This window comes from Simkaniaceae bacterium (assembly GCA_021734805.1).
Lineage (GTDB): Bacteria > Chlamydiota > Chlamydiia > Chlamydiales > JACRBE01 > Amphritriteisimkania.
Genome location: JAIPIG010000005.1, coordinates 1 through 57,671, shown reverse-complemented (window position 1 = coordinate 57,671; position 57,671 = coordinate 1). Strand labels below are relative to the sequence as shown.

Genomic DNA, 57,671 nt, shown 5'->3' with positions numbered 1-57,671 from the left:
TTTAGCGCTTGACACTTAGCCCACCTTTCATAGCGTGGGCTATTTCACTTCTAGACAATTCTATCAGAAACGTTGCAGGACCATCATTAATCAGAGCCACATCCATATAGGCCCCAAAAACCCCCTCTTGGGTTTTAATCCCTTTAAAGCGCAGCTCCTTAATAAAAAAATCATAGAGGATTTTTGCCCTTTTGGGCTCAGCCGCCTCGGCAAAAGAAGGGCGTCGCCCCTTTGCACAATCTCCATATAATGTGAATTGCGAGACGACAAGAATTTCTCCCCGGATATCTTCGATCGAGAGATTCATTTTTTGATTCTGATCTTCAAAAATACGCAAGCCGATAATTTTATCGGCCATTTTATGCATCAATTCCATAGTGTCGTCGTGTGTCACGCCAAGAAAAATTAAAAGGCCTTTTTTAATTTCGCCCACAACCTTTCCATTAACAGTCACACCGGCTTGTTTCACCCGTTGGATCAGTGCTCTCATAGACTATCCTCAATTTTTTGAAGCAGTTTGACTAAATACTGTGAAAGTTGCTTAGGGAATTTCGGATCAAATATTTTAAAATAATCTTGGAGCTCTTGAATTTCTTTTTTCCATAAATGGGGATCCAAATAAAGCAGCTCCTCAAGCGTATCGCAAGACATATTCAACCCTTCAATATCGATATCTTTAAGATGGGGGAGATAGCCTATCGCCGTCTCTTGGGCACCACACTTTTGATCACAACGCTCAAAAATCCATTTAATCATCCGAGAATTCTCACCAAATCCGGGCCATAAATATTCGCCTTTTTCATTTTGCCTAAACCAATTGACATTAAAAATTCTCGGAAGGGCCTCTCTTTGAGTGAATGTGGTAAAATTGAGCCAGTGTTGAAAATAGTCCCCCATATGATAGCCACAAAAAGCGAGCATCGAAAAGGGATCATGGCGCAAACGGCCCATTTCCCCTTTAACGGCCGCCGTCATTTCCGAAGAGAGCGAAGCCGCAGCAAACACCCCTCCTTCCCAGGATGGCGCCTCATAAATGAGTGGGATGACGCTTTTACGACGTCCGCCAAAGATAATGGCATCAATCGGAACCCCTTTAGGAGAATCAAACTCTTTAGCTAAAATCGGACATTGAGAAATGGGGGCTGTGAAGCGTGAATTCGGATGCGCTGCTTTTTCTTCATCCCCGGGTTTCCAAGCGTGCCGCAGCCAGTTCATCTTCATTTTGGGTGGCAAAGAGCTCTTACCTTCCCACCACACATCGCCATCTTCCGTTAAAGCGACATTTGTGAAAATGGTGTTTTTACGGATCGTCGTCATACAATGGGGATTCGATTGATCTGATGTGCCGGGAGCCACCCCAAAAATCCCCGCTTCGGGATTGATAGCGTGAAGACGCCCATCTTCTCCAATATTCATCCAGGCAATATCATCTCCGACACACTCAACTTTCCAGCCGGGAATGGTTGGTTTGAGCATCGCCAGATTGGTCTTCCCACACGCACTGGGAAAAGACCCACTCATATACTTAACTTTGCCTTCGGGATTGGTCACTTTAATGACAAGCATATGCTCTGCAAGCCATTTTTCCTCTTTTGCTTTCACAGAAGCAATGCGAAGCGCCACACATTTTTTCCCTAAAAGGGCATTTCCACCATAACCACTCCCAAATGAAACAATCAGTTTTTCCTCGGGGAAGTGGGCGATTACGGTCTCATCGGGCCGACAAGGCCACGGGCTATCTTTATCCCCTTCTTTAAGGGGAACACCGACAGAGTGGATACAGGGAATAAACGGATGAGACGCCTTTAAGCGATCGAGCACAGGTTTGCCCATTCTAGTCATAATGCGCATATTGCAAACGACATACGCCGAATCTGTCAATTGCACACCAATCATTGCAAGATCAGCGTCTAACGGGCCCATACAAAAGGGGATCACATACATTGTGCGGCCTTGCATGCACCCTTTCATGAGGCGATCAAGGCTCTTTTTCATCGTCTCGGGATCGACATGATGATTAGTGGGGCCTGCATCATCGGGTGAGTGAGAACAGATGAATGTCCGCTCTTCTACACGCGCAACATCACGCGGATCAGAAGCAGACCAAAAACTATGAGGCCGTTTTTTTTCATCGAGCGCGATAAAAACGCCTTGATCAACTAACTCTTGACTGAGGCGTTGATTTTCTTCATCACTGCCATCACAAATATAAACGGACTTTGGATTAAACCGCTCTACAGCCTGATTAATCCATTCACGTAAATGCGGGTGCGATAATTCATCAAGCTGCATATAAAACACGCCTCCTGAACATAGCGAAATCTATCCAACAGAATTAGCTAGATAGCGAAAGGGTATTAAGACAATACTTTTTTCTTTTTAAATTGGTCTAAGTATTCAAGCGCTTTTCCGGTACCAAGGCAAACTGCAAGAAGAGGAGATGGGGCAATAATTACCGGCAGACCACATTCTTTAATGAGCAATTTGTCAAGTCCCTTAATTAAGGCGCCACCACCTGCAAGAACGAGCCCTCGTTCAACGAGATCTGCTGCAAGTTCGGGTGGACATTTTTCAAGGGTGAGCTTCACATTTTCAATAATTTGTTGGATAGGTTCGGCTAAGCATTCGCGAATTTCAACTGAATTAATCCGCTTTGTAACGGGAAGACCGGCCACCTGATCGCGTCCACGCACTTCCATTTCGAGTTCATACTCTCCTAATGGATAAGCAGAACCAATCGTCACTTTGATCTCTTCCGCCGTTCTCGGACCAATCATCAGATTGTAGGTGCGGCGCATGTAATTCATCACACAGTCATCAAACTCATCACCACCAATACGCAGTGAGCGCGATTCAACAATACCACCGAGCGAAATAATGGCGATTTCAGTGGTACCGCCTCCAATATCAACAATCATACTTGCTGCAGGCTCATGCACAGGTAAATCGACTCCAATCGCTGCAGCCATCGGCTCTTCAATCAAATAAACTTCTTGAGCACCGGCTCTTAATGCAGAATCTTCAACAGCTCTTTTTTCCACACCGGTGATACCCGACGGAACGGCAATTAGAATTTTTGGACGAAAAAGAGAGCGCGTTGGAGTCACGCGTTTAATCAAGGCTTTTAACATGCCTTCGGCAATTTCAAAATCGGCAATAACACCATCTTTCATCGGACGAACGGCATGGATTTTGCGCGGAGTCTTTCCGAGCATTTCTTTCGCCTTTTGTCCAACGGCAATGACTTCATTCGTCATTGAATCGACAGCTACAACAGAAGGCTCGGCAAGTGTAATGCCCTTTCCCTTCACATAAACAAGTGTATTTGCAGTCCCAAGGTCAATGCCAATATCATTAGTGAGAAACCCTGTTGCCTTTCTCATTTTTCTCGTTAAGGCGTCAGCGAGCTGCGTAAACGTATTTTCCTTCATGATCAACCTGTCACATATTGTTTAAGAATCCAGCAATAATTTGTGATTGTATCGATAAGGCGGCATTAATTCAAACTCAAAGTTACAAAATCGAATTTACCCTTGCAAGAGTTCAAGAACATCTTCCCAAGTGAGTTTAGAGATCGCCTCTTCATCGCAACTAACCACTTTTTTAACAAGACCTTGCTTGCGTTTTTGCATTTCAACAATTTTTTCCTCGATGGTGCTCATCGTCACAAGTTTGTAGACGGAAACCGATCTGTGTTGCCCAATGCGATGGACGCGGTCCGTCGCCTGATTTTCAACCGCAGGGTTCCACCACATGTCATAGTGAATCACAGTATCTGCACCGACGAGATTTAAACCCGTACCGCCTGCTTTCAGCGAGATGAGGAAAATTGAAATCGTTTGATCTTCATTAAACTGTTTCACAACATCGAGGCGATTTTTTGTCGAACCGTCGAGATAACTAAAACGGATTCCCATTTTGATCAAGTCGTTTTTCATAATCTGCAGCATTTTGGTGTACTGTGAGAAAATCACCGTTTTATGACCACCCTCAATGAGGTTTTGCACGAGCTCGAGAAGCATTTCGTATTTTGCCGAGTCACCTTCTTCTACAGACTCTTTAGCAAAAATGGCCGGGTGGCAGCAAATCTGCTTCAGACGTGTGAGCGTGGCAAGAACGTGGATTTGAACCTTATCAAACCCATCGCGCTCAACGAGCTTTGTGAGTTCATCGCGAGCTGAAGCCGCATACGATTTATAAAGCTCATTTTGGCACTCAGTGAGGTGGCAACGGTAAGTGATTTCAGAAACGGGCGGTAGATCATCGAGGACATCTTCTTTCATACGGCGCATAATAAACGGCGCTACCTTCTTACGCAAATACTCGAGATTGGCAAACTGCTCATCTTTAGGAACGCGGATGTATTTCTCAACAAAGCGATCGTAACTGCTCAAAAAGCCCGGCATGAGGAAGTCAAAGAGCGACCAGAGCTCATCCAGTGAGTTCTCAATCGGCGTCCCCGATAAAATTAACCGATGCTGCGCTTTGATCATCTTCACAGATTTTGCATTGCGCGTACCGCGGTTTTTAATGTGCTGAGCCTCATCGAGAATCGCATACTTAAATCCCGTTGGCTCATAGAGCTCAATGTCTTTTTGCAACAAACTATAAGAAGTGATGATTACATCATATTTTTTAAGGCTGCCAATCATTTTCTTACGTTGGTTGGGCACGCCGTCAACAACGAGGACCTTGAGCTTCTCATTGAAGCGATTGATCTCTTCATACCAATTATAGAGAAGAGAAGTGGGACAAACAACGAGAGTCACATCTCCTTTTTTATGGGTTTGAGAAATCGCTACAATCGCCTGGAGGGTTTTACCAAGCCCCATATCGTCGGCGAGAACCCCCGATAGATACATAATGCGGAGGCGCTCGAGCCAATTAACCCCTTCAACCTGATAATTCCTAAGTGTTGCATTGATTGTTTTGGGGATTGCAGCAAAATTAAATGCTTTTTCACCCAGCATTTGCTTGCGAATCTCTCTTAATTGATCTGTCATTTTAAATTCGACAGGCAATTCTTTGAAATTGTTCTCATCTATATTGGCAAGCGTCCAAAGAGGACATTGTATCTTGTGATTGGAGAGGCGCTCGATCCTGAGCTCATCAAAAAGTTGTACGATTTTGCTAATCTTATCTAGATCAAGAACTAAAATCTTTGGAAGCCGCGCCTTTTCTACTTTTGTTTTCTTGCGAGACGCCGTTGTCTCAAGCTCTAAAAAGGCCCTCTTGGATAAAACACACTCCCAAATGCGATCCATCTTGATCCCCGTGAGCATCCCATTCACACTTAATACAAGCTCATAAACATCCATTCGATCCGTATGTGAAAGCGAAATATGAAATGTCGACGTATCATAGATAAACTGGTCGAGAAGATTTTGAGGACAGTTAAAAGTGACTTTTTCTTTGAAGCGAGGAATAATATCAGTCATAAACTCAATAATTTTCTTTTCGCTTTTGGCAATAAAAATCCCTTGAGCCTCATCGAAGACAAAGTCTTGAAAGACTTCATCAATCAGCGTTTGCTCCTCTACAAGATTGCGCGCAACAATTCCCTCAGGGGTAATAAAAGAAGTGAGATTTTCTTGTGTCATCTTTTGAACACAAGCGGGGACTAAACTTTCACCGTATTTGAATTTTAAGTCCGCTTCCAGCTCGCTATCTAAGAATGAGAGCTCGCAAATCGCCGAGATTTTATCCACAAATGGCAGCGTAACAAATTTTTCCGTGATATGTTGATTTTCAATTTCGCAATACTGTCCTAGGACGGGAAGGGAATTTTCAATAAAAGTTCCAAATAAAGGCTCGGGGATTGTCACCTCACGCATTTGTCGAATAGAAAGGAGATGAAGGCGGGTGATGTTAGACTCAAAGCGATAAAAGACATGATCGAGGAGCATTCCCGGCGTCGCCGATTCAAAGAAATCAATCTCTTCAAGCGTCACCGTGCGATCTTCGACAAACAATGAAGGGTTAAGTAAAATTTTAGAGGCGGGCGGATCGATATATTCAATCCCGATTTTAAATCGAGCCGGCTTATGGCAAAACATGAGGGGACGCTCTAAAGTTTCATCATAAATGCAAGGAAGGACAAACTGGCTTTGATCTTGAAATGATCCTAATTGATGCTGCAGCTTCTTATATTCAATATCGAATGCGCGCGATAAAATCAGCCCAAAAGATTTAAGCTCAATGAATGCCGTTCTCTGGCTTTTCTCCGTTGTCCCCTTATCAGTAGCCCTTGCATAATCAATGAGCATCCGAGAGAGCTCCGCATAATGAGAGTCAAATGAATTAAGCGTAAATAAATAACGCTTGCCCCCAATCACAATAGGCTCTTCATGCCGAAGGCTATCTAAAAATTCTTTTGCATTGGGAATGTGAAGCGGCTTAGAGCGGAAAGGGAGGCGTAGAGCGAGCTGTAGTTCAAGGATTTGCCTTTGTTCTTCTTTTTTGGGTAAAAAGAAAATCATTGCAAGCTCCGCTCGATCAATCTGTCTCTCTAAAGTTGGAAGAAAGAAAGGTGACTTTGATAATACCTTAGACGAGAACACATACTCATGTAAAAGCTCTTTTTGATACTGCTCATCGCGCCTGAGATCCTCTTTAGCTTCCGCCTCCTTAACCACTTCTAAAATGGCCTCTTTGGCCTTATCATCAATTGCCCCCCGTTCCGTTAGGGTTAGAAGATCCCCCTCCTTAGAATACTCAACGAGAATGGCATCAATATGTGCATCGAGATAGTAGAGAAGCGCTGCTAAATGTTGACAATCGTAATGGTAAGGGCAATCGCAATCCGAATCGATGGTTTCGCATTCATGGCGATCAATTTCAATAACACTCTCATACGTGTTATTATATTGGCCTAAAATTTTAGCATTAATTCTGAGCACATTGGCATCGAGATGTAAAATCTTAGCTGAAACAACTTTTTTCTCATCAAAAATTTGTTTCCCTTGCTTCAGTATATTTGAAGAAAAATCTTGTTTGAGCTTACGCAAATTTAACATAATCCCAATCCCGGCTCCGGTATAATTGTTAAAACTTTCTCGTATAGCAAGCAAATGCTACAATCACTCATTTCATAACTACTGGATTAGCTTTTACCTTTTTTTGAAGTAGGTCGCAAGTAAAAACATGTCGCTCGTGATTCAAGAGTTGGAATTTTTACTTATACCGGGAGTGATTCAAGAGTTGGAATTTTTAGAAGCCGGCTATAGCGATGGTCGATCGGGCCGAAGGCCCTTTACCGAAAGGGCGCGCTATTGACAATAGGCAGAGGTGAGGTAAAAGGGCCAAGCGGGGATGCCGGCGACAAAAAAAACAACTCTTGAATGACGAGCGGTATACCTCGCCTATAAAAAGTATCCATTGACATCGAAATGGGTTTAAAATATAATTCCGCTCACAATTTGCAAAAATCTCAATGCGGGTGTAGCTCAGTGGTAGAGCATCACGTTGCCAACGTGAGGGTCGTGAGTTCGAATCTCATCACCCGCTATTATTATAAGACCCCCCTCCATTCAAATATTCCCTTTCGTTATTTTCAGTCTTGTCTAGAACAAACCAAGTCATTATAATCACTAGAGCTAAAATGCAATGCTATTTTTGATAAATAGTATAACACAACACATTAGAAGGAATGCTATGGGAAAGACGAGCAAAGCCAAAACAGAACAAGAGACTGAAGAAAAGAAAAAGAAAGCACCGGCCAAAAAAGCTGCTGCAAAAAAAACGACGGCCCCTAAGAAAGCCGCTGCAGAAAAAAAAGCGACTCCAATAGATGAGCCGGCTAAAGCAGTGCAAGACATCGAAACACCAAAAACAGCCGCTCCTACAGAATCTGAAGTCAGACAAGAGACTTACTCTTCTGATTTAATTTCTCTTTCCGTCTCTAAAATGCCTCATTGCAATATTGAATTTCTCGTCCATGCAAAAGCGCCCTTGATCGAAGCCGCAAAACAACTTGGCATTAAAGATCTCGCCAAGGACGTGTCAATCCCGGGCTTTAGAAAAGGAAAAGCGCCCCTTCATTTACTGCATAAGCGCTTCCCAATGGCTATTGAAGAAAAAACATTTAAGCACCTTGCCGATCTTTCTTACCGCGAAGCTCAGAGACTAGCCCATTGCCCTCTTCTCAACGGCAACTCACAGATCAGTTATGATTTGAAAAACCATGATCTCTCTAAAGGGGTCGACATGGTCTATCATTTTGAAACGGAACCCGTCATCCCTGAAATCGAATATGAGAAAATCGATCTTAGCGGTATTGAAAAAGAAGTTGTGGATGAGAAGAAAATTGAGGAGACCCTCGAGCACATTCGCTCATTCTACGCCACACATGACGTTGTCAAAGATCGCGGTGTACAAAAAGGCGACTTCATTCTCGTCAATATTGATGATCTCGATTTTGATCCTCCTTCTACGGTATTTAAAGGATCCCGCTTTGAAGTGTCTGAAAATGGGATGTCCGAATGGATGCTCGATCTCGTATTGGGCATGAACAGCGATGAATCCAAGGAAGGCATTTCCAGAGCGAATCAAGACGATTCCGAAAAAATCAAAGCTGAATTTAAGCCGAAGAAAGTCAGAGTCACCGTCACTGAGATTCAAGAAGCTAAACTCCCCCCTATCGATGATAAACTAGCTCAAAAACTAGGCGTTCAATCGACGGAAGAGCTCCACTCTCAACTTAAAAAATCGCTTGAAAAAAGAGCTGAAAATGACTTCCAAGAGCAATTAAGAGAAAAGGCTTCTCAAACGCTTCTCGAGCAGGTGACCTTTGACATCCCTAAATCCGTATTGGAAAGGGAGTTCACCCACCGCTTCAATCACAGCCTGAAAGACGCTCAATTCAAAAAAGAGTGGGATCAAATGGACCGTCAGGCCCAAGAAAAATTCCAACGCGATCTAATGGAAGAGTCTGAAAGAGCGATTAGAGCTTTTTACATCTCAAGGGCTATTGCTCAACGCAATAATATCCGCATTGACCGCCCTGAAGAGACGCCCCGTCCAACCTCAGTTTTAGAAGCGATGTTTACTAACCGCGAAATGATGCATTTCGACACAAAATCAGAAGAAGAGCAATCTTATCTACTCTCTAAACTTCTCCTGCGTAAAGCGCAAGATTTTGTCGTAGAAAAAGCCAAGATAGTCGCAGCAAAGTAAAATAGAAAATCGAGATAAAGGGAGGCCTCCTCCCTTTATCAAATCTATTGTGAAATAAACCTGTCTCAAGCATACTCGCAAAACAATTACCCATATTATAATAAACGAGGATGAGCATGCACTACACTCCATATGTAACAGAGGATACCGGAAGAGGCGAAAGAACAACTGACATCTATTCACGCCTACTCAAAGATCGTATTATTTTTATCGGTTCGGAGATCAATGACGCCGTGGCTAATTCCGTAGTCGCCCAATTGATCTTCTTAAAAGCAGATGATCCAAAAAAAGACATCAATATCTACATTAACTCCCCCGGGGGCATTATTTCAGCAGGCCTTGCTATTTATGATACCATGTGCTTTTTAGGCTGTGATATTAACACCTACTGTATCGGCCTTGCCGCTTCCATGGGATCCCTTCTTCTCTCTGCCGGAACAAAGGGAAAGCGCTTTGCTCTTCCCCACTCGCGCATTATGATGCACCAGCCAAGTGGCGGTATTGGCGGAACCTCTGCAGATATCCACCTTCAAGCTCAGGAAATTTTAAAGCTCAAACGCATGACAGCCGAAATTCTTGCAAACCATACGGGCAATCCATTAGAAAAAATCCAAAAAGATTCTGAGCGCGATTTTTATATGGACCCTCATGAAGCCGTTAAATATGGCTTAATCGATAAAGTGATGGAACCTAAGGAAAAAAAATAAATTATGAGTAGAACGACATCCCCCTCTAAAGAGCTTGCTTCCTGTTCCTTTTGTGGCCGTAGTGAAGACGCCGTTGATAAACTGATCTCAGGGCCAAATGCTTATATTTGCAATAAATGCGTGCACCTTTGCATGGATATTATTGATAAAAAAACGGTTCATCACGAACTCAAAATGTTAAAACCGGTGGAGATCAAGGAACGCCTTGGCGAATACATTATCGGGCAAGAACGAGCTAAAAAGACCATTTCCGTAGCTGTTTATAACCACTATAAGCGCATCCGTGGCAAGCGGGTAGATGAGGAAACGGAATATAGCAAGTCTAATGTCCTTTTACTTGGGCCAACCGGATCGGGGAAAACCCTTATCGCACGCACCTTAGCAAGCATTCTCGATGTCCCCTTTGCGATTGTCGATGCGACAACGCTCACGGAAGCGGGCTATGTAGGTGAGGATGTCGAAAATATTATTTTGAGACTCGTTCAAAATGCCGACTATGATATCGCTCGAGCGGAACAAGGGATCATCTACGTCGATGAAATCGACAAAATCCGTAAAACAACGGCCAACGTCTCTATCACTCGCGATGTTTCCGGAGAAGGGGTTCAGCAAGCACTGCTCAAAATCGTCGAAGGAACCGTTGCAAATGTCCCGCCTAAAGGGGGGCGTAAACACCCGAACCAAGAATACCTCAAGGTCAATACGGAAAATATCCTCTTTATTGTCGGTGGGGCCTTTGTTCATCTCGACAAGATCGTTGCAAAACGCCTCGGCAAAGGATCCATTGGATTTGATGCCGAAAATAAACGCACCTTTGATCATACCGAACAAAGCTATTTGCTCTCTAAAGTACAGACGGAAGATCTCATTGAATTCGGCCTCATTCCCGAATTTGTCGGTCGTTTCAACTCGATTGCCAACTGCGATGAGCTTTCAGAAGAAGATCTCATTGAAATCTTGGTCAAACCCAAAAATGCCATCATCAAGCAATATCAAAACCTCTTCATGGAAGATAACGTAAAGCTTTCATTCAAAGATGAAGCTTACCACGCCATTGCTAAAAAGGCGAAAGAAGCCGGAACCGGCGCGCGCGCTCTTCGAATGATTGTAGAAAATCTTCTTTTAGAATTGATGTATGAAGTCCCCTCAGATGCAACGATCAAGGAAGTGGTGATCTCAGCAGCTTGTATTGAGGAAAATAAACAGCCCGAAATCATCCGCTAAATTATGCCGATCGTGATTACCCCCCCCCTCTATAAATAGATTAATTTTTTTTAATCACGAGCGGTATCAATGCGAAAGGCATACCGTTGAAAAAAACCGGCTTCCGATCTGATTTGTTGCATCATTCGATAAACTATCAGGTTGTTGACCATAAGGATTTTAACAACCACAGAGAGCACAGAGAAAAATCAAGAAAATGCGCATTCCGGTGTCTCTGTGAACTCTGTGGTAAAAACTAATAATGAGCATGTTAGATAAAAATGAATTATGCAATAACGCCGGCGCAGACTGATAATATTTTAATGAAACGCTATACTAGGATCTTAAATATTGATCTAAATCAATACGTCGATCCCCTTCGGCTCTTGCTCTTTCTGCAGCATTTAAAGGCCTTTCCCCGGTACTGCTATTTTCTAGAGCCCGATCATCAAAAGAGATGCCTTCATGATCACTAGCACTTAAACTTTCCGCACGCTCACGAGTCGCCTCTAAATTCATATCAACACTCTCAGCCCCGGCGCCGCTATGTGCCGGTAAAGCCTCTCTAAATCTTGGAGCGCCGCTCTCACGGTCAATCCCCATTCGCGCTTCAAAGTTAGTTCCGGATGCAACGATCTCATCGTCTACCGAAGTCTCATCTGCTTTAAAGTCGGCTATGAAAGGTAATTCCTCGCCTTCATCTGACACTGTGCCATCAACATCTGCCGGCACTTGATCTCGGTGACTTGAAGCGGCTATAGACATTGCATCATCACCCCTATCAGAAGCCTCTTCAGAAAGTGGGGCAGGAGGTATTCCTGTGGCTCGGCTGCGTCTTGATAGAAGAGAGCCGTCACTATTTGGTAGAGAAACCGCGCGCGATCTTACTTCTTCTCGTGAACCGGCCCTTGAGTCTGTGTCATCGCCGAGCTCTGACGCCTCTTCCCTCATCGCGGGCAAAAGAAGCGGAGGAAGTCTAAAGGCGTTATCCGGCCTACTTGGATCCCTAACCTCAATCAAGCGCTCACGCTCATCGGTTAACTCAGCGAGGTGCTCGAGCTCTTCCGTATGATCGGCAACGAGGCGAGCGTCAAATGTTTCTCCTATGCGGCTTTCAAACTGTTCACGATACCATTTTTGTGTCGCAAAGGAACTATGCCAATCCGTAAATCGTTGGTTGAGCAGCGCTTTCCCCGAAGTCAGGTCTTTGAGTCCCCATTTTGAAGATTGTACAATGCGAGCAAATCCGTTATCCATGCTCGTTCCGCTTGACGTAACAACCTGAAGCGAGCCGCCTTTCATTGCAAAAGAGACCGCTTCTTCTCCATCTTCAAGCTCTGTGCTCTCAGTCAGGGCCTCTTTAGCATGCTCGAATGCATAGGCTGTCGCCTTTTCATGCGCTTCTTTCAAATAATGCTCAACTTCAGGACCAAGCTCTGAGAATAGCCCTTGAGGTAACCCTAAAAACCCTGCATCGCGCCGACCAAGACTTGTCATCAACTTAGAAGCGCTGAGAACAATCGCCTCCTCAAATGTCTGCTGCTCATTTCTTCCTACGTGGGGGTATTTGTCATGTAGCGTCGTAAAGAGCATGTGGCTCACTTTCTTCGCATACTGCTCTCTCTTTTCACTATTATTATCAATAGTCGTCTTCCAAAACCAACCGCTTACATTCGTTGCTTTATGATCTTCAAGTGTCGTTTGATATAATTGATGGACCGCTTCAACGCGCTTAGAATCCGAAGGTCCTAAAATAAATCCCTCTCGGGAAGCCGACTCATGTAAGTGGGCATTTGCTTTTAAAACGTTGTAGATCGCATAGCAATCGAGATGATCGATATGCGTTTTCATATTCTTAACTCGATCGAGCTTCTCTTGCATGGGTTTACGGCTGACTTGCAACATTCTTAGCTTGGCAGGATCGCTCTCTTTTTCAATCTGATGATCGATACGCGCTAAAGCAATTGAATAGCGGTCTTGTAAAGAGCTAAAGATCGCCTGATATTCATGCATCATTACAGTCGCATAGCGCGTCTGTGAGAGTAGCATTTTAGCCTCTTTCGGTGAGCGGCATTGGGCTAAATCACGAGCAAGATTTTCTGAGATTTGATTGATATTAGTGAGGGGTAATTCACTCCGATCAAATGATTCGGGGTGTCTTGGTGCTGTGATCAAGGGAGAAAGAGCCCCCCCTATATGCCGATCGGGTAAGATCCTTCCTTGAGTATAGCTATTTAAACTGCGTCCCGTAGCCCCATTAAAGGCCTCAATGGCCACCTTGCTAAGAGAGGCGAACTTTTCAATGCTCTCCTCGGGAAGATCAAATTCATGGATCTGTCGCGTTGTTATTTCTTCACCCCTTCTAATGGTGATAAGACCGTTAGAGAAGTTGACATTGACATTGGTCTTAGGCCGAAGAAGACTTGTCGGAACATCGTCTCCATCAAAATACGCTTTAAATGCAGGATCTGAAAAGAGAACTTCGACAATGGCTTGTCGATAGCATTGATTCACCTTAGCCTCAGCTTCTTCCGTCACATTGCGGTCACAAGAATACCCCCTTGAATAGCCGGAGCGGACCATAATCTTGATCTCGGGAAGATCAATAGAGCCTACTCTCGTCAGATCTAAAGTACCTGTTAAAGCACGACTAGCCATAAATTATAATTACCCTTATTATCCCTTATATCTATTATAACAAAAATCTTTTTAAATAGTAAGCAAATAAGCCGGTCACACCAAAGCGTAACCGGCTTATTATCAATGGGTTAAAATGTTTATTATCCTCGACTCTGGTTGTACGACTGAATCTGCCTTAAGAGGTTATTAATCTCATCAGCGCTCTGAGCCGCTTTCTGAGCTACCCCTTCCGTTGTACTCAATACCTGCTGGTTCATCTGCGCTGTCGCTGCCGCATATGTATTAGTTTCCTTCTCTATCGATTGAGCCATCTGCGAACTACTTTGAGCTATCGAACTACCGGCATCTGCAAATGATTTCATCATGCTGAGATGCGATTGCCTATGAGTGCTTTTAGTTGACGCTGCGGTGTGAAGAGCCTCTCTCTCCGCCTTTCTTTCACTAATATGTGTTTTCATTGAAGTATGGAGTTTATTGAGCTTTTCTTCGATTGCCTCACGTCTTGCCGGATCACGGATTGATTCCTTCTTCAGAACCTTGACCGCTTCAACGAGGCCTTGCGACTCTGCACTTGTCTTATCCATATACTTCTTGATTGTAGCTTCGTCTGCATTATGGAAATTTTCAAGAGTTTGCTCGTGTTCCGTAAGATCAGGTCCGGCTACCCCTACCTCCATCAATTCTACTCCCTCTGAGTCAAGCGTCGTCCCCTTTCTGGCATTGACCACTTCTGACTGAAGATCGGACATATTATTCACATCCGTATCTAAAGCATCAATTTTACCATTGATCGGAGCATCTTCAGCATATCCCCTCGAAATAGTGAATTGGCTATATGCTCCCGAAGCGATGTTTGTAAGACCACTTGTGAATTGCCCCAAAGCGCCATCTAAAATCTCATTTTTAGCTGAATTGGCCTGGGACTCAGTCACTTTTGAAAAAACTTCACAATCTTCAGAAAACAGGCTAAGCATCGCTGACATAAAGCCCATATAGTTATCTTGGACTTCTAAGAGATATTGTTTTGCTAAGGCAAGACCCGAAAGTTGAATCGGTCCCGAAAAGCTCATCCCATTATTATATGGGTTATGATATGAACCATTATCTACATCACCAACCACGCTACTGTTTACGTCGTTATAAATGTGACTAGTTGTGTTATCATCTTTTTTAGCAACTAAGTTGTTAATCATATTATTACCTTTTTTATTATTACCCTTTTATTTCCCTCTATCCTAATCTTAACCGTGAGCTAACGCATTGGCTTCAGCCGACATGGTCTGAGCAATGGAAATGGCGTTTTGTAAGATCAGAGGAATCACTTCATACATCTGTGCAAAGAACTTTTGGTCCGCTTGCATCCGCTGCTGCGCAAACTTAGCAATGGCGTCACCGACTTGCATTTCGGGTTGGCTCTCAGCAATCTGTTGATTTCTTGTAGATAAATCGATAGATACCCCCCCTTGAGATATCGATGTGGCACTTTGCGCCGTTCCAAGCAAGAATTCAGCTTTAGATGCCAATTGCGCCGGATTATCGAGCATCTTTGAAAACATGCCTCGAAGCATTTGCACTACTCGATTTGATCCGCTTGAAACTTCCTCTGCACCCCCCGTTACACCACTAATATTTGATTCACCGGCAGCTCCGGAACCTGCAACGGCTGCTCCAATCATCGCCATGAGAGAGAAAAGAACCGTTAAAATGCTCTGTAGCGTTTTGTCCTCTTTCTTCTCATCACAACCGGCAGCTAACCATGAGCAAAGAGAAGCCATTTGAGTGACAAACCCTGTTGAAACCAGCGCCGTACACCCCGCTTGACCTGCAGCGGCAAATGAACGTCTGATTCCAATATTCTTCATTCTCTGAGATAAGTCATTTTTAAGTGCTTGAGAAAACTCCGTATAGGCTTTTCCTTCAACCTGAGTCATCTCTTTCGTCACCGTTGATGAGATGTCATTGATCACTGTCATGCCGCCCATGAGCGTTTTCGCCAAAACTTTTTTTGCAGCCTGTTTAACCGCATTCTTTGCAACAACCTCTCCTTCTTTCTCTAAAGACATCATCGCATCTTTAATTCCGGCTTGAAGTCCCTCTTTAATTCCATCTTTCATACACTCTTTTACAAGCGTTGAACCATATGTTTGACTTAAAGATTCTCCAACCTCTTTGGCCGCTGCCTGCGCAGTGTCTTTCATCACCGTTTCAAGAACTTCAGGACTTGCACCGTCTTTAGCAGCCGTTTCAACCGCCTCTTTAACCGCCTGTTGAACCGCATTCTTAATTTCAGTTGTAATCGCTTCTTTCATTGCCGCCGTTGACGCTGTTTTACCGGCTTGCATTGCAGCTGTTGTCATAGACGTTCCAAGACAGATTCCAAGTGTGACCGCCACCTCGATAATACATGTAATCCCCTCAGATAGCCCTTGAGCGAGTTCTTTTGAACAACCACACGACTCAAGACCTTTAGCAATCGCCGATGTCATATCTTGTGTAGCACCCGTCTTATCAAGTGTAAATAACACAACCATCGCCACAAACATCTCAACCTGACCTGTCGCAAGAGCGACAACAGCCATAATCCCTTGGAAAATATCGGCAAAGATTCCCAATATCCCCATAGCTTGCTGATCTTGAGCGGCTTTTTGAAGCGCTTCGTTTAACTTGTTAGCTGCAGCATTTGCAGAATCAATGGCCGCTTTACCAATCCCATTTTCCATCGTACTTTTTTCGCTCTGGAATTTAGCTTCCCACTGCTGAATCTCATATGTCAAGGCAGCAACGGCACCTAAAATATCCGCTAACGTTTCAGGATTGATTTCCTGATTTGGCGCGCCGCCTTCTTCATCACTATGACGAGAAGAGGCTTCCTTAATCTGATCATGGAGCTGATCTAAGCCTTCCGTGACCATTCCCATCAAAGCAATGCCTTGATTAGGATTCGATGTCGTCTTTTTATTCTTAGACTCAATCTTTGCCGAAACACTCATCGCAACCGAATCAGAATCTAATTCTTGAATTTTATAAGCCATAAATCTACCTACTTATGATTAATCTACTATTTATTATTATAGAAATTATGCGCTATCTTAAGCAGCGAATGATTGCGATAACAAGTTGTTAAAGAAAGCCACACCATTAATGATGGTCGAGGCCATATTCAATGCCTCTTGGCTCTGAGAAGAGTCGTTGTTAACGTCGTTTGTTGCCTTAGAAACAAGGTTACCCGCCTGCTGCGTCACGTTTTGAATAGTGGAGTTAGCTTGGTTATACTTCACCTGACCGGCACTCAGTTTGTTTTGATTATCTGCACCGCCTCCCGTATACGGAGCGATGTCCTTTGAATAAATATCTTCAAGAATCTTTTGCCCTTTAGTCATCGCCGTATTTTGAAGCTGAGCTAAAGGAGACGAAGCCTCCCCATCAACGAGAGTCGCATTGTTGAGCGCCCCTAGAAATCCGTCTAGAGCCTCCATCATATGCTGCTCGAAATTAACTTCACCTGAAGCCATGATTATTACCCTTTTTTATTAAATACTATCTACCCTTAATACAATTATAACTAATTATAATTAAAATTTCAATTAATTTAATTAGTTTCTAGCGCCTTTCATTGATGTATCAAACCTTTTTCGTTGCACAAGCCATTGATTCATAAGATCATGCACACAAGCCTCAAGTTTATTATACACTCCCACAGCATACTGAAGCTTAGAGGATTCCGCTGAGGCTATTCCACCCACCGTTGTTGATTCCTCAGAAAGACAGTCGATGTAAGGCTGTAATATATAAGCATTTGGAAGGCCATATCCCCCTGAGGATTGGGCTTTTTGCCAAAGCGAATGAATATTTTCAGGCTGATTTCCCTCTAAGACAAAGACACAACTCCCGAGCGATTGTAAGTTAGTCATTAAATTGATGACATTCTGCCCTAAAGTGGGAAAATTCTTTTCAAAAAATTGAGTGTTTCCATCCGTTTGCTGCTTCTGGATATACTGGAGCACGATTGAAAAATAAGTATTGTCCATCTGCCCTTCTTTTCCGCCCTTAAATGGGGGAAAGGCCTTGACATTTTCAAAAAATGTCCCCAACATCGTATTCAGAAATGTTTTTACGGCATTTCGGACATCGACGGAATGATCTGCATCGGCGCATCCATAGAATTCACTTTTAATGGCATTTGCTAAATTGAGATAGCTGGACATCTCTTTTAATTGTGCAGAAAACTTATCGATATTTGCAGCTCCCTCTTTCATTCGATCGCCACCTAACACCATGGTCAAGTAGAAATAAAACAACATAAAGGGGTTGCTCTTCTCACTCATCCCATTCTCTGAAAGTAGCTGAGCGATTTCCGACTTGGTGATCGAAGCGATTTGAGCGCTTGGATCTCCCGACATACTCACATCCGCAACAAATGGACTTGATGGAGCTACATTAACCATTGTATACCTCTATTACCCTTTTATTATGACTCTAAAGCTTAAGGTCTTATTCAAACTTAAGCTTTAGCTACCTTTTTATTATTTTCGGTTATGATTATGAGTTGGCTTGACCCATCGCACTGTTAAAATTATGTCTCTGAGTGACCCAATCGTTGAGCATATCTTTGATAAACGACTGTAGTCGGTTGAATTGGTTTTGCGAATACTGCAATTTTGATGATTCGGTTGATGAAATCCCACCCAGTGTTCCCGCTCCTTCTGAAAGGGCATTAACAAAGGGCTGAAGGAGGATAGGATTCGGTAAATTCAAATTATCCGCATTTCCCGACATACACGATTGCCAAAACAGATTAAGCGATAAAGGCGTCTTACTTGGATTTAAAAACACCGCCAACTGATCGGTATTTTGCATGATTCCCCTCACGGCCGTTCCGAGAACAGTCTGATTTAACTCAGAATCGGGGGCATTCTCAATATAGTTACTGAGCTTTGTATAGTTCTGATAAGTATCTGCACTGATGGATCCGTCTTCAGGAAAGCTTGGAACCCCAATATAATTCATATAAGGCTGAAAAAGCTCGTTGAGGACCTTCCCTAATCCACCTCTAAACTCAGGCGTCTGATCGTCATTTACTGAAGAAGCAGAAGCATAGAAAGAACTTTTAACCGAGTTCCAATCGTTTAAATATCCCGTCATTTGACTTAACTGATCAGAGAGGTTATAAATATTTTGTGACTGTGATTGAGTCTGGTCTTGCTGCATCACAACCGTGACATAGTAGAAAAAAAGCTCAAAAGGATCACCCTTTACAACATCAGCCAATTGGCTATCGGTAGCCTTTTGAGCAGGATCAATATGACTTTTAGCTGTAGATGGATCTAATGTAGCTAAATGAGATGAAACCATTTTTTTACCTTTTTATTATTATTATTTATTAACTTTTTTACTTTTACGATCCGGCTTGTTGTGTCTTTTTTACCGGTGCCTGTAGCTGACCGTAATAATATCCAAACATACTCTTCAAAAAGGAGAGGACTCCTAAATAGTGCTTTTGTTGGTAATTCATATTTGTCGTTTCAACACCTGCAATCCCCTTCACATATCCACCAACAGAACTGATCGCATTGAGGTATCCGTCAATAGCCGGTGGGTAAGGCATCCCCGGAATCGCTCCCGATGAACCTCCCGATTCAGCCTTGTCCCAAATGGACTTCAATGTAATGAATCCGGCTAATACCCCATCATTTGCGCTAGTGACCTTAAATCCGGTCATAATCTGCTGAATCATTTTCGTAATTGTCTGTGGGGAAAAAATAGGATCATGTGTCGGCCCGTCAGCTGCTTTTAAAGCGAGTTGAAAATCACTATAGCTGATCTTAACTCCGTTCGTTCTCACAATTGGTTGCCCTACAAGCTTATTAATAAATGTCGCAATTTGAATTCGCAATTTAATATCCGGTACTCCCGGCGCTTCCGTTTGACCTGCCATAAAGGCCGCTTTAACATCCGTGATCGAATTGACATAGACTTGTAGCTCACTTAATTGTCCGGCCAGTACATTGATCCCCTGAGATAACTGCGCTAAAGCTTGGACATCCAAATGTTCAGCAATCATATAATAGAATGCATGAAACGGGTCAGTCGCTTTAGCTAAGCGGTCTTTATCTAATTCTAGTTTCGCTCTGTCTTGGACGATTAAAGAAACACCATAATCCGCGTGCGGACCTTCCGATGCAGGAAACAACTCTGACATACTACTACCCTATTTACCCTTAACTAAATTATAGCAAATGGCGATTAAAAAAACAATTTTAATTTTAATTGTAAGTAGCTTATTTTAAGTGTTTTACGAAGGGGCTGTCAAAAATTTATTTTTATTGTAATCCACTCATAATAAATGAGATAGAATCAAGATTTAATCCACTCATTGCGTCTCTTTTTCTTTTGGGGGCTGGATTTTTTCTTCGCGCCCGGCTCATGAATCTCAACTGCCTTATGCTCAACCTGTTTCTCTTCCATATAGTTTCGAATAACCTTTGAAGACTCAAGCATCTCTTTCTTAGCCATTTCCAAAACCCTTTTTTGATCGGGCGTGAAAATGTTCGTATCATCGGAAAGCCGCATTAATTCTTCTTCGCTCATGCCGACCTTATCACAGCTCTTTTTCGAGTACTCAGTGATCTTTTCCTGCATTTTTTTGATCATTCTTAGCACATCATCTTTTTCAGCCCCTGAAGCCTCCTTAAGCTCCCCTTTTAGCTTCGAAAAAAAACGGTATGTTTTAAGAATAATATCATCCGAATTTTGCCGAGTATTTGATTCAAATCCCGTTGAAATCGATTCGAGTAACTCTTCAAACTCATCATTGATCATGTTTTTGTCCAGTTTTTAGGATTTTTTCTTTTTACCTTTTTCCGGTAGGGCTGAGCATGTTGAACAACGGGATCCATTTCTTTTACAACCTCTTGTAAACGACCCCACTCTTCTTGGGAATAATTGCTCTGATTTGTCATGATGCGTTTAATTTCTTCTTCGGATTTACCCGTCACCCCGGCTAAATCCGCTCTCAGCCGATCTGCTTTCTTTTGATAATCTCTCAGCGTTTCAATCGCCTCTTCTTGCTCCTCAGGGGCTCCATTTTTACTCTGATCTAAAAGTTTTTGAAAATGACGCAAAGCCTCTTCCGTAAAATCCGGATCCAAAATTTCAGGCGGCAAAATTTTCATGATATCTTCAAATTCCTTATCAGCCATTGTTGATTACCTTTGATCGATCTGTTTTTCATAGGCTTGGAGCACCTCTTGGATCTTCTTTTCAACCTCATCTCGAGTCCGGCGATACGCCTCTTTTTCTTCCTCATTCTCAAAGGAGTCTTCGGTGACTTCAACAATCATTTGCTCTTTTTTCATTTCTTCAAATAGTTCAATGATGGATTTTAATTTTTGAATAGCAGCGACTCTTTTAACCTCAAGCCCGCTATCAAACGCTTGCTTCGCCTCATCTAAAAAGGCATAGGCCCGCTTCAAAATTTCCTGAGGAGAAGCCTTCCCTTTTTGAGCTAAAGAACAGACTTCCAAAAACTTCTGATAATTTGTTTTCATATTGATCCTGATAACGCCATTATCTCTCTAGATAGTTCAAACTTCTTTTTTTGAATAGTCCTATGCATCCTCTCCGTTCATTTTTTCTATACAAAAAACCGATCCTTCAGTGTATTTTAGCATAAACTCGACTTTGCAACTTTTTGGTCCCGCCTGCCTCGTCTATTTGCGCATCATGCGTTCGACCTATGGTCGAACTGGGAGATTATTAAAACCGGGAAGGGGTAAAAAAACCCCTTCCCGGTTTTAATAACTTCCCCGAAAACAAATATCTCGAGGCCTTCGGGTCCAAAAAGTTACAAAGTCGAGATAAAGAGGTGTACTTAAGTGATTACCGAAGTTGTGATAGAACAATATCTGAATAAATTCGCAATCGAGTATGGATTAGCAGACTTATATGAAAAACCGGGAGCTAAAATATTTTCGCTCGATCTAGATCATCGCTCCATTCATTTGTTGATGACCGAAAGGGGATTTTTATTGCATGGCTCCGTCGGAGTGCTTCCCGAAAATGATGCTGAGCCGCTCCTCCTCTTTCTATTGAACGCCAACTATCTGGGGCAAGGGACGGGCTCGAGCACACTCGGCCTTAAACCGGACACCCAAACCCTCACTTTAACAATGCCGGTTGAATATGAAATTAGCTATCCGGAGTTTAAAGACGTATTAGAAGAATACCTCAATTATTACGATTATTGGATCGAAGAGATTCTTGAAAAAACAAAGCTGTGCTCATCTCCAACTTTGTGAGAAATGCGAGCTATACCGAAATGAGTTGAAGAATTGGGGTTTTAGCTTTGATGGCGCTTCGAATTTTTATCAGGCTTTAGCCGGCTTAATTTTTTGACCCTATTGAAGATAGGTCAAAAAATTAAGGGTAAAAAATCGAAGATGCCGGCGAAGATAAAAACCAATTCTTCAATTTATTTCGGTATAAAAGAGATTTTCTTGTGAAGAAGTATTCAAAATAAACCCAAAACCAATTACTCTATTTTGTATGGACTCACATTTCTTTAATAACATTGAAAAATGATGATGCTCTAATGCTTTATTGCATAACTCGATAAACTATCAGGTTATTGACCATAAGGACTTTAACAACCACGGAGAGCACAGAGTACACAGAAAAAATCAAGAAAATGCGCATTCCGGTGCCTCTGTGCTCTCTGTGGTAAAAACTAATAATGAGCATGTTAGGTGAAAATGAATTTATGCAACAACGCCATGCTCTAATAAAAAAATGGTTTTTTTTGAGCTAGTTATGTTAGTGATCTAAAAAGAGAAACTATGACCGAAAAATCGACAGAAATTTGATCCGGGGATAGTTTCCGAATAAACGCAATACAAAGAAGATTCAGATTGAATGGCAGCATTTCTCATCGCAGAAGAAGGCATACTAGCCGGCACAAACTTACCCTTAGTTGAAGAAGAGGAATGGATCTTAGGACGCGATCCCGACGTCTGTTTTCATGTCTTGGCAGACCCCATGGTTTCTCGCAAGCATGCCCTGATTCGCCTTCAAGACGCCCACTATTTCATTGAAAATCTCAGTTCGACTAATCCTGTCATGGTCAATGGGGAAAATGTCATTGACCCCATAGAGCTGCAAGAAGACGATATGATTCAGATCGGAAGCTCTACCTTTCGTTTCTCACATTCTCTACCTGAGCAGCCGTTGAACCCTCTATCGGAATCAACGGAAGAAACCCAAACGGCCAATCTCTTTGACGATATCCGGCCCGAAGAAGACTTTTCTCTCGGACGCCTTAGCTTTACGACTGAAATCCAATCGCGATGGATGATTAAAGTGACTGCAGGTCCTAATGCGGGCGCTGAATTTACGATCCGCGCAGGCGAATCTTATATTTTGGGAAAAGACTCCAATCAGGCTGACATCTTATTTCAGGACTTGAGTGTGTCCCGGCAGCATGCTCGACTCACCTGTTCGGAAGAGGAGGTCGTTAGCATTGAAGATCTCGGCAGTCGCAATGGCGTCTTAATCAACGGATCGCTTTCAGAAGGTATTACGGAGCTCAAATCTCAAGACTTAGTCGCGATGGGAACAACAGCCTTTCTTGTCATCGACCGCGAAGCGACGCGAGAAACGATCTACTCCCCTCCCTCCGTTTCCCGCTATATTGACCATGAATTGAGCGAAGATGAAAGAAAAGAAGCTAAGGAAAAGGCTCATGATCTCGAAGAAGAACTGATTTTAAAGCGCAACTGGAAAGAAACATTGATTCCTTTCCGCCATCTCATGATCGGCTTTCTTCTTTTAATCCTTGTCGCCTCCGGTGTCATTGGAGTGATTTCCCTATTTCAAACATCGACAGTCACGATTGCCAAACGCGATGAAATGGGAGAACTTAAAAAGCTCCTTCACAATTTCCCCGGAGTGCAGTTCACCTTCAACCCGGATACGGGAGAGCTTTTTTTAGTTGGTCATGTCGTCACGGATGTCGCCTACCAAGAAATGCTCTACCTTCTCAAATCACAAACTTATATCAAGTCAACAGATGACAATGTTATCATTGACGAGCTCGTCTGGGAAAACATCAACTCGCTTCTCTTTCGCAACCCGGAATGGCGTTCCGTGCTCGTTACGGGATCGAAACCGGGACAATTTATTGTTAAAGGCTACTTACAAACGCTCGATCAACTCGGTGCATTGAATGATTTTCTCAACCGCAATTTCCCCTATCTCGATCGATTAAAAAATGATGTCGTGATTGAAAACAATTTGGAGACAAACATCACCTCTCTTTTAGCGGAAAACGATTTTCTCAATGTCACCTTTCAATCGGCTAATGGAGAGTTTGTCTTTTCAGGTCGAGTGGATACAAAGCGAGAAATGGAATTCAATCAACTGATGTCTAGAATTAATGCCCTTTCCGGAGTGCGCCAAATCAAGAGTTTTGTCATTTATACAACGCAATCTTCCTCTCGGATTGATGTTTCCAACCGATTTAAGGTAACCGGAACCTCCCGCTATGGGGATACCAACCGGTTTGTATTGATCAATGGAAAAATATTATCTATCGGCGATGCCTTAGATGGGATGATCATTACAGTGATCAATCCCGATACGATTTTTTTAGAAAAAGAAGGCATAAAATATAAAATTGACTACAATCTCCAATAACTGTTATGGAAGATATCTTAAGTCTATTAAATGGGAGCTTCACATGTTTGGTTTAGAAAAAAAGAAAAAAAAACCATTCGAATTTGATCTTGAAAAAGAGCTGAGAAAAGACCCTAAAAAAAGGGCAAAAATGATTGAAGATATTGCTCGGCACAAACATGAACTTAAAGCAATCCTCCGAGAAGGAACTAAAACTAAAGAATTTGAGCAATGCAGCCTTCTCCTGCAAGGATATGAAGCGCTTGAAACAGTAATTAACAACGTTGATAAAGATTAATGAGGTAGCATTATGGGTGTATGGGCATCAATTGGTTTTGGTAGTTTAATTGACGGATATGCCAAGCTTCAAAGTAGCGTCACGTCAATGATTCATACGGTCGCGAGCTCGATGAGTTCGGCAACCCCCGGTAAGTTTTTACTCCTGCAATTTATGATGTCACAAGTGACTCAGGTGGGAGATTCGATTTCGAACCTCTTATCTCAGGTCAACTCAATGATAAATAACGCTGTAAGGAACCAAAAATCTTCGTAATTTTAATTGGATAACAAGGTACATACCACCATGTCTAAACTAACGGAACAATATAAAAACGAATTTATCCTCTTCTTAGAAGCGGGCTTCATTGCCGTCAATCACGCAGATGAAACTTCAGCTCTAAAGCTTTTTGAAGCCTCTCATCTACTCAAACCGGAGTCTGTCCTAAATGTAGTGGGTTTAGGCTATTTGCATATGTGCAAATTGGAGCTCACTAAAGCTGAAGCCCACTTTAAAAAAGTGCTCGACATTGATCCTAGCAATGAAATGGCAAAGACGATGCTTGGGATTACAATGAGCATGTCCCCATCAAAAGGAGCTCAAGGCGAGCAAATTTTAGAGGAATTAACCCATTCAAGCACCTCTGAAGTCAAAAAACTATCCAAAGATGCGCTGGATTTTGTTGAACAATTTGTAAAAAAACGCAAATAACTATAGACTGTGTTCACTTATGAGTTCTGAATTACCTAAAAGTCCGGGCAGCATTGAACCGGCAAAAGCAACTGAAGCGATTGAATCCTCCACGGAAGGATCGCCTAAGCCTTTTGGCGAATACATGCAGGAAAAAGAGCCTTCCCAAGCAACGGCTGCGCCCGCCCCCGGCACAGAAGCGCCGAGCCCCATGGATTTAGCTAAAGGCCCCTACCAGCCCACTGCAACGCCCACAATGGAATCGGTCCATTCTCAAATGAGTGCCGTTAGTTCTTCTCTAGGTGATTTGCAACAACAACTCAATACTCCCAACCTAAAATTAAAGCCTTCCGCTAAATATCTTTTGCGCAACAAACTCACTGACGTCAACTCTAAAATTCGAGATGCGGCAACAAAAGCGGGCGTGGATGTCGGCGAATCGGTAGATAATATCGGACGCAATAATCCGATTATGAAGTTTTTAGCTCTTTTATCGGACGGTACAAAACAACTCAGCGCAGCACAAAATCATATTGCACAAATCAGTAAAGGTGGATCCTCCTTAAGGCCTGCAGAACTCCTGATGGTTCAAGTAAAACTCGCCCGTGCCCAACAAGAAATCGAATACTCTTCGACCATCTTAAGCAACGCAATTAGCGATATCAAAATGCTATTCAACACACAAATATAGCATTGTAATTTTCATTTTTTGATCCACTATGACAAAAGAACATGACTTTGATAAATTAATCGACCACTTAGATGACCTCGAGCTCACGACGTTGCATGGGAGAATTACGGAAATTGTCGGCATGCTCATTCGAGCCATTGTTCCCAATGTCAAAATTGGGGAAATTTGCATGATTAAACGAGAAGGAGATCCTCTTCTTGCAGAAGTCGTTGGATTTACAAAGGAAGAAGTTTACCTCTCTCCCCTTGGAGAAATGACCGGCATCGGCCCCTCTTCTGAAGTCATTCCCATGCACCTCCCTCTACATATTCGTGTTGGGGACGGACTGCTCGGTCGCATTTTAGATGGCATGGGCAATCCCCTGGATGAAGATGAAAAAGGACCGATTCAGACTGAGGACACCTATCCTGTTCTCAATGAGCCCCCCGACCCGCTCATGAGAAAAAAAATCGATGAGCCCCTCTCAACGGGAGTGCGCTGTATCGATGGAGTGATTACAACGGGAGTGGGTCAGCGCGTCGGTATTTTTGCAGCTGCAGGCGGCGGAAAGTCGACTCTACTCGGAATGATTGCCCGCTATGCCCGAGCTGATGTCAACGTCATTTCCCTCATTGGAGAGCGGGGACGGGAAGTGAGAGAATTTATCGAAAATGATTTAGGGCCTGAGGGGCTAAGTCGTTCCGTTATCGTCGTTTCAACATCAGATCAAGCAGCGCAACTCCGGCTCAATGCGGCCTATGTTGGAACGGCCATTGCCGAATACTTTAGAGACAAGGGAAAACGAGTGATTCTTATGATGGATTCCGTCACTCGTTATGCAAGGGCCTTAAGAGAAATTGGCCTCGCTGCAGGCGAACCCCCCGCCCGCGCAGGATACACCCCCTCTGTTTTTGCAACCCTTCCAAAACTGCTTGAGCGTTCCGGGAATTCAAATAAGGGGAGCATTACCGCCTTTTATACCATCCTCGTCGCCGGAGATGATATGAATGAACCTGTTGCCGATGAAGTGCGCTCCATTTTAGACGGTCATATTATCCTTTCAAGTGAACTTGCGCGTCAATATCACTATCCCGCTGTTGATGTGCTCGCCTCCGTTAGCAGGATTGTTAGCCATATTACAACAAAAGAACATCTCGAGCTAATGGGGCAGGTGCGCGAGGTTCTTGCCAATTACAAGAAAAACGAACTACTCATACGCATCGGGGAATATAAGCCGGGATCGGATAAAGCGGCCGACTTTGCCATTAAATACATTGATAGGGTCAATCGCTATTTAAAACAAAAAGTCGATGAGAAGTGCAGTCTTGAAGAGAGTATTCAACAACTTCGCCTTCTTTTTAGATAAGACACCAAAAACAGAGTCGTATGGAAAAATATCCCCTTGAACAACTGGCTCGTATTAAGCAAAAACGCCTGGAAGAGGCAGAGAAAACGCTTTTAGAAAAGCGCCGGCTGCTAGAAGACGAGAAAAAAATGCTGGAGACTCTCGAAAAAAAGCGGGATGAAGTCAAAAAACACTACAATGACAAACTCAATCAGCTCTACAGCGAACTCGATCAGGGAACAACGAGTAATCGCATTGAACAAGCACAAAAATACCTGCAAGTCGTCGAAGAAAAATTAATGGCGCGTGAAAAAAAAGTACAGGATCAGTTAAAAAAAGTAAAAGCAGCTGAAATGGCTGTAGAAGCGGCAAAACAAGACGTTCTCAAACGTCAAATCGATGTGGAAAAATTGACGATTCACAAGCAAGAGTGGAAAAAAGAATTCTCTAAAGAGGTTCTGCGCAAAGAAAACATCGAAAGTGATGAGCTTGGCTCTGCAATCTTTGCTCGAAAAAAAGACAAACACCCCTTTTCAAAGAACAAGAAAGAAGATTGACTTTTTTGATTTTGATATCTTAGAGTGTTAAACTCGAGTTAAAACCATATTACATCATTAGGTTTATATATGAAAAAATATATTAGTTCTTTTGTTTTAGCAAGCCTTGTATTTGCCTCAAGTTTGATGGCCGATGAAGAAAGCGAAGTCCCTTTTACTCTAAAATATGATTTAGAAATAAAATGCCCTGCAAGTGATGAACTCGAGGCGTTTAGGGAAGTGATGCCAAAAAATTGGACCCACTCCGATAATTATCAAAAATGGTCAGAAGCCACTTTATCTCAACTTGAAGCCTTGATCTCTCTGATTAAAAGTGGAAATATTAATCACGGATCTTGCAATATTTCGATCAATGAAACCAAACCTCCTTCTCCCCGTTACTCCGTTGAATCGGAAGAGATAGAGAACTAATTCATTATTAATATGTTAAGGGACAGAATTCTATCCCTTAACATAAATGGGGAAACCCTATATAATCCTCTTCCAAGAATGGGGGTTTTTTTATGTCTTTACAACGCGTTTCCCTTATAGGGGACTCTCAAGCAAAATATCCAAGCCAAGCTGCGGTTCGACATAAAATTTTTGAATGGCTCCCCAAAATCTACCTCGCTCTTTTTCTAAACCCCAATCCTTGGACTTATAGACGCAATCGCGTCATTTTCCAAGAGCTTTCTAATCCCGATCAAGAAAAATTTTTATCCCTTTTCCACCGAAAATGAGTTTTTGATCCCAAAAAAGCCCCTTCTCTGGTACACGAAAGTTATATACCGATCGAGGACAAATAAGATGGCCGATCCCAATCGTATTCCGGACTATCAAGGTCAGCGCCTCCCTTCTGAAGAATCTCGCGAGTCCGAGATCGATCCCGAAAAGTTTCGCAAACTTACAAAAGTAGAAGAGGCCGATGAAGCACCAAAGAAGAAAAAACGGGCTCCCGCAGAGGAAAAACTCGAGGAAGAAGAGGATAAAAAAGATGTCGAAGACGGAACAGCTCCTGCTCGAGCGTTCTCCTCCTACATGTCCGATCAGCGATCTGATAGTGACCTCAATGTCCAAAAGCCTACCGGAGGAATAAAAAGAGCCCCTTCATCAGCACCGGAAGGAACCCAAAGTTATAATCTCCCTAAGGCACCTTCTTCTCATTTCCCCGGAGGAAAGGGGGGAGAAGAACTCGGGGACGCCCTCTTTGAGAACTTACCTGAAGCCCCTCCGGAGTACAGCGAAGAGCCTCAATCCCCCTATATTCCGCCGGCCCCGATAAAGGCAGGAGCCTTGCCACAAGCCCCTGAAGAAACGGAGGAATCTCCCGGACCTAAGCTCTCTTTTACGCCCGAAGGGATGCCCGAATCTAAACAGCAATCTTTCAATCAAGGGAAAGAGTCCTCTTCACACCCTGTGATTAAACCTCAAGGGATAAAGAATAAAAAAGAGTTAGAAAAAGGGGAGAAAATTGAACCCCTGAAATTAGAAGCCGAAACGAAACACCCGCACCTCGAAAAAGGTAAAGGGGAAATCCCCCAAGGAAAACTACGCTCCGAAGCGCCCCCCTTTCCAAAACAGCCTACAGCGATCAAAGAGACGAAAGCCCCTTTTCATGCAGACACTGAAAAGAGCTCAGTGCCTCAAATAGCTGAAGAACACGAGCTATCTAAGGAAAAATCTTTTCATGAAGAAAAAATGCCACATCCTGCTGAGGAACCATCCAAAATAACCCTTCCATTTAAAGAAAAAGAGCAGCAAAAGCCCCCCTATGAAGTGAAAGCTGAAAAGACGTCAACAACGCCTACGGAAGGGGCCGTTGATGAAGCTGCTGCAGCTGCCGCTGCGAAACTCACGGCGCAGCCACCAATAGCTCCGGCGGCAGAAGGAGCCCTAGATATTGCAGCAGAGAAAGCACAGCCTCTTTCTAAAAAACGGATTATTTCACAACCGGAAACCCCCGTAATTTTTTCTAAAGAGGGCAAACTCGAAACGCATTTGTCACGCGATAAAGAAGAGCGGGAAGATCAGCAACAAGATATGCCACAAACCATCCAAGCTATTTCTCCCACGACAACTCCAATGCCCATTGAAGCCCCCGCTTATTCCCATTTAAATCCTCAAGTATTTGACCTTTTTGAGCGGATGGTAGGAGTGCTAACCATTGAAATGGGGAAAGGGGTTTCCACGACCACCGTAACGCTCAATATGCCGAATTCAGTCTTTAATGGAGCTAAGATTGTTATTGATCACTATGACATTGCACCTCATAGTTTCAATCTCCTATTGCAAGGATCTGAGCAAGCCGTTAACATGTTTAATGCAAACTTAAGTGATCTTGCTGCCGCATTCCAAGGGAGCAAGCTCGCATTTGAAGTCAATATACGAAGACCTGAACTATTACCCAAACACCAGACCCTTTTTCACCGCAAATCAACAGACTATAGCGGAGGCGAAGGTGAGCCGCATTAAAGATGAATCAAGAACTCAAAATCAACCACTCAAAACCTTCTGAGGGAAAGTCGACACTTTCCTCTAGTGAGCCCAAGCCTTTTAAAGCCTTTTACGAAAAGAAAAAAAATCTCGATGAAGAAAAAAAACAAGAACAGCCGCTTGATCCTCCACCCCCTCTGATGACCCCTTTTGAGCTCTTTACAGAGACCCATCAAAGCCATTGCAAATTGCAAGCGATTCAAGCGTCAACTCAAGCAATCTACGATTTGGCAGATGTGATTGAGAGTCACGTCATCTCTTTGCAAAAAATGGAAGACTCCCATCAAATGCTTACAACTTATTGCAATGAAAACAGCCCTTTCAATAGCCTCAGTATCGAGATGACTCACTACAATACGGCTCCGGGTTCTTGTCATATCCAATTCTTGGGGACAACGGAAATGATTCAAAAACTCGATACTCATATCGCCACGCTCGCCAATCGCCTTTCAAATGCTTTCCCTGAAACGGCCTTTCACTTTAAACCCTCTCAGTTGAAAGAGCCCTTTCAAACATCTCAATTTAAAAAACTAAACAAAAAACAAAAAATAGAGTATGGATTGAAAGTTCATACCAAATGAGGCCTCTTTGTGCAGCAACATTGGATTCGACATTTAACAACCGTCATTGATGAATCATTCGACGTCCCTCTTTTTGGGCTTCCTCCCACTTTTGATTTTGAACGTTTCCTCGCCCCCCTAAAGCTGGCGCTTCACTTAGAAGATCTCTCTTTATCCGTCGCCAATCAAGGATGGCGCTCTGAAGAACAGTTATTAGAGGGACTGGGCGACTCCCCCAGCGTGATGGCGCTTAGTTTGTCTCCTATTTCCTCACCGATCTTTTGGGCAATCTCTCAAGCGGATCTGCTTGAACTCTCTTCATGGACTCTGTCTCCTCAACAACGCACATTTCACTTTCAAGATTCAGAGATCCAAAAGGGGTATTATCACTTTCTCATTTTAGAAGCGATCAAGGCCCTGCGCGATAGCAATATTTATTCCGATTTAAGCCCTAAACTCGAGACGACACAATTAACCGGTGAGAAGAGCTTTACATTTGATATCGGCATCCATTCCTCTGAAAAGACGGTTTGGGGACGACTGATTGTTCCGATAGCATTTCAATCTGCGATCAAAAAACACTATAATCATCACCTACCCTCATTTTTAGAACTTAAATCAAAGGGGCATCTGTTTCTAGAAACGGATTTGCTTGCAGGCTATGTCTCGCTCACTCTTTCTCAATTTGACGGCATAAAGACGGGTGATTTTCTCATCCTCGATTACGCAAGTTATCACCCCAATACGAAAAAAGGCCATTTTCAACTCGCATTTGCCTCTCGCCCTCTTTTACAAGTTAAATTAAAAGACAATCATTTAAAAGTTTTAGATTATGCCTTTGAAATGGAAGGAAATATTATGAATGACGATGAACTCTCCCAAGATTCCCAACCTATTGAAGACCTACTTCACGAAGATGATGATCTCTTCCTCGATGATGAAGAGCCCCCGATCCCGGAACTTTCCGAATCCCCAAAGGAAGAGCTCGATGAAGAAATCGAAACAGTGCAAGAGCAAAAAATGCTCCACCCTAAAAATGTCCCTCTCATTCTTTCTGTTGAAGTGGCAAAAATTAAAATATCCTTGGATCAACTCCTTCAGCTTCAACCGGGAAATGTCCTTAATACAAGTGTGCAACCCGAAAGAGGGGTACAGCTATCCTTAAACGGTCATATCATTGGAAAGGGAGAGCTATTACAAATCGGCGATGTCCTCGGGGTCAGAATCGTTGAAATTGCCAATACCTCCGCGTAATAAATCATGACGAAAAAAGTCTTCTTTGACCAGCCTACCTTGCCTACGGCAAAGGCACAAACCAAACAAGCTTTACCCGATCGCATTGGTCCCTACATCGTTGAGAGCCTTTTATCCCAAGGGGGAATGAGTCGTCTCTATTTAGGGAAAGATCCTCATACCGATCAAATGATCGTCATTAAAGTCCTCTCTCCCGACTTTGTCCGCCATCCTGAAATGATTGCCCAATTCCTTGAAGAAGCCAAAATTATCAGTATTGCCGACCATCCCAACATCGTGAAGCTCTATGGACAGGGCAAATGGCAACATGGGCTTTATATTGCCATGGAATTCATTCAAGGGATCTCTCTGAGACAGTTTATTTATCAACACTCCCTTTCCCTCAAACGCTGCCTCGATATTGCATTGCAAGTCGCTTATGCTCTTTTGCATCTACATACGCATAACATTGTCCATAGAGACCTCAAACCCGAAAACATTTTGATCACTGAAAATGGAAAAGTTAAAGTCATTGATTTTGGTGTTGCCCAGCTCAAGGGGAAAGACCAACTCAGTACCTCAATGGAAGGCGGCATGATCGGAACGCCCCACTACATGGCTCCCGAACAAAAAAAAGATCCCAGCAAAGCCATTTTTGCTTCAGATATTTATGCCTTAGGCATCATCACTTATGAAATGATTATTGGGAAACTCAGTTTTGGCAATATCCAACTCTCATATATTCCCTCGCATTTGCGCTCTATCATAGAAAAAGCTATCGATCCTAATTTAAATAAGCGTTATGAAGACATTGTCGATTTTATCACGGCCATTTCCACCTATTCTAAAAAAGCGCTCTCCCAAGATGAGGGAAATAATGATGAGAGTCACTCTGAAATCTTAAGCACTATTATTCAAGCACAACAACAAATCACCTCTCTACACCTCCCTGAATGGGATCACGTCGATCTCACAATAGCCCGACCTGAAGGAGCTAAAGATCTCGGTGTCTCTCATGATTTTATTGCCCTCTCTCCTCGCCACTATCTCATCTTATCAATGGAGTCGACATCAGCTGATGTGAGTTCGAGCTTATTTATTACCCATATCAAAGGAATGATCAAACCTTTAATTAAACAATACCGTCAAAAATCAGTGACTCGATTTGACATTGACAACTTTATCTCTGAGATCAATGAGTTTCTCCTCGCCGATCCCTCTATCGCCCCTTTTAAGGCGAATGCACTCTTTCTTGATTTAGATGAAGACCGCTATCTTTTTTCATCCTGTGGATATCTCTCTTTATGGCATTACACTCCTGAAACGGCACTTCCAAAACTGTTGATGAGCGATAACCCGTATCTCGGCGTCTCTTCCTCCTCCGAATTTCGACATGTGAGTGACAATTGGTTTGCAGGGGATATTTTAATTTTGCATACGTTTAACGATTCAAATCTTGAGCAAAAGATGATCACGACGATTCAAGAAAGGGCTAAGGAGATCATCTCAAACCATATTCACTTGTCAATGGGAAGTCTCTCAAAAAAAATCCTCAATGAACTTCTCTCTCTTTTAGATCCTACCCTCTCTAAAGAACGCCGCAGCGTTATTTGTCTCCAACGTTTAGAAAATATTTAGCGTTATCTCGACTTTGTAGCTTATTGTGAGCATGAGAGCCTCATCTATTTGCTCTCAAGCCCAAAAAATTATAAAGTCGAGTTGCAAAAAACCTAAGATAGGTGTAATACCAATTCTTATATATAAAATAATTGACGAGTTGGAAAATTGTGGCATTCATTTTTCGAAATATCAAACAACTCATTATTTTTTGTTTGATTAGCTCCGTTTTATTTACGACTTATCCTGCACATGCTCTTTTCAATAAAAAGATCAAACCTAAGCAAGTCGATGCACCTCATAGCCTATCTGATGAAGGATACACGATTAATTTTCCTAATGTTTCCATCTTAGAATTAGTCAAGTTCATCAGTAAAATCCGCGGTGTAAACTTCATTTATGAAGATACGGATCTTAATTTTAATATCACGTTCACTTCTGAGGAACCGACCTCCCTTTTTAATATCATGTCGGCGTTCACTCAAATACTCAGTATTCATGGCTTGTCCGTTATTGAGGACGGCAATAATCTCATCATTCACAAAAATCAAGATGTGAGGCAAATTCCGACGATTGTCTCTTCTGAAACACCCCTCGATCTTGATGAGATGCCCATCATCGTAACGCGTGTTTTCAATATTCACAATGCCAATCCGGGCAATCTCGAAACCATTTTTAAACCGATGCTCTCGGGAACAGCTCTCATTACAACGTCTTCTGATACCAGGCAGATGATTATTACGGATACCTCTTCTAACGTTGAAAAGATTGCAGAGCTACTGATGATTTTGGACACCCCAAAAACAAATCTAGATGTGACGGTCTATAAATCTAAAAATGCCAATGCCCTTCAACTCACCCCCCTCTTAAATGAGCTCATCATGCCCCTATCAGAGGGAAACCCCGTCATCATTGTCCCTCAAAAAGAGACGAATAGCATCTTCATTGTTTCGACCCGCTATCTGATTGAAAAATCGCTGGAAATTTTGCAGGGACTCGACACCTACTCATCGCTCCAAGATCGCTCTCTTTCGTCTGACAACATTTTGGTCTATAAACTAAAATACAAAACGGCTTCTAATATTGAAAATAGCATCAAAGAAATCTCGAAAAGTGCCTCTGAGCAAGGTTTTTTAGTTTCCGGTATTGTTAGCTCCATCGATTCGGCTAAATACATTAAAGCAACAAATTCTCTTCTCTTTATTGGAGATGCCGAATCCCTACTGCGCATTAAATCGCTTTTAGAAACGCTCGATGTCCCTTCTCAGCCCAACCAAAACGCCGAAAACTCTAAATTTTATATCTATATTCCTACGGCTAAATCCGCAGTAGAAATTATGAGCTACTTAAAAGAAGTGGAGATGAGCTTAAAAGACTCCCATCTCTCCGATCCCAACATGATTTTGACACTCTCATCGATGCGCCTGATTCGCGATGCCAATACCATTGTCTTTACGGGCGATAGCAACTCGATTGGAGAAATTCAACAGCTGTTAAAAACACTGGATCTCTCTGAATTCAATTCAAAAAACGAATACTTTGTCTACACTCCCATTCATTTATCCCCTCAAACGCTCATTGACTCCCTCCATCAAGTGGCCGATCGGCTCGACAAGGCAGGGTTTGTCGACGAGGGCTTTGTGCATGCAATTAAAGAAGCCAAATATGCAACCTATTCCCATGCAATTATCTTTACCGGAAGTGCAGATACAATCAATAAAATTAAAAGCCTGATGAATGAGCTCGATCATACGGATAAAAAAATTCTATCCGATCAAAATATGCTCATCTATCAGGTCAAATTTGCAGATAAAAAATCCATTGAAAAGGCCTTAGATCGATTTGCAGACAGCCTTCCTATCGAAAGTCCTATCCATGAAGCGATTGAAAGCTCATCATGGATGCCTGAAGCCCACTCTTTAATTTTCCGTGGCACCGGAGAGGCTCTCGCTAGAATTAAGGAAATTTTGGAAGTTGCAGATACGGCAGAGTATGCTAAAGAAACGATCTTTACCTACCGCGTCGCCAATGCATCGTATGACCAAGTTAAGAGTGATCTCATGGCCTACTCGGATCAATTAGCTGAAGATGATCCCACTTATCAAACCCTTAAACAGGCCAAATGGGTCCCTGATAGCCGCATTATTATTTTTAAGGGCAATCTCAATACGATAAACAAAATTAAAGAGATGCTCAATGTGGTCGATCAGCACTCCACTTCGGGAGCTCCTGAAGCTCAAAAGGGCTATATTCTTTATAACTTAAAGAACACACCCGGCAATGTGGTCATTAAAGAGCTTAAAACGATCTCCCAACGCCTTGAAAAAGACCCTCAAGGCAATGCGCATTTAATTGAAAGCATTAAAAAGACTGAGTGGATTCCAACAACGAACTCTCTGTTTATCACAGGACCTCAGGGAGACATCGATCAAATTCTTAAATTTGTCGATAAATTCGATACGGCGCAATCAGCTAATTCGTATGTCATTATCAAATTGCAGTATGCTTCCGGCAATGATTTAATTAAAGAGCTTGAGGAAGCGACAGAGAAATTGAGCAAAAAAGAGGTCGCCTACGAAAATCTCCTTCAAACCATTCACCATATCGAATGGATTAAAAGCTCAAACTCGCTCTTTATTTCAGGGCCAACAAGTGATGTGCAAAAAATTGAAGCCATGATTAAAAACTTAGATGTCGCCCCGGCTAGTCAATTGGGAAGTCACTCTAACTTTTTTGTCTATCAACCAAAACATATTTCCGCGCCCGAATTGCAAAAAGCCATTAAAAAACTGGCCCATGATCTTGTTGAAAGCAAGCTTTCCGATCCCATATTGATCGAATCATTAGAGCACTTTCGTTATAACCCCGATACGAATTCCTTTGTCTTCACCGGTAATGATGCCACGATAGCCCGAATCAATGAACTCCTCGATAAAATCGATAATGAGCGCAATCAATCGACCAACACTATTTTCTTCCTCTATAAACCTAAAAACTTGGACAATCTAGCCTTTGAAGCAACGATTCAGAATATTGAAACCGAACTCAAACGCAATGATTTTGGCGATCGCAGTTTAATCAACTGTTTAGCCACAATGCGCCTTGTCAAAACATCGGGGTCATTCCTTTTTACGGGAGACCAAATCACGATCACTAGATTAGAAGATCTTCTCAAAACCTTGGACGTCTCTTCCGGAGGTGGCAAAAACAACCAATTCTTGATGTATCAAGCTAAAAACATGCCCATTGATCTTCTTGCCAAGAGCTTAAAAAATGTCTACGGTGATTTAGAAAGATCCAATCTCGCCAACCCTAGTTTATTAAATACCCTCAATTCTATGAGAATCGTTGAGAAAAATCATACGCTCATTTTTACGGGAACGGCGGAAACTCTCAGTCAAATCTCCGATCTATTAACCCGACTGGACGTCCCTGAACCGGCCATCGCAGCCAATCCTAATGTCCATTATTTCATCTATAAACCGACAAAGGCCCATACCAGACAAGTTGAAGAGGCGATTAGAAATGTCACAAAAGACTTAGAAAAATCGGGCCTTGCCAATACCTCCTTTTTAAATACCCTTAAATCGATGCGCTATGTCGATTCAACCGATAGCCTTCTCTTTACCGGGACCCAAGAGTCGATGGATAAAACGGAGGCTCTTCTTGAAAAAATCGATAATGACCTCGCCAGTCAGACCGGCGTACAAACCGTTGGGAAAACGACCTTTCTCGTCTATAAAATTAAAGAAGCCAATCCCGAATATCTTGAGAAGTCCCTCGATCACCTCGCGCGCGATTTGAAAAAAAGCCCTGCTCCGGATGAATCGCTCATTACGACAATTGAAGATATGCGCTATGTCAAAGACTCTAATTCCCTTATTTTTACCGGAACGGAAGAAACCCTCAACAAAATTAGAGAAATTCTGCCTCAGTTTGATGTCTCAATGGGACCTGCCCAACCCCGCGTTTCTGCAGAAGGATATATTCTCTATAAACCTAAATTTCTGAAAGGCGATGAGCTGATTCACCTCGTCAAAGATTTTGAACAAAACCTGATTAACTCAGGTGTCAATGAGCCCCAACTCTTTGATGCGATCAACAATATTAAGTGGATGCCCAAAACGGGACAACTTCTCGTTTCCGGGGATAATGAAGCAACGCAAAAAGTCATTACCCTATTTGAAAAATTTGATGTTGAAGCCTCTCAGATCAGAGGACAAGGAGAATCCTCCGTTGAAACCCTCGATGATATTAGCTTTTTGATTTATAAGCTCCAGTTCCACCGCGGCGACAGTATTCAAGGAGCCCTTTCCGGCATTGCCGGCGATTTGAAAAGAAACATGAAAAATCAATCCTCTCAAGGATTGATTGAAGCCATTGATTCGATCCAGTGGGTCAGAGCGACAAACTCTTTTATCGCCAATGGCGATCCCAAAGTTTTAGTTCGGCTTAAAGAGCTTTTAGAGAGTATTGATATCCCCCTTAAACAAGTCTTTATCGAAGTCCTCGTCATTGAAACCGATCTTACGGGACGTCTGGAATTTGGTCTCCGTTGGGGTGGACAAGGAGTCTATAAAGATCGGATGGCCTTCAGTGGCGGCTCGATGCCCCTCGTAGAAACAAGCCCGAATTTTTCAAATCTCCTCTCTCAAGTGAATGCGACAAGTCCACCTCTTGGAACAAATATGCCTATTCCCAGTGGAGGGAGTTTAGGTGTGATTGGCGATCTCATTTTCCACAAAGGACAGACCTACGTGTCGCTCGGAGATTTTGTGAATGCGATTCAGTCGGATGCGGATAGCACGGTGGTACTCAACCAAAAGCTCATTACGCAAGATAATCAAACCTCTACTCTTTTCGTCGGAGAGAATGTCCCTTATAACGGCTCGGTGGTCACAAACCAATCAGATAATACGACCATTGCGGCAAACATCGAATATCGAGATATTGGGATTAAACTCAGCGTCACCCCCAACATTGGGGAAGACAATATTGTTTCAATGGAGATTGAACAGAGCATCACGGAAGAAATTACCACCGGGGGGGGCTCAGGAGGAACAGCAAATACCGTATATGGCATTAAGACAAGAAAAACGGCTGCTGCAACAAAAGTCCATGTCCCCGACAAACATTTCGTCGCTATTGCAGGACAAATTCGCAACACGACCGCACGTACAAAAACAGCCATTCCTTGCCTTGGCGGACTCCCCATTATCGGGGCTGCCTTTTCAGATAATACCGATACAAAAACTAAGGCAAATGTTATTATGTTCCTAAGACCTGTGATTGTGAATACTTATGATGAATACAAAAAGCTCACACAATACCAAGAAAACATCTACCGTGATCAAGCGGTTACTGAAGACTTTGATGAAGGAATGGAGCTCATTCAACACCCTGATGACGAAGATTAAACGGCTTATTCGAGGAGCGCTTTCTCTTTTTATCGCGCTTTCCTTAGCCGGATGCTATGGTTTTGGCAAGGGGACCATCCAACCCCAACTTGCCTACGCAATGCCCGAGTGGCGTATCCAGTCAATGCCCACAGCCTTTGAACCTTTGAAAGAACAAGAAGAAGCTCAAGAGTGGGGAAAAGAATACAAAATTGGTGTAGCACTTGCAAAAGAGCTCGATCTCTACCGCGCGGTGACGGCTTTTAAACGCGCTCATATCCTCATTCCTAAAAGTGAAATGGTGCGCCGATTAGAAATCCAATATTATCTCGTCTTAAGTTATTATATTGGACATCGTTTTGAAGATGCCCTTGAAGCTTTTGAAAGCTCTTCTCTTGCAATGATCGATCGCTCCTTCCCGGTCTATAAAGACCTTCTCATTGTCCTATATGATTGCTATAAAAACTTGAATGAGATCGATCACGCAAACCGCGTTCTCGAGGCTATTCATCAAGCGGATCAACCTACGGGAGAGAAGCTCAAACTCTCTTACGCTATTTCTCAAGGTGAAGTGAACCGAATTGTGGCTGCAAGCTATAGCCCGCAAATCAAACAACAGAGCGAAGAATTGGTCCATTTTTATGATGAATATAAAAAATCGCCACGCACCGCTCAAGCACTCAATGCTCTCATTCCGGGTGCCGGCTACCTCTATATCGGCCAAAAGCAAACGGCGATCACCGCTTTTCTTCTCAACTCCCTCTGTACTGCCGCTGCTGCCTACTTCTTCTACAATGGAAATATCCCTGCCGGCATCGTGATGACGAGTTTTGAAGCGGGTTGGTACTTTGGGGGCATTTATGGAGCGGGTGAAGCGGCAAAGACCTATAATGAACGCCTGTTTGAAAACAATGCAAATCAGATGATGAGGAAAAATGAGCTCTATCCGGTGCTTGCTCTTCAGTATGCTTTTTAGCTATACCCTGACTGCCTATCAGCCGGGTTATGTCGAACCTTGGGGCAAAGATAAAGCCCTCGCCGGCTTCCAAAAAGACGAAGATTTTATTCCTCCGAAACGCAAAGATATCCCCTCACGCATCGCAGAAGCCGTCATCGCTTTTCATCAAAACATTCTCTCCCCTACCGACGGCCCCCGTAGTCACTACCGCCCCTCAAGCTCTGAATATATGAAGCAAGCCATCCGCCGTCACGGCTTTGTCATGGGCTATCTCATGGGATGTGACCGCCTCTTAAGGGAAAATAAAGAGCACTGGGTTTATCGCAAAACGCTCTACGGCAACACGGAATACAAATACGACCCGGTTATACCGAAATAAGCTAAAAATCAGTGAGTAGAGGCCATGTGAGGGAGTTCTTTTTGGCTTTTCTTTCGCAAATAGAACGTGAGCGGAATTCCAAGGAATGAATACTTCTCGCGGAAGGCATTCATCAGATAGCGCTCGTAGGTATCCGTCATGCGATCTTTATAATTGATAAAGAGAATAAACTGAGGGGGCGCCGTTTCAATTTGAGACATATAATAAATACGAAGCCGCTTTCCTTGAATCATTGGAGGATGATTGAGTTGCATCGTTCGCTCTAAGAAGTGATTGAGCTCAGATGTTGGAATACGGCGAGTGAGTTCGCTATAGACTTGCGAAGTCAGCTTGAAAACCTCTGATATGTTGCGCTGCGTCAGAGCCGAGCCAAAAATAATAGGGTAGAATCGCAATTGAGGGGCCATGTGAAAGAGGTCTTTCTTTGCATGCTCCATTCTCACATTACTGATTTGATCCCACTTATTAACAAAGAGGATACACCCTTTCTTTGCTTTTTCAATATCGGATAAAATCCCTTTCTCTTGGGTTGTCAGTCCATCAACGGCATCAATCATAAATAGGCAGATATCTGCCCTCTCAATCGCGCGTTGTGTGCGAATGGCAGCAAATTTTTCGACAACATTGAGTTCTTTATGCCGTCTTCGAATCCCGGCCGTATCAATTAGAGTGAAGGATTGGCCATCGATTTCAATGTGAGCATCGATACTATCGCGCGTTGTTCCTGCCTGATCGGAAACAACCACCCTTTTCTCACCAAGAACTGCATTTAAAAATGTCGATTTTCCCACATTAGGGCGTCCAATAATAGCGAGTTTAATGCCCTCATCAACAGCGGCAACTTCATCAACTGTAAGGCCATCGAGAACGGACTCATAGAGCTCTTCAATGCCGCGGCCATGCATTGCCGAAACCTCAACGGAATGAGGCGCATTTAAAGAAAAGAACTCATGGGCGTGTTGTTCGTTCTGCCCTTCCATTTTATTGATAGCGAGCACATAGGGCTTATTGCACTTTCTCACGAGCTGATTGACAACCCGATCGAGGGGTTGAACGCCGACGGTTCCATCAACAACGAGAATAACGGCATCGGCCTCAGCAATAGCGAGCTCTGATTGGGCAATCATTTCTTGATTGAATAAAGATATATTTTGAGGATCAATCCCTGCCGTATCGATGAGTTGAATCGGGGTCCCAAAATATTCGGTATAGGCATAAAGGCGATCGCGCGTTACCCCTTCCATTTCATCGACAATCGAAATTCTTTTATTACTCATTCGATTGAATAGGTGGGATTTACCCACATTGGGGCGCCCAACAAGAGCTATTTTGAGATAGGGAAGACCCATATTGACCACATATATTCATATATTTGCAAATAGCATAGTCGAAAAACAATTAAAACGCTACTGAATCCGAAACTGTAAAAACATTTTTTTATTTTTGGGTTTCTCTATGATAGTCGCGCAGCATTTGCATCAGCTCGCTCGGATCAATCTTTTTAAACTGATCCTCCTCATCATACCCGATCACATTCTGAAGGAGCCCTTTCTTCTGTTCAATGAGCTCGTGAATCCTCTCTTCGATCGTCCCTTTTGTGACAAGTTTAAAGACTTGTACACCCCGAGTTTGTCCGAAGCGATGGACCCGATCCGTTGCCTGGTTTTCCTTGGCGGGATTCCACCATCGGTCGTAGTGAATCACTACAGAAGCGGCAATTAAATCAATTCCCACTCCTCCCGCTTGGAGTGATGCGATAAAGATCTCACAAGAAGGATCATCGCGGAAGCGCTCGACCTCCCCTTTACGATCTTTAGTTTGTCCATGAATGCATGCATACCCAATCCCCATGCTCTCAAAATAGAGGCGAAAAATTTTAATCATATCGAGATATTGGGTGAAAACAACCACTTTTTGGTCACTGGCTCGGGCCTCTCTAATCAACTCTTTAAATAGCTCAAATTTGCCCGATGTGTGGTCGAGGTATTGCTCAGGTGTTTTAGTCACTAAGCAGGGATGATTACACACCTGCTTCAATTTGCTCAGCAGGGCGAAAATGTGCAAATGTAGACGGGGTTTTTCTTGTGTTTCTAACTCTTCCAACTCAATATATCCATGCTCAAAAATACGCCGGTATATCTCGTGCTGTTCATCACTCAAATCGATATAGGCAATTTCCTCGATCTTGTCAGGCAAATCTTGTAGAACTTCCGTTTTGCGCCGGCGCAAAATAAAGGGATTGATCAGCCGTTTGAGAAGCCCTGTTTTGAGGCGATCCTGAAACCGTTCGATCGGCAACACGAACATCTCTTTAAAGGCCTCATCTTTGGGGAAATATTGAGGGAGCAAGATATCAAAAAGGGCTTTGAGTTCAGAAAGATCGTTTTCAATCGGCGTTCCCGATAAGCCGAGCTTCATTTTTGAGCGGAGCGCCTTCAATGCTTTGTGAATTTGCGATTCTTTATTTTTAGCCGATTGCATCTCATCAAAAATGGCCACCTCAAACCGGATCATCTTGATTTTGGAAATATCGGTGCGCAATGTTCCATAACTGGTTAAAAACAAATCACTCCCTTGGAAAGCATCTAGGCTTCTCTGCGGACCATAATAAGTAAAGACTTTGATCTCAGGCAAAAATTTCGAGAGGAGCATTTCCCAATGGTAGAGGACGGAAGTGGGGCATACGACAAAAAATCGCGCTTCACTTTGACGGCAGTGGTTTTGAACGGCAGCGATCAATCCCATAGCTTGGTGCGTTTTCCCAAGCCCCATCTCGTCGGCTAAAATCCCCGATAAGTGATTGTGATAGAGATGCCAGAGCCATTTGACACCGATTTCTTGATAAGGACGCATATCCGTTTTAAAACCAACCAAACAGGGCTTGTCGAGTTCTGTCATTTTCAAGGATTTAAATTGAAGGAGCGCATTGACAGACTGAGGATCACATGATGATCCAAACTCGACATCTTGATACACGCAAAGACGGATCCATTCCATGGTTGTCATTTTGAGTCCATCTTTATAAATACGCTTGTCATCGAGCGTTTTTATCCAATCAAAATGAGGTTCTTTTAATAAAATCAATCCCGCATCTGAAGCTAAAAAAGGTTTCAGCGTTGTCACTGCAAAATGCAGATCCTCAAAAGAAGCGTCCCCAAACTCCGTGCGAACACAAAGCTTTAATTTCCACAATCCACTCTCCGATAAATGATCGACATGGGATATAAAGAGTCTCACTTGACGCGCGCATCTTAATTTTGGGTCAATTTCAAAAATATAGGGTTTTAAATCATTGAGCTCGTGAAATAAAAAGTGCTGCTCTAAAAAGGTGGGGATTTCTTTGACATTTTCATAGCCTGCAGGCAGCAATGCTTTTTCCGGGATACGCGAAAACCCCTCATCGGGCACATAGGCATATTCATTAAAGATCATCACGCGATCCTCATGATAGCCGGTTGTATAACGCACCTGCGGCTCGACTTCAATCACACCCGATTCGTTGTAGGAAACTTTAAGTCCCATTTTGAGCACCGGACATTTTTCGGCAAAAAACTGATGGACCAACTCGAGCTCAGGTTCATGAGAGCGGATAAATGAACTGATATCACGCCCCTTCAGCACCATACCGGGCTTCAAAAAGGAGTGAACAAGATTGACATTTTTCGAAAAAAATCCTTCCCCTCGAATATAGAGCCATTCCCCTAAATCAATCACACCCTGATAAGCATTCTCAAAATCTTCCGCAACATCAAATCTCAATTGCCTTTCCGGCGTCACTTCATAAATTAAGCGCGACTCCATCCGCGTTAAATGCGTCGCAAATCCCTCAAATTGACTGAGCCATACTTTATAATGGCTAATAAAATCAGCAATGCGCTCGCGCGCAATCACTTTATCTCCCTCATCAAACATGAGATCAGTCCATCGGATAAACCCTTTGTTTTTGAGATAGCCCCAAGGGGGAAAAAAATGAGATTGCTCCGCTTGCAAATCTCCTTTCTCAAATGCATAGAGCGTAATATGTAAGTTGCCACTCGCATCCATGTGCAAATCATACCGCGGTTCAATCGGGTCTAATTGAATGGATTCCCCCTTCAACTTATCCTGCAAAAGAATGGGATATTTACGAAAAACCTCTGCTAAAGCTTTTCCTTCAATCACCGGCCCCTGAAAAAGAGGGGGATTCATTTTAGGGAAAAATCCATAATGAGGCCTAAAGACCCACTCTCCTAAATCAACCTCTTTTGCCTTCTGAGGGAAATGAAACATCTCCTTGGAAAGAAGCAACGCCCTCTGATCGGGATCATAGGTGATTTTTTTCAAATCAAAATCATAAAAATCGAAGACAGGCAACGGGCTTTTCGTCTGCCTCAAAACCATCATTAGCTCAGGCCAATTGGCTTTTGCGATATAGACTGAAAATTCAATGTCATCAAAAGCGACAAAAATTTCAGTGGGCAACAAATCACTTGTCGCGCGAAATTGGATGTCATAAGAGTGGTTTTGCGCTTCTAAAACAGCGAGCCATTTTGCAAGGTCCGACCAAAAAGAGAGCTCAAACTGAAGCTCTAAACTCGGACGCCCCTCTTTGTAGTGCTGTATTTCTTCTGTCGAGAGATTCGAAAACTTAATGGAGTTTTCTTCTGTCTCCTTCTCGCGGTTAAAAACAAATTCCTTGAGTTTAGACTCCCCAATCTCCGTATTCGCTTTAATTTTAAATAAAATCTTATTTTGATTGGATGACTTGATCTGAAATCCCTTATTCTGTGGCAACTTGACAAGTTTAGGAGAAAAACCATGCCGACGGGCTGCAATAAAAAAGAGCATAAACCAAAGAGAGGACTTGTAGCGCATATGAATAGGAAGCGTGCCCCCCTCATATACCGCTAAATAGGCCGCTGCCACATGGGGGCAGCTTTTGGCTGCTTCAAATCGATCGCATGTACAAAAGTAATCGATCGGACGATAGCCCCCATCAAGCCCCAAAAAAATCCAATAGGTTGCTTCCCCTTTTTCCTCTGCAAAAACTTCCACTTGATAGGTCCGTTCGGAAAACAAAAGAGAGGGAATTCCTCTTGCCAGCAAAAGCCTTCCTTTTTCAAGGTCAGCTTTTTGTACAAAATCTATGTTCATTGATCAATCAACCTAACGGGGGAGTTTATTGAAGTATACCGCTCGTGATTCAAGAGCGGTATACATCATACCTTCAATGTGAATTATACACAAACGAACTCAAAAGTTGGGAATGCGCCTACAAGCCCAAAGTGTAGACGCACTCTTTCGACTCTGCAACTTTTATAGTGTTGCCATTTCGCTCTTCAATAGCGTTTGAGCCGGATAGTATTCATATCCGAGATCAACGGCAACATGCTGATTTGTCACTTTACCATAATAGACGTTGAGCCCTTCTCTAAGAAGCGGATCATCGAGCAGTGCCTTTTGATAGCCGAGATTGGCAATTTTAAGCGCATAAGGCAGTGTCGCATTCGTAAGGCCCATTGTGGCAGAGCGCGCGCACGCACCGGGCATATTGGTCACGCAATAGTGAACAACGCCTTCTTCAATATAAGTGGGCTCAGAATGGGTCGTCGGGCGCGATGTTTCAATACAACCACCCTGATCGATCGACACATCGACAATAGCGCTACCGGATTGCATCTTTTTCAAATGCTCTCGCGTCACAATTTTAGGAGCCGTCTTTCCGGGAATCAATACGGCCCCAATCACTAAATCAACACTCCCAATCATCTCATCAATCATATGTGGTGTCGAATAAAGCGTTTTGAGCTTGTTACCGAAAATGATGTCGAGTTCGCGGAGGCGATTGAGGTTGCGATCGACAACGGTGACATCTGCTCCGAGACCAATGGCCATACGAGCCGCTTCAGTTCCGACAACGCCACCGCCAAGTACCAGTACTTTACCCGGAGTTACCCCGGGAATCCCGCCAAGTAAAACGCCTTTACCTCCATTAGCCATTTGAAGGCAATACGCACCGGCTTGAATCGAAATACGTCCGGCAATTTCACTCATGGGGGTTAAAAGCGGGAGGCGATTGGATGCATCAATGACCGTCTCATAGGCAATACCAACCACTTTTTTCTCGAGCAATTTTTCTGTCTGAAACGGATCCGGAGCTAAGTGCAAATAACAGAAGAGGATCTGCCCCTCTTTTAACAACTCAAATTCGGCAAGCTGAGGCTCTTTCACTTTAATGATCATCTCAGCCTCGTAAATTTCCTGCGCCGTTTTTTTAATATGCGCGCCCGCTAAGACATACATCTCATTGGCAAACCCAATGCGGTCTCCCGCACCGGACTGAACCCAAACTTCATGGCCCGCTTCAAGGAGCGTCTTAACCATTGCAGGTGTTGCCCCAACTCGATACTCGTGATTTTTAATTTCCTTAGGAATTCCAATGTGCATAAATTGCTCCGGTGAATCATTGTTCCCGCTATCATAACAGATGAGTCAATATACTGAAATGAAATGAAAAATTGGGATTTTAGCAAAGATGGCGCTTCGAATTTTTATCAGGCTTTAGCCGGCATAATTTTTTGAACCTATTGAAGATAGCTCAAAAAATTATGGATAAAAAGGCGAAGATGCCGGCAAAGCTAAAAACCAATTCTTCAGTTTATTTCGGTATATACCTGGAATGGGTCACAACTCAGACGAATAGCTCCCGCTAAAAACACGCACTACCGGGCCACTCATCTCAATAGCCCCTTCAACTTGTCGAAATGCGAGAATTTCTCCATGAAAAAATTCAATCAGAGCTTCTTTTTTACCACTTTTAACAAAACAAGCATAGGCTCCGGTGCCACAAGAAAGGGTTTCATTTTCAACGCCCCTTTCATAGGTTCGGACTAGGATGCGATCCCGATTCATTTGCATAAAGTTGACGTTTGTACCGGAAGGGGCAAAATGGGCATGATGCCTTATGAGCCTTCCCACATCACTCACTCTTTCCAAAGAAACATCCCGGCTCTCAACAATAAAGTGATCGACCCCGGTATGATAATGAGATCCCACTAGATTGAGATCGTCTAAAGAAACCCGCTCTGAAACAATCCGATGCGGGGGGAGTAATACGGCTGTCCCCTCTCCTCGATAAATGCCACAGTCCGTTTCGATCACGGTCGCTGTTTGAAGATGAAAAAAAACGGTCCTAAGACCGTTCAGACACAAATCGACGCGCGACCCATCTGCATTGAAATAGAGCATTCGGGCATCGGCAATGGAAGACGAGCGAACACAAAGAATGCCATCCGCTCCGATTCCATAGCGGCGCGAGCACAACCTCTGCACCTCATTTGGATGAAGGAGAAGAGTCTCTCTCTCATCCAACAGGATAAAGTCATTCCCCGCCGCTTGATATTTGACAAATGGAACCATTTTCGCGATTAAAAGCCTATTTCTTGATAGCTCGACACAATCTTATCAACAAGACCATACTCAAGGGCTTCCGTAGCCGAAAGCCATGTATCGCGATCGAGGTCTCGCTCTACTTTTTCCTTGGGCTGCCCGGTTGCATCGACATAAATTTGCACAAGCTCATTGCGCGTTTTCAATATCTCTTTGGCATGAATCTCGAGATCCGTCGCCTGGCCGCGAATCACACCCGAAACACGGGGCTGGTGAATCATAATGCGCGACCGAGGTGTCACAAATCGCCTTCCCTTAGGAGCAACGAGTGCTAATAAAGAACCCATCGATGCCGCTAAACCTGTGACGAGCGTTGAAACGGGCGATGTCATCATGTTAATTTGATCCCAAATGGCAAATCCGCAATCAACCGATCCCCCGGGTGAGTTAATGATGAATAAGACAGGCTTGCCGGGTGCTTGCATCTCTAAAAACCAGAGTTTGCGAATAATATCCTTTGTGCTCTCTTGATCAACCGCGGTAGATAAAAAGATGAATCTTTTTTTTAATAGAAATTCATCAATCCGTTTGTCAATCCCTTTTTCAATATGTTTAGAATCCATTTCTTCATCTTCATCTTCGTCTTCGAGGTGAAATGCTCTTTCCATTATCGCTTGGCTCCTTTTACTTAAATGTGCTTAGCTCTCTATAGAGAGGAAATTGCTCTAAAAGCTCTTGAATTGCTTTTTGACAATCCTCTAAATGTCTTTTTTCAATCACCACTTCATTTTTACTGAAACCGTCAGATTTTTCAAGAAGTTTAGGTGAAGTGTGACGCAATAATCTAAAAATTATTTGTGCACATCTGCGCATCTCATCTTCTTTCAATCCCCTTGTCGTCAACGCTGCCACTCCCACGCGTATCCCCGACGTATACCAAGGTCCATTGGTATCGAATGGGACCGTATTGCGATTGACGGTAATACCCGCTTTTAACAAAGCATTCTCTGCATGACGGCCATTGAGGCCAAAACTCTGATTGACATCCATGACAATGAGGTGATTATCCGTTCCATCCGTGACGAGTTTGATCCCATTTTTCATCAATTCATCGGCCAGAGCACGGCTATTTTTGATCACTTGCTCAGCATACTCTTGATAAGAAACGGATAGCGCTTCTTCAAAGGCAATGGCCTTTGCCGCCATCACATGTGGCAACGGACCTCCCAGCACAATCGGACACCCCTTGTCGACCGTTTCTTTAAACTCGCTTGTACAAATAACAAGTCCTCCACGGGGGCCGCGCAGTGTTTTGTGCGTTGTCGAGGTGACGACGTGGGCAAAGGGAATGGGATTGTAATTGCCCGCAATCGCCCTTCCTGCAACTAACCCGGCAAAATGCGCCATATCAACCATCAAGACGGCACCCGAACGATCGGCAATTTCCCTCATTTTGGCAAAATCAATCAGGCGCGGATAGGCCGAATATCCGGCAATCAGAATCAATGGTTTCACCTCCATCGCCTGTTTTTCAATCGCCTTATAGTCAAGCAGATGCGTTTTGGGATCAACATCATACGTAAAGGCGTGCATCATTTTAGACGAGACATTGAGACGATACCCATGAGTCAAATGCCCCCCCGCATTGAGAGACATCCCCATCACTTTTTGATTTACCATCAACTGCCGCACTTTTTCATACTCTTCTTCGCTCAATTGCATGGGCGTCTTTTTACCGAGCCTCTCAACTTCCTTATCCTGCACCTTTTGGACAATAATGGACCAAAAAGCGACTAAATTGGCATCCGCTCCCGAATGAGGCTGAACATAGGCATGATCACACCCAAATAATTTTTTGAGCTTTTCAACGGCTAAATCCTCAACTGAATCGACATTTTCACACCCGGCATAAAAGCGGTGGTGAGGAGAGCCTTCCGAGTATTTGTCCGTCAACAAATTCCCCATAGCGAGTTGAACGGGAAGCGAACAATAATTTTCCGAAGCAATCATTTTAAGCGTGCTGCGCTGGGCCGTCAATTCGCTGACAACGGCCTCTGCCACTTTAGGCTCGATCCGACTGACGGCATCGAGCGCCGCAATCCAAGCAATGGCAGCATCATCGCGTTTTTCTTCAGGGGTTTGAGCTAAGTAGTGATTTAAAAATTTTCCCATATCACCTCGTGCGTTTAACCGGCGTACTGCAAGACAGGATGCCTCGACTTTACAATTTTTTGAACCCGCCTGCCTAGATCTTTGCTCTTGGGCGTCCGACCTAAGGTCGAACTAGGAGATTATTAAAACCAAATATCCCGAGGCCTTCAGGTCCAAAAAGTTGCAAAGTCGAGGCTACCACCCTTGCTTGCTTTAACTCAAGGGGCATTTCGACAAAATATACCGAAATGAATGAAGAATCGCTTGAAAAAGATCAATTGATCAGGTATATTTTCAACCAAATCATTCTAAACATAACATTCGGCAGAAAATATCATGCTCAGTTCATTAAAAAATATTTTAGATATTCAAGAGCTCGATGTGAAGATGATCCGCTTGATTAGGCTAAAACGCCAACGTCAAAAGGAACTCACTCAGATCGAACAGCTCACTTCGGAACTCCGCCTTCAGCTCTCCAAAAAAGAGGAAGACATTGAAACGATGAACCGCGAGATCAATGAGCTCGAAGAAAAAATCATTAAGCTGAAAGAGAAAATCAAATCGATTGAAGCGAAACAATCTGAAGTCAAAAAAATTGATGAATTCAATGCCCTGACACAGGAGCTCGCCCTCGCCGGTCGTGAAAAAACATCCGTTGAACACAATCTCTCCAACCTTGTCGACAAAAAAATGCTTGAGGAAGAGATCTTAGAGAAAATCAAAGTAAGCCTTAGTGCTTCTGAAGCCAGCGGAAAAGAGATCGAAGCCGAGATCAATGCAAACATTCGCGAAATCAATGTCGAAGGACAAGCTTTAAAAATAAAACGCGATGATCTTGCTAAAGACGCAGATCCCGTTATTTTAGCGATCTACGAAAGACTGATGAAAAACAAGAAAAACCGCGTCCTTGTGCCAATTGAAAACCGCACATGCAGCGGATGCCATATTGCTTTGACAGCTCAACATGAGAATCTCGTTCGCAAAGGTGAAAACCTCACGTTTTGTGAACACTGCTCTCGTATCCACTACTGGCAAGAAGCAGAAGACCAAGAAGCGGATAAAACACAGGGCCGTCGCCGTCGCCGAAGAGCCGCTGCCGTCTAATTTTTTAAGGAGATAAAGGTAATCGCTCCTCATGCATACGAGTTTGATGCATAGAGGGGAGGAAAGTCTGGACTTCGCAGGATGGGATACCAGAGAAAGACTGGGGGCCGTGAGGCTACGGAAAGTGCAACAGAAACCATTCCGCTACTGCAACTAGCAGTGGACAGGCTGAAACGTCGAACTTTGTGAGTTCGTCTGACACCTCGAAAGAGATGCAGTTGTAAACCCTATCTGAAGCAAGATATCTCAACGCCGATTACGGGTGCATCCGCCCGGGCACCGAGAAATGTGAGTCGCTAGAGGGTTATGGTGACATAACTCCAAGATGAATGATTACCCTCGACAGAATCCGGCTTAATCATCTCCTTATGAGGGAGCTAGAATTTTTCTAGCTCCCTTTTTTTTCTTGCATCAAAGGATGCGCCCTTTCATACACAGCGCGGCGATGACTCTGAGACACCTTAGTGTAAACTTGCGTTGTTGAGAGCGACTCATGCCCTAGAATCTCCTGAATCGTTTTTAAATCCATCCCATTTTCAAGCCAATGTGTTGCAATGGTATGGCGCAATAAGTGGGGGGTAATTTGGTGGGGCATTCCCGATTTGAGCCGGTATACGTTGAATAATCGATCGCAAGAGCGCAAAGACAGCCGCTTCCCCCAACGATTGAGAAAAACCGCCTGATGATCGCGCTCTTTCTTATGCCACGTCCCATCGATCAGCCTCTCATGCGAGGTGAGATATCTTTGGAGCCAGCCCATAGCCATTTTTGTGAGGGGGACAACCCTCTCTTTCTTTCCTTTTCCTCGAATGCGCATGACACTCTCTCTAAAATCGATATCGTTGCGATTGAGCCCAACGAGCTCGCTAATCCGAATTCCCGAACTATACAGAAGCTCAAGCAAAGCCCGATCGCGCAATCCCAAAAAAGCCCCCGTATCGGGGAGCTCTAAAAAGGCATCGACCTCATCTATCGTAAGTGCTTTGGGAATCGGCTTGTCGAGCTTGAGATTATCGAGCTCATGCATAGGGTTAAAATCCATCACCCCCTGAAGCACCGCATACTTATAAAACGATCGCAGAGCGGCAATACACCTAAGAGTCGTCCTTTTCTTATAGCGCTTTTGATGGAGCTGATCTAAAAAAATCCTTAAATCCCTTCTCTTGACTGCCTCAAAACCAAGCCCTTGTTCGCCCAAAAAGCTAAAAAATTTTTTAAGATCGATCTCATAGGCTCGCAGTGTGTGAAGAGAGGCCTGTTTAATCACCTTTTGATATCTTAAAAATTCCTCTAAAATCTTCATTTTGTTACACTTTAAGCAATCACTTTATTTTTCAGCTTAATATAAGGGTCTTCATGATTGGATTAAATAAAATTTCAAAAAAAATTGGAAGTCGCGTTCTTTTTGATGAAGTTTCAGCCTCATTTAATCCGGGCAACCGCTACGGTTTAACCGGCCCTAATGGAGCGGGTAAATCGACTCTGCTCAAAATTATGATGGGCGTTGAAGAGCAAACAAGCGGTGAAGTTGCCCTTCCTAAAAAAGTGGGCTTCTTGCGCCAAAATATTGATGACTTTAAAGAGCAAAAAATTATCGATGTGGTGATTCAAGGGAATAGTAAACTCTGGAAACTCCTCGAAGAGCGCGAGCGCCTCTACGAAGTGGAAATGACCGATGAAGTCGGCATTAAACTCGGAGAGATTGAAGAGCAAATCGCCGATGAAGGTGGCTATACGGCCGAATCGGATGCCCAAATCCTACTCACAGGTGTCGGAATCTCAGAAGAGTTTCACAACCTCCAAATGAAAACCCAACCCAATGACACGCAATTTAAAGTCCTTCTTTGCCAAGCCCTTTTTGGAGAACCCGAAGCTCTTCTTCTCGATGAGCCAACCAACCACCTCGACCTCGATTCCATCGGCTGGCTCGAGCAATTTCTCCTCAATTACAGAGGCATATTGATCGTCGTGAGCCACGACCGCCACTTCCTCAACACGGTAACCACCCATATTGCCGATATCGATTATGATACCATCATCATCTATCCGGGAAACTACGACGAAATGGTCGTCACTAAATCCGAGCTGCGCGGTCGAGAACTCCAAGATATCAAAAACAAAGAAAAGAAAATCTCCCAACTCAAAGAATTTGTGGCAAAATTCGGCGCGGGAACACGCGCATCTCAAGTCCAATCGCGCCTCCGCGAAATGAACCGCCTCCAACCCCAAGACCTCAAAAAATCGAATATCCAACGCCCCTATATCCGCTTTGAACCCCCTGAAACCCAATCGGGTCAGATTGCGTTTAAAGTGAAGAATATCTCTAAATCTTTTGATGATAAACAGGTGATTCACAACTTTAGCCTAGAAGTGATGCGCGGCGATAAAATTGCGATCATTGGACATAACGGAATGGGAAAAACAACCCTGCTCCGCCTTTTATCAGGCCATTTGCAACCCGATAGCGGCTCGATTACCATCGGACATAACATAAAATTTGGCTACTTCCCTCAAGAACACAAAGATATCATCGACAAAACACTCCCCATCAGCCTCTATGACTGGCTGAAAGATAAAAAGTCGAGTGCCTACGAACAAGATGTGCGCGGCGTCCTTGGAAAACTCCTATTTCCGGGCGATGATGTCTTTAAAAAAATCGGCAACCTCTCCGGAGGCGAAACGGCCCGAATGATCCTCGCGTCGCTCATGCTCGTCAATCAAAACACCCTTATCCTCGATGAACCCAATAACCACCTCGACCTTGAAGCCGTCTCTTCTCTTGGTTGGGGACTCGATGAATACAAGGGAACCGTCATTGTTGCCGCTCACGACCGCGACCTGATCGACACCTTTGCCAACCGCATTATCTCGATCGAACCGGATGGCATCCATGTCTTTAACGGCAACCTGGAAGAGTTTTTTGCTCAACGCAAAAAGTAGCCCATGCAACCCACACGCTTTACCTATGAGAAGTTCACCTCCCTTCCCCTGAAACGGCAACATAAAAATGCGGCTGAAATCCTCAAACTTGCCCTGACAACTCGGCAAGACCTACTCGATCACTACAACGAGATCGCCTCATGGCTCAAACTCGAGCCATGCTCTTCTTTTGAATACCTCTGTGACCGCTACCACGAGCACCTTGCCCTTGCCTGCACCCCCCTGAATGAACATCACTTTCTCCCCGAAATGAAACGCTTTGATCGCATCCACTCAGCGCCCCCTCTCAAAGCGAGCCTCTATCTCGATCACCTTCGCTCAGCCCACAACGTGGGAGCGATCCTTCGCACAGCCGAATCTTTTGGCATGTGTAGTATTGGCTTTTCTAAAAGGACTCCCTTTGCCGACCATCCTAAGGTTTTAGCAACCTCTAAAGGGACAGCCGCCCATCTCAACTGCCACCGCGACCTCAACGCGCTTCCCCGCCCATTCATCGCTCTAGAAACACACCAAAAGGCGACCTCTCTCTACGACTTCTCTTTCCCCACACATTTCACCCTCCTCCTCGGCAACGAAGAGTATGGCCTCTCAAACGAACTTCTCTCTCTAGCCGATGCCATTGTTGAAATCCCCCTCTTTGGGACTAAAAACTCTCTCAACGTTGCCTCAGCCTTTGCAATTGCCGCCGCTGAAATTTCTAGACAACTTCGCCCTTGCACGCATTCACCCTAGCCGCTATATACTGAAATAAACCCACAGGGAAGCGATGAACAAAGAGCTAGGCCATAAATTTAGAAATAAGTTGATTGAACTGCGCGATCATGCAGAAAAAGCAATCACGGAAGTGAGCAAAGAAAAAACTTTTAACGAAGGTCTCTGCTGCCATCTGGCTGAAATGATTGATGAGATCGACCATACAATCGATGAAATAAAAAAAACGCATCCGGATGAAGATTTAGCAGTCGACGCCGAACTGATTCAAAACCTGATTCATGAACCGATCCGCTCCCAGTCATCACCCCATGAAAAAATCTCTCTTTACTCCGCAGCCAAACGCCAATTAGAATCTAAAGATACCTCTCATATCAAAGAAGTGATCCTCGCCTGCGCGCTGGATGAAGCCCAAACGGAAGTGATGCTCCATAACATCGAGCAAATCTGCAACTCAGTCGATGACCAACTCTCTGAAGACCACGTTGTCAATGGCTAGTATCTAATTGCACACAATTAGAGGACAAAGCCTACCAAAACAAAAAAAAATTATCATGAAATATCCCTCTTAACCAAGATGCGCTAAAAATAGTTCGATCGCAGTATCTTTCCATTCTTTTTGAAACCAAGGGCGTAAGGCTTTAATTTGCTCCTCATCTATCTTTTTGACACTAGCATCAAATGCTTTGAAATCACATGCCCCTTTTATACCTGAAGCCTGAGTGCAACTGCGATCTGCAGCAAAGGCTGCACAACTCAATGCCATTTTTACCTCATCATCAGAGGGCTTATTAGGTAATTCAAAGCTAAAGTTATGTGCAGTTAACCAATCATTAAATGAGGCTGAGCTCATATTAAGTTGACCAATCACAGAAAGAGGAATGCCTTTGATCATCTCATGATCTTTAGAGTGCTCCCTCATCCATATCGAAAGTAATTTATTTCCAACTTGAGATTCAGTATCTTTTACAAAAAGTGCCGGCTCGGGATGGCGTTGGATATAGGCATTAGCAAGAGCATATGATTCCCCTTTGCAAGAAGGATAGATAGCAATAAACTCGTTAGTCCACTCCTCGAGTGCATCACTTTTTAATCCCTCTGGGCTTTTTAGTTCATTAAGAACCAAAGAAACCAAAGGAGCGCATTGAGCATCGATTCTTTCTAAAAGACCGATACATCGAAGATAATTACCATCCTCTGTACTATCAAATGATATATCGGCAACATTGCTGATACAGTCCCGTAAGCTATTGAGATTATCGAATAACTTTTTGTTCAGGACAAACACCCCGGCTTCCACCTTTTCAACTTGCTCCTTATATCCATCTAATAAGTGTGTAATTCCTTTTCCTATAGCTGAATTTATATTTTTTTCTGTTTCAGTATCTATTACATCTGCTTCTGTTTCATCTCCATAACGGGCTGAAGTAAGACACTCTTCCATTTCTGAACTTGTATCTGCTGGCATTCTCACCCCTCTATCTCTTTTTAAGAAGTCCTCTTTTACTCTTCCTATATGCTGAGAATATAATTCTTGAATTGGAGCAGGAAGAGTTTCAGTATCGATTCCGGCTAATTTATCAATATACGGGGATAATCGATCCAATACAAACGTCACTTGACTCGATTCATCATACTGACTGAGAGCCCATGCTAAGTCTTTGAAATCATCCTTGCTTAGGACTTCTCCTTTTGTGATAGTGTCATCTATCTCTTTTAAGATACCGGCTGCACTTCCTATCCTATTATAAAAGTTCAAACCCAAAAGACCGGCTGCAAAGACGCTTATAGCAGTAGCTCCTGCGTAAGCTTCGATTAGTGACATTATGGCAATTCCTGCTAAGGGCGCTCCGGGAATGAATGCAAGGGCGCTGATAAGCGCAATGGCTGCGACGCCAACGATAGCCACTTTAATCATAGTGCTGCGCTCAAAGGAGCCATAGAAAGGTTTCGCTTTCATTGAATCAATTGAAAATGAAGAAGCAGGACTTTCAGTTAATGAACTTATAGCCATTTTTACACCAATTTATTATTAAATATATAATTATTATAACAAATTTTTAATAAAAAATCACTTAAACCAATAAATAATATTACCAACAAAAGAAAAGTGCTTAACATGCTAATTATTAGCTACATAAGACTCTATTTAAGAAGAGGCCGCAGCCGCCTCGTCGTCCAACACTAACATCCCATCTATCCATTCTAAAAACATCCGAAATCCGGGAGATAGCGCCACACCCCCATTATCTGAGAGTAAGACTCCTCTTGCCATTCTTAACATAGATAGGAATTGTGAATAGTTTGGATCAGTCTCTGTAGCAATGATCAGATCATGATCCACCAACTCATTAAGGCTGTGTTTGATCCGGTGATACAATGCCCTTATCTCCTCGTCCAGAGCTTTTTCAGCTCTTTCATCTCGATAAATGTACTGTTTAAACGTCGTTCTTAAGTCCAATAGCTTTTTAACTTCCCGCTCAAATACCAGAAATTGCCCTCTGATGCCTTCCTTGATGAAATATTCAAACGCTTCTAATCGTTCAGGCCCCATATCCACTTCGGGATCCCGCATAGCCTCCACTGCATATCCCTCTTCGAATTGCGCAGCTTCAATGCTCTCCAAAGCCCCTTCTCCGGCGATTGCCTTGAACATTCTGATACGGGCCTGCATAGACTCACTCTCCAAATCCAATACTGAGATTGAAGTCCTCCCCCTGTGTCAGCGTAGTTGTCGCATCTAACTAGACCAAAGGAGTCTGAATATGATGAAGACAAAATATTCAAAAGCATTTAAAATAGAAGCTGTTAGGAAGGTAATGTCAAGAAGCTCTGACACCTCTATTAGTGC

47 protein-coding genes, 1 tRNA gene and 1 other RNA gene are annotated in these 57,671 nt (G+C 43.4%); 26 read left to right on the top strand and 23 right to left on the bottom strand.

Translation table 11 applies throughout. The annotated features are described in order from the left end of the window. Nucleotide 1 precedes the first annotated feature (1 nt). From dtd to K9M07_01825, 4 genes are all read right to left on the bottom strand, one after another. A complete protein-coding gene (dtd, locus tag K9M07_01840; GenBank protein MCF7851963.1) occupies nt 2-490 on the bottom strand; it encodes a D-tyrosyl-tRNA(Tyr) deacylase in 489 nt (162 codons plus the stop codon). Further along, on the bottom strand, nt 487-2,292 hold the full coding sequence (locus tag K9M07_01835) for a phosphoenolpyruvate carboxykinase (GTP) (GenBank protein MCF7851962.1): 1,806 nt from the start codon (nt 2,290-2,292) through the stop codon (nt 487-489). Before K9M07_01835 ends, dtd begins: the two co-directional genes overlap by 4 nt. Before the next feature lie 65 nt (nt 2,293-2,357). Beyond that, a complete protein-coding gene (locus tag K9M07_01830) occupies nt 2,358-3,383 on the bottom strand; it encodes a rod shape-determining protein (protein ID MCF7851961.1) in 1,026 nt (341 codons plus the stop codon). A gap of 144 nt (nt 3,384-3,527) precedes the next feature. Further along, entirely contained in the window at nt 3,528-7,016 is a 3,489-nt protein-coding gene (locus K9M07_01825) for a DEAD/DEAH box helicase (GenBank protein ID MCF7851960.1), read from the bottom strand. A 418-nt stretch (nt 7,017-7,434) separates the two neighbouring features. On the opposite strand from K9M07_01825, the gene K9M07_01820 reads away from it, so the two are divergent. From K9M07_01820 to clpX, 4 genes are all read left to right on the top strand, one after another. Further along, nucleotides 7,435-7,506 (top strand) — tRNA-Gly (locus K9M07_01820). Nucleotides 7,507-7,653: 147 nt separating this feature from the next. Then, nucleotides 7,654-9,174 carry a trigger factor gene (gene tig / locus K9M07_01815; GenBank protein ID MCF7851959.1) on the top strand — a complete coding sequence of 507 codons (1,521 nt, stop codon included), beginning with the start codon at nt 7,654-7,656 and terminating at the stop codon, nt 9,172-9,174. 116 nt (nt 9,175-9,290) lie between these two features. Then, nucleotides 9,291-9,881, top strand: coding sequence for an ATP-dependent Clp protease proteolytic subunit (locus tag K9M07_01810; protein ID MCF7851958.1), 591 nt, complete (start codon nt 9,291-9,293; stop codon nt 9,879-9,881). 3 nt (nt 9,882-9,884) lie between these two features. Beyond that, the gene (gene clpX / locus K9M07_01805; protein ID MCF7851957.1) at nt 9,885-11,105 is read left to right on the top strand and encodes an ATP-dependent Clp protease ATP-binding subunit ClpX; all 1,221 of its coding nucleotides are present in this window, start codon (nt 9,885-9,887) and stop codon (nt 11,103-11,105) included. Between the two features lie 315 nt (nt 11,106-11,420). Here the strand turns inward: clpX and K9M07_01800 are convergent, their stop codons facing one another. From K9M07_01800 to K9M07_01755, 10 genes are all read right to left on the bottom strand, one after another. Beyond that, entirely contained in the window at nt 11,421-13,742 is a 2,322-nt protein-coding gene (locus K9M07_01800; protein ID MCF7851956.1) for a hypothetical protein, read from the bottom strand. A gap of 122 nt (nt 13,743-13,864) precedes the next feature. Next, nucleotides 13,865-14,917: a hypothetical protein gene (locus tag K9M07_01795; protein MCF7851955.1), complete on the bottom strand. Its 1,053-nt coding sequence runs from the start codon at nt 14,915-14,917 to the stop codon at nt 13,865-13,867. A 48-nt stretch (nt 14,918-14,965) separates the two neighbouring features. Then, the gene (locus K9M07_01790; GenBank protein MCF7851954.1) at nt 14,966-16,756 is read right to left on the bottom strand and encodes a hypothetical protein; all 1,791 of its coding nucleotides are present in this window, start codon (nt 16,754-16,756) and stop codon (nt 14,966-14,968) included. A gap of 57 nt (nt 16,757-16,813) precedes the next feature. Continuing rightward, nucleotides 16,814-17,236, bottom strand: coding sequence for a hypothetical protein (locus K9M07_01785; protein MCF7851953.1), 423 nt, complete (start codon nt 17,234-17,236; stop codon nt 16,814-16,816). 81 nt (nt 17,237-17,317) lie between these two features. Beyond that, nucleotides 17,318-18,169 (bottom strand): hypothetical protein, encoded by an 852-nt coding sequence (locus K9M07_01780; GenBank protein MCF7851952.1) that lies wholly within the window; start codon nt 18,167-18,169, stop codon nt 17,318-17,320. Nucleotides 18,170-18,263: 94 nt separating this feature from the next. Then, nucleotides 18,264-19,076, bottom strand: coding sequence for a hypothetical protein (locus tag K9M07_01775; protein MCF7851951.1), 813 nt, complete (start codon nt 19,074-19,076; stop codon nt 18,264-18,266). Between the two features lie 43 nt (nt 19,077-19,119). Next, nucleotides 19,120-19,923, bottom strand: coding sequence for a hypothetical protein (locus tag K9M07_01770; GenBank protein ID MCF7851950.1), 804 nt, complete (start codon nt 19,921-19,923; stop codon nt 19,120-19,122). Between the two features lie 155 nt (nt 19,924-20,078). Continuing rightward, on the bottom strand, nt 20,079-20,543 hold the full coding sequence (locus tag K9M07_01765; GenBank protein ID MCF7851949.1) for a hypothetical protein: 465 nt from the start codon (nt 20,541-20,543) through the stop codon (nt 20,079-20,081). After that, nucleotides 20,540-20,923, bottom strand: a complete 384-nt coding sequence (locus tag K9M07_01760; GenBank protein MCF7851948.1) for a hypothetical protein — start codon at nt 20,921-20,923, stop codon at nt 20,540-20,542. The genes K9M07_01765 and K9M07_01760 overlap by 4 nt, the downstream gene beginning before the upstream one ends. 6 nt (nt 20,924-20,929) lie before the next feature. Further along, the gene (locus K9M07_01755; GenBank protein MCF7851947.1) at nt 20,930-21,271 is read right to left on the bottom strand and encodes a hypothetical protein; all 342 of its coding nucleotides are present in this window, start codon (nt 21,269-21,271) and stop codon (nt 20,930-20,932) included. A gap of 327 nt (nt 21,272-21,598) precedes the next feature. Here K9M07_01755 and K9M07_01750 point away from each other — a divergent pair, with 327 nt between their 5' ends. The 17 genes from K9M07_01750 (at nt 21,599) to yidD (ending at nt 40,546) form a co-directional block, all read left to right on the top strand. Then, on the top strand, nt 21,599-22,021 hold the full coding sequence (locus K9M07_01750) for a type III secretion system chaperone (GenBank protein MCF7851946.1): 423 nt from the start codon (nt 21,599-21,601) through the stop codon (nt 22,019-22,021). Nucleotides 22,022-22,634: 613 nt separating this feature from the next. Then, on the top strand, nt 22,635-24,413 hold the full coding sequence (sctD, locus tag K9M07_01745; GenBank protein ID MCF7851945.1) for a type III secretion system inner membrane ring subunit SctD: 1,779 nt from the start codon (nt 22,635-22,637) through the stop codon (nt 24,411-24,413). A gap of 43 nt (nt 24,414-24,456) precedes the next feature. Continuing rightward, on the top strand, nt 24,457-24,690 hold the full coding sequence (locus tag K9M07_01740; protein ID MCF7851944.1) for a DUF5398 domain-containing protein: 234 nt from the start codon (nt 24,457-24,459) through the stop codon (nt 24,688-24,690). Between the two features lie 12 nt (nt 24,691-24,702). After that, nucleotides 24,703-24,945, top strand: coding sequence for a hypothetical protein (locus K9M07_01735; protein MCF7851943.1), 243 nt, complete (start codon nt 24,703-24,705; stop codon nt 24,943-24,945). Nucleotides 24,946-24,975: 30 nt separating this feature from the next. Continuing rightward, nucleotides 24,976-25,380 carry a hypothetical protein gene (locus K9M07_01730; GenBank protein ID MCF7851942.1) on the top strand — a complete coding sequence of 135 codons (405 nt, stop codon included), beginning with the start codon at nt 24,976-24,978 and terminating at the stop codon, nt 25,378-25,380. Nucleotides 25,381-25,399: 19 nt separating this feature from the next. Beyond that, entirely contained in the window at nt 25,400-26,050 is a 651-nt protein-coding gene (locus K9M07_01725; protein MCF7851941.1) for a hypothetical protein, read from the top strand. 28 nt (nt 26,051-26,078) lie between these two features. Then, nucleotides 26,079-27,395: a type III secretion system ATPase SctN gene (sctN, locus tag K9M07_01720; GenBank protein MCF7851940.1), complete on the top strand. Its 1,317-nt coding sequence runs from the start codon at nt 26,079-26,081 to the stop codon at nt 27,393-27,395. A 20-nt stretch (nt 27,396-27,415) separates the two neighbouring features. Continuing rightward, nucleotides 27,416-27,931: a YscO family type III secretion system apparatus protein gene (locus tag K9M07_01715; GenBank protein ID MCF7851939.1), complete on the top strand. Its 516-nt coding sequence runs from the start codon at nt 27,416-27,418 to the stop codon at nt 27,929-27,931. A gap of 69 nt (nt 27,932-28,000) precedes the next feature. Next, a complete protein-coding gene (locus tag K9M07_01710) occupies nt 28,001-28,342 on the top strand; it encodes a hypothetical protein (protein ID MCF7851938.1) in 342 nt (113 codons plus the stop codon). A gap of 92 nt (nt 28,343-28,434) precedes the next feature. Further along, nucleotides 28,435-28,650 carry a hypothetical protein gene (locus tag K9M07_01705; protein ID MCF7851937.1) on the top strand — a complete coding sequence of 72 codons (216 nt, stop codon included), beginning with the start codon at nt 28,435-28,437 and terminating at the stop codon, nt 28,648-28,650. Between the two features lie 67 nt (nt 28,651-28,717). Continuing rightward, on the top strand, nt 28,718-30,382 hold the full coding sequence (locus tag K9M07_01700) for a hypothetical protein (protein ID MCF7851936.1): 1,665 nt from the start codon (nt 28,718-28,720) through the stop codon (nt 30,380-30,382). Nucleotides 30,383-30,384: 2 nt separating this feature from the next. Continuing rightward, nucleotides 30,385-30,984 carry a hypothetical protein gene (locus K9M07_01695; GenBank protein ID MCF7851935.1) on the top strand — a complete coding sequence of 200 codons (600 nt, stop codon included), beginning with the start codon at nt 30,385-30,387 and terminating at the stop codon, nt 30,982-30,984. Between the two features lie 9 nt (nt 30,985-30,993). Then, nucleotides 30,994-32,217, top strand: a complete 1,224-nt coding sequence (gene sctQ, locus K9M07_01690; protein ID MCF7851934.1) for a type III secretion system cytoplasmic ring protein SctQ — start codon at nt 30,994-30,996, stop codon at nt 32,215-32,217. Nucleotides 32,218-32,223: 6 nt separating this feature from the next. Then, on the top strand, nt 32,224-33,834 hold the full coding sequence (locus K9M07_01685; GenBank protein MCF7851933.1) for a protein kinase: 1,611 nt from the start codon (nt 32,224-32,226) through the stop codon (nt 33,832-33,834). A 149-nt stretch (nt 33,835-33,983) separates the two neighbouring features. Continuing rightward, nucleotides 33,984-39,230 carry a hypothetical protein gene (locus K9M07_01680; GenBank protein ID MCF7851932.1) on the top strand — a complete coding sequence of 1,749 codons (5,247 nt, stop codon included), beginning with the start codon at nt 33,984-33,986 and terminating at the stop codon, nt 39,228-39,230. Beyond that, nucleotides 39,187-40,185 carry a tetratricopeptide repeat protein gene (locus K9M07_01675; GenBank protein MCF7851931.1) on the top strand — a complete coding sequence of 333 codons (999 nt, stop codon included), beginning with the start codon at nt 39,187-39,189 and terminating at the stop codon, nt 40,183-40,185. Before K9M07_01680 ends, K9M07_01675 begins: the two co-directional genes overlap by 44 nt. Next, nucleotides 40,175-40,546 carry a membrane protein insertion efficiency factor YidD gene (gene yidD, locus K9M07_01670; protein MCF7851930.1) on the top strand — a complete coding sequence of 124 codons (372 nt, stop codon included), beginning with the start codon at nt 40,175-40,177 and terminating at the stop codon, nt 40,544-40,546. Before K9M07_01675 ends, yidD begins: the two co-directional genes overlap by 11 nt. Before the next feature lie 8 nt (nt 40,547-40,554). Here the strand turns inward: yidD and der are convergent, their stop codons facing one another. The 6 genes from der to K9M07_01640 form a co-directional block, all read right to left on the bottom strand. Continuing rightward, nucleotides 40,555-41,895 carry a ribosome biogenesis GTPase Der gene (gene der, locus K9M07_01665; protein ID MCF7851929.1) on the bottom strand — a complete coding sequence of 447 codons (1,341 nt, stop codon included), beginning with the start codon at nt 41,893-41,895 and terminating at the stop codon, nt 40,555-40,557. 88 nt (nt 41,896-41,983) lie between these two features. Further along, nucleotides 41,984-45,679: a DEAD/DEAH box helicase gene (locus K9M07_01660; protein ID MCF7851928.1), complete on the bottom strand. Its 3,696-nt coding sequence runs from the start codon at nt 45,677-45,679 to the stop codon at nt 41,984-41,986. A 162-nt stretch (nt 45,680-45,841) separates the two neighbouring features. Continuing rightward, nucleotides 45,842-46,972 carry an alanine dehydrogenase gene (ald, locus tag K9M07_01655; protein MCF7851927.1) on the bottom strand — a complete coding sequence of 377 codons (1,131 nt, stop codon included), beginning with the start codon at nt 46,970-46,972 and terminating at the stop codon, nt 45,842-45,844. Between the two features lie 237 nt (nt 46,973-47,209). Next, nucleotides 47,210-47,944, bottom strand: a complete 735-nt coding sequence (locus K9M07_01650; protein ID MCF7851926.1) for a hypothetical protein — start codon at nt 47,942-47,944, stop codon at nt 47,210-47,212. 8 nt (nt 47,945-47,952) lie between these two features. Next, the gene (locus tag K9M07_01645; GenBank protein ID MCF7851925.1) at nt 47,953-48,582 is read right to left on the bottom strand and encodes an ATP-dependent Clp protease proteolytic subunit; all 630 of its coding nucleotides are present in this window, start codon (nt 48,580-48,582) and stop codon (nt 47,953-47,955) included. A gap of 16 nt (nt 48,583-48,598) precedes the next feature. After that, nucleotides 48,599-50,086, bottom strand: a complete 1,488-nt coding sequence (locus K9M07_01640) for a glycine hydroxymethyltransferase (protein MCF7851924.1) — start codon at nt 50,084-50,086, stop codon at nt 48,599-48,601. A gap of 315 nt (nt 50,087-50,401) precedes the next feature. On the opposite strand from K9M07_01640, the gene K9M07_01635 reads away from it, so the two are divergent. Then, nucleotides 50,402-51,169 (top strand): hypothetical protein, encoded by a 768-nt coding sequence (locus tag K9M07_01635; protein MCF7851923.1) that lies wholly within the window; start codon nt 50,402-50,404, stop codon nt 51,167-51,169. Nucleotides 51,170-51,174: 5 nt separating this feature from the next. After that, nucleotides 51,175-51,542, top strand: an RNA gene (gene rnpB / locus K9M07_01630) — RNase P RNA component class A. A gap of 15 nt (nt 51,543-51,557) precedes the next feature. On the opposite strand, the gene K9M07_01625 is transcribed toward rnpB, so the two are convergent. Further along, entirely contained in the window at nt 51,558-52,472 is a 915-nt protein-coding gene (locus tag K9M07_01625) for a tyrosine recombinase XerC (protein MCF7851922.1), read from the bottom strand. Nucleotides 52,473-52,525: 53 nt separating this feature from the next. On the opposite strand from K9M07_01625, the gene K9M07_01620 reads away from it, so the two are divergent. From K9M07_01620 to K9M07_01610, 3 genes are read left to right on the top strand one after another with little or no spacing between them, the layout of a single operon-like run. Beyond that, on the top strand, nt 52,526-54,109 hold the full coding sequence (locus tag K9M07_01620) for an ATP-binding cassette domain-containing protein (GenBank protein ID MCF7851921.1): 1,584 nt from the start codon (nt 52,526-52,528) through the stop codon (nt 54,107-54,109). A gap of 3 nt (nt 54,110-54,112) precedes the next feature. Next, nucleotides 54,113-54,841 (top strand): TrmH family RNA methyltransferase, encoded by a 729-nt coding sequence (locus K9M07_01615; protein ID MCF7851920.1) that lies wholly within the window; start codon nt 54,113-54,115, stop codon nt 54,839-54,841. Nucleotides 54,842-54,875: 34 nt separating this feature from the next. Then, entirely contained in the window at nt 54,876-55,319 is a 444-nt protein-coding gene (locus tag K9M07_01610) for a hypothetical protein (GenBank protein MCF7851919.1), read from the top strand. A gap of 69 nt (nt 55,320-55,388) precedes the next feature. Here K9M07_01610 and K9M07_01605 read toward each other — a convergent pair whose 3' ends face one another. Further along, the gene (locus tag K9M07_01605) at nt 55,389-56,834 is read right to left on the bottom strand and encodes a hypothetical protein (GenBank protein MCF7851918.1); all 1,446 of its coding nucleotides are present in this window, start codon (nt 56,832-56,834) and stop codon (nt 55,389-55,391) included. Nucleotides 56,835-56,969: 135 nt separating this feature from the next. Next, nucleotides 56,970-57,494: a hypothetical protein gene (locus K9M07_01600; protein ID MCF7851917.1), complete on the bottom strand. Its 525-nt coding sequence runs from the start codon at nt 57,492-57,494 to the stop codon at nt 56,970-56,972. Between the last annotated feature and the right edge of the window lie 177 nt (nt 57,495-57,671).

Bases quoted from the DNA above. Each gene is read 5' to 3' on its own strand.
- dtd (MCF7851963.1), bottom strand. From the start codon at position 490: ATGAGAGCACTGATCCAACGGGTGAAACAAGCCGGTGTGACTGTTAAT.
- K9M07_01835 (MCF7851962.1), bottom strand. From the start codon at position 2,292: ATGCAGCTTGATGAATTATCGCACCCGCATTTACGTGAATGGATTAAT.
- K9M07_01830 (MCF7851961.1), bottom strand. From the start codon at position 3,383: ATGAGAAAGGCAACAGGGTTTCTCACTAATGATATTGGCATTGACCTT.
- K9M07_01825 (MCF7851960.1), bottom strand. From the start codon at position 7,016: ATGTTAAATTTGCGTAAGCTCAAACAAGATTTTTCTTCAAATATACTG.
- tig (MCF7851959.1), top strand. From the start codon at position 7,654: ATGGGAAAGACGAGCAAAGCCAAAACAGAACAAGAGACTGAAGAAAAG.
- K9M07_01810 (MCF7851958.1), top strand. From the start codon at position 9,291: ATGCACTACACTCCATATGTAACAGAGGATACCGGAAGAGGCGAAAGA.
- clpX (MCF7851957.1), top strand. From the start codon at position 9,885: ATGAGTAGAACGACATCCCCCTCTAAAGAGCTTGCTTCCTGTTCCTTT.
- K9M07_01800 (MCF7851956.1), bottom strand. From the start codon at position 13,742: ATGGCTAGTCGTGCTTTAACAGGTACTTTAGATCTGACGAGAGTAGGC.
- K9M07_01795 (MCF7851955.1), bottom strand. From the start codon at position 14,917: ATGATTAACAACTTAGTTGCTAAAAAAGATGATAACACAACTAGTCAC.
- K9M07_01790 (MCF7851954.1), bottom strand. From the start codon at position 16,756: ATGGCTTATAAAATTCAAGAATTAGATTCTGATTCGGTTGCGATGAGT.
- K9M07_01785 (MCF7851953.1), bottom strand. From the start codon at position 17,236: ATGGCTTCAGGTGAAGTTAATTTCGAGCAGCATATGATGGAGGCTCTA.
- K9M07_01780 (MCF7851952.1), bottom strand. From the start codon at position 18,169: ATGGTTAATGTAGCTCCATCAAGTCCATTTGTTGCGGATGTGAGTATG.
- K9M07_01775 (MCF7851951.1), bottom strand. From the start codon at position 19,076: ATGGTTTCATCTCATTTAGCTACATTAGATCCATCTACAGCTAAAAGT.
- K9M07_01770 (MCF7851950.1), bottom strand. From the start codon at position 19,923: ATGTCAGAGTTGTTTCCTGCATCGGAAGGTCCGCACGCGGATTATGGT.
- K9M07_01765 (MCF7851949.1), bottom strand. From the start codon at position 20,543: ATGATCAATGATGAGTTTGAAGAGTTACTCGAATCGATTTCAACGGGA.
- K9M07_01760 (MCF7851948.1), bottom strand. From the start codon at position 20,923: ATGGCTGATAAGGAATTTGAAGATATCATGAAAATTTTGCCGCCTGAA.
- K9M07_01755 (MCF7851947.1), bottom strand. From the start codon at position 21,271: ATGAAAACAAATTATCAGAAGTTTTTGGAAGTCTGTTCTTTAGCTCAA.
- sctD (MCF7851945.1), top strand. From the start codon at position 22,635: ATGGCAGCATTTCTCATCGCAGAAGAAGGCATACTAGCCGGCACAAAC.
- K9M07_01740 (MCF7851944.1), top strand. From the start codon at position 24,457: ATGTTTGGTTTAGAAAAAAAGAAAAAAAAACCATTCGAATTTGATCTT.
- K9M07_01735 (MCF7851943.1), top strand. From the start codon at position 24,703: ATGGGTGTATGGGCATCAATTGGTTTTGGTAGTTTAATTGACGGATAT.
- K9M07_01730 (MCF7851942.1), top strand. From the start codon at position 24,976: ATGTCTAAACTAACGGAACAATATAAAAACGAATTTATCCTCTTCTTA.
- K9M07_01725 (MCF7851941.1), top strand. From the start codon at position 25,400: ATGAGTTCTGAATTACCTAAAAGTCCGGGCAGCATTGAACCGGCAAAA.
- sctN (MCF7851940.1), top strand. From the start codon at position 26,079: ATGACAAAAGAACATGACTTTGATAAATTAATCGACCACTTAGATGAC.
- K9M07_01715 (MCF7851939.1), top strand. From the start codon at position 27,416: ATGGAAAAATATCCCCTTGAACAACTGGCTCGTATTAAGCAAAAACGC.
- K9M07_01710 (MCF7851938.1), top strand. From the start codon at position 28,001: ATGAAAAAATATATTAGTTCTTTTGTTTTAGCAAGCCTTGTATTTGCC.
- K9M07_01705 (MCF7851937.1), top strand. From the start codon at position 28,435: ATGTCTTTACAACGCGTTTCCCTTATAGGGGACTCTCAAGCAAAATAT.
- K9M07_01700 (MCF7851936.1), top strand. From the start codon at position 28,718: ATGGCCGATCCCAATCGTATTCCGGACTATCAAGGTCAGCGCCTCCCT.
- K9M07_01695 (MCF7851935.1), top strand. From the start codon at position 30,385: ATGAATCAAGAACTCAAAATCAACCACTCAAAACCTTCTGAGGGAAAG.
- K9M07_01685 (MCF7851933.1), top strand. From the start codon at position 32,224: ATGACGAAAAAAGTCTTCTTTGACCAGCCTACCTTGCCTACGGCAAAG.
- K9M07_01675 (MCF7851931.1), top strand. From the start codon at position 39,187: ATGAAGGAATGGAGCTCATTCAACACCCTGATGACGAAGATTAAACGG.
- yidD (MCF7851930.1), top strand. From the start codon at position 40,175: ATGCTTTTTAGCTATACCCTGACTGCCTATCAGCCGGGTTATGTCGAA.
- der (MCF7851929.1), bottom strand. From the start codon at position 41,895: ATGGGTCTTCCCTATCTCAAAATAGCTCTTGTTGGGCGCCCCAATGTG.
- K9M07_01660 (MCF7851928.1), bottom strand. From the start codon at position 45,679: ATGAACATAGATTTTGTACAAAAAGCTGACCTTGAAAAAGGAAGGCTT.
- ald (MCF7851927.1), bottom strand. From the start codon at position 46,972: ATGCACATTGGAATTCCTAAGGAAATTAAAAATCACGAGTATCGAGTT.
- K9M07_01650 (MCF7851926.1), bottom strand. From the start codon at position 47,944: ATGGTTCCATTTGTCAAATATCAAGCGGCGGGGAATGACTTTATCCTG.
- K9M07_01645 (MCF7851925.1), bottom strand. From the start codon at position 48,582: ATGGAAAGAGCATTTCACCTCGAAGACGAAGATGAAGATGAAGAAATG.
- K9M07_01640 (MCF7851924.1), bottom strand. From the start codon at position 50,086: ATGGGAAAATTTTTAAATCACTACTTAGCTCAAACCCCTGAAGAAAAA.
- K9M07_01635 (MCF7851923.1), top strand. From the start codon at position 50,402: ATGCTCAGTTCATTAAAAAATATTTTAGATATTCAAGAGCTCGATGTG.
- K9M07_01625 (MCF7851922.1), bottom strand. From the start codon at position 52,472: ATGAAGATTTTAGAGGAATTTTTAAGATATCAAAAGGTGATTAAACAG.
- K9M07_01620 (MCF7851921.1), top strand. From the start codon at position 52,526: ATGATTGGATTAAATAAAATTTCAAAAAAAATTGGAAGTCGCGTTCTT.
- K9M07_01615 (MCF7851920.1), top strand. From the start codon at position 54,113: ATGCAACCCACACGCTTTACCTATGAGAAGTTCACCTCCCTTCCCCTG.
- K9M07_01610 (MCF7851919.1), top strand. From the start codon at position 54,876: ATGAACAAAGAGCTAGGCCATAAATTTAGAAATAAGTTGATTGAACTG.
- K9M07_01605 (MCF7851918.1), bottom strand. From the start codon at position 56,834: ATGGCTATAAGTTCATTAACTGAAAGTCCTGCTTCTTCATTTTCAATT.
- K9M07_01600 (MCF7851917.1), bottom strand. From the start codon at position 57,494: ATGCAGGCCCGTATCAGAATGTTCAAGGCAATCGCCGGAGAAGGGGCT.